55 protein-coding genes and 1 pseudogene (2 of these 56 cut by a window edge) are annotated in these 57,671 nt (G+C 36.1%); 18 read left to right on the forward strand and 38 right to left on the reverse strand.

The features are described from left to right. Together FG27_RS14835 and FG27_RS14840 are read left to right on the forward strand one after the other, a co-directional pair. Positions 1-1,405 carry the 3' portion of a S41 family peptidase gene (locus FG27_RS14835; RefSeq protein ID WP_051935877.1) on the forward strand. It extends 890 nt beyond the left edge of the window, so the window shows 1,405 of its 2,295 coding nt (coding positions 891-2,295); its start codon lies off the left edge, out of view; its stop codon occupies positions 1,403-1,405. A 516-nt stretch (positions 1,406-1,921) separates the two neighbouring features. After that, positions 1,922-3,457, forward strand: coding sequence for a glutamate racemase (locus tag FG27_RS14840; protein WP_051935878.1), 1,536 nt, complete (start codon positions 1,922-1,924; stop codon positions 3,455-3,457). Positions 3,458-4,006: 549 nt separating this feature from the next. Here the strand turns inward: FG27_RS14840 and FG27_RS14845 are convergent. Then, a complete protein-coding gene (locus FG27_RS14845; RefSeq protein ID WP_369794141.1) occupies positions 4,007-5,209 on the reverse strand; it encodes an ATP-binding protein in 1,203 nt (400 codons plus the stop codon). Between the two features lie 229 nt (positions 5,210-5,438). Between FG27_RS14845 and FG27_RS14850 the strand changes: the two genes are divergently transcribed. The 3 genes from FG27_RS14850 (at position 5,439) to FG27_RS14860 (ending at position 8,123) form a co-directional block, all read left to right on the forward strand. Beyond that, the gene (locus FG27_RS14850) at positions 5,439-5,993 is read left to right on the forward strand and encodes a hypothetical protein (protein ID WP_037320445.1); all 555 of its coding nucleotides are present in this window, start codon (positions 5,439-5,441) and stop codon (positions 5,991-5,993) included. Positions 5,994-6,238: 245 nt separating this feature from the next. Beyond that, on the forward strand, positions 6,239-7,003 hold the full coding sequence (locus tag FG27_RS14855; protein WP_037320446.1) for a LytTR family DNA-binding domain-containing protein: 765 nt from the start codon (positions 6,239-6,241) through the stop codon (positions 7,001-7,003). A 121-nt stretch (positions 7,004-7,124) separates the two neighbouring features. Then, positions 7,125-8,123 carry a sensor histidine kinase gene (locus FG27_RS14860; RefSeq protein WP_231563335.1) on the forward strand — a complete coding sequence of 333 codons (999 nt, stop codon included), beginning with the start codon at positions 7,125-7,127 and terminating at the stop codon, positions 8,121-8,123. Here FG27_RS14860 and FG27_RS14865 read toward each other — a convergent pair whose 3' ends face one another. After that, positions 8,124-9,206: a Gfo/Idh/MocA family protein gene (locus FG27_RS14865; RefSeq protein WP_037320450.1), complete on the reverse strand. Its 1,083-nt coding sequence runs from the start codon at positions 9,204-9,206 to the stop codon at positions 8,124-8,126. 147 nt (positions 9,207-9,353) lie between these two features. On the opposite strand from FG27_RS14865, the gene FG27_RS14870 reads away from it, so the two are divergent. Beyond that, positions 9,354-9,929 carry a DJ-1/PfpI family protein gene (locus FG27_RS14870; RefSeq protein ID WP_037320451.1) on the forward strand — a complete coding sequence of 192 codons (576 nt, stop codon included), beginning with the start codon at positions 9,354-9,356 and terminating at the stop codon, positions 9,927-9,929. 168 nt (positions 9,930-10,097) lie between these two features. Here FG27_RS14870 and miaA read toward each other — a convergent pair whose 3' ends face one another. The 7 genes from miaA to FG27_RS14905 all read right to left on the reverse strand — a co-directional run bounded on the left by miaA (position 10,098) and on the right by FG27_RS14905 (position 17,154). Next, the gene (miaA, locus tag FG27_RS14875) at positions 10,098-11,036 is read right to left on the reverse strand and encodes a tRNA (adenosine(37)-N6)-dimethylallyltransferase MiaA (RefSeq protein WP_037320453.1); all 939 of its coding nucleotides are present in this window, start codon (positions 11,034-11,036) and stop codon (positions 10,098-10,100) included. Then, positions 11,029-11,859 carry an ion transporter gene (locus FG27_RS14880; protein WP_037320455.1) on the reverse strand — a complete coding sequence of 277 codons (831 nt, stop codon included), beginning with the start codon at positions 11,857-11,859 and terminating at the stop codon, positions 11,029-11,031. Before FG27_RS14880 ends, miaA begins: the two co-directional genes overlap by 8 nt. A gap of 64 nt (positions 11,860-11,923) precedes the next feature. Beyond that, positions 11,924-13,297: an exonuclease domain-containing protein gene (locus FG27_RS14885; RefSeq protein WP_037320457.1), complete on the reverse strand. Its 1,374-nt coding sequence runs from the start codon at positions 13,295-13,297 to the stop codon at positions 11,924-11,926. A 23-nt stretch (positions 13,298-13,320) separates the two neighbouring features. Continuing rightward, entirely contained in the window at positions 13,321-13,974 is a 654-nt protein-coding gene (locus tag FG27_RS14890) for a YggS family pyridoxal phosphate-dependent enzyme (RefSeq protein WP_037320459.1), read from the reverse strand. A 5-nt stretch (positions 13,975-13,979) separates the two neighbouring features. Beyond that, positions 13,980-15,230, reverse strand: coding sequence for a DUF1015 domain-containing protein (locus FG27_RS14895; protein WP_037320461.1), 1,251 nt, complete (start codon positions 15,228-15,230; stop codon positions 13,980-13,982). A 14-nt stretch (positions 15,231-15,244) separates the two neighbouring features. Then, the gene (locus FG27_RS14900; protein ID WP_037320463.1) at positions 15,245-16,132 is read right to left on the reverse strand and encodes a 3-hydroxyacyl-CoA dehydrogenase family protein; all 888 of its coding nucleotides are present in this window, start codon (positions 16,130-16,132) and stop codon (positions 15,245-15,247) included. A 56-nt stretch (positions 16,133-16,188) separates the two neighbouring features. Further along, on the reverse strand, positions 16,189-17,154 hold the full coding sequence (locus tag FG27_RS14905) for a Gfo/Idh/MocA family protein (RefSeq protein WP_037322345.1): 966 nt from the start codon (positions 17,152-17,154) through the stop codon (positions 16,189-16,191). A 136-nt stretch (positions 17,155-17,290) separates the two neighbouring features. Here FG27_RS14905 and FG27_RS14910 point away from each other — a divergent pair, with 136 nt between their 5' ends. After that, positions 17,291-17,932, forward strand: a complete 642-nt coding sequence (locus FG27_RS14910; protein ID WP_037322346.1) for a protein-L-isoaspartate(D-aspartate) O-methyltransferase — start codon at positions 17,291-17,293, stop codon at positions 17,930-17,932. A gap of 50 nt (positions 17,933-17,982) precedes the next feature. On the opposite strand, the pseudogene FG27_RS19015 reads toward FG27_RS14910, so the two are convergent. The 9 genes and pseudogenes from FG27_RS19015 to FG27_RS14945 all read right to left on the reverse strand — a co-directional run. Further along, positions 17,983-18,186, reverse strand: a pseudogene (locus tag FG27_RS19015) (type II toxin-antitoxin system RelE/ParE family toxin); the annotation flags it as partial. 91 nt (positions 18,187-18,277) lie between these two features. Then, positions 18,278-18,523 (reverse strand): type II toxin-antitoxin system ParD family antitoxin, encoded by a 246-nt coding sequence (locus FG27_RS14915; protein ID WP_037320465.1) that lies wholly within the window; start codon positions 18,521-18,523, stop codon positions 18,278-18,280. A gap of 126 nt (positions 18,524-18,649) precedes the next feature. After that, a complete protein-coding gene (gene yidC, locus FG27_RS14920; RefSeq protein WP_037320467.1) occupies positions 18,650-20,518 on the reverse strand; it encodes a membrane protein insertase YidC in 1,869 nt (622 codons plus the stop codon). A 50-nt stretch (positions 20,519-20,568) separates the two neighbouring features. Further along, positions 20,569-22,203: a CTP synthase gene (locus FG27_RS14925; RefSeq protein ID WP_037320469.1), complete on the reverse strand. Its 1,635-nt coding sequence runs from the start codon at positions 22,201-22,203 to the stop codon at positions 20,569-20,571. 121 nt (positions 22,204-22,324) lie between these two features. Continuing rightward, the gene (locus FG27_RS14930) at positions 22,325-22,555 is read right to left on the reverse strand and encodes a DUF3820 family protein (RefSeq protein WP_037322348.1); all 231 of its coding nucleotides are present in this window, start codon (positions 22,553-22,555) and stop codon (positions 22,325-22,327) included. A gap of 28 nt (positions 22,556-22,583) precedes the next feature. Continuing rightward, the gene (locus tag FG27_RS14935; RefSeq protein ID WP_037320471.1) at positions 22,584-22,952 is read right to left on the reverse strand and encodes a two-component system response regulator; all 369 of its coding nucleotides are present in this window, start codon (positions 22,950-22,952) and stop codon (positions 22,584-22,586) included. After that, on the reverse strand, positions 22,949-23,188 hold the full coding sequence (locus FG27_RS19425; protein WP_231563336.1) for a hypothetical protein: 240 nt from the start codon (positions 23,186-23,188) through the stop codon (positions 22,949-22,951). The genes FG27_RS14935 and FG27_RS19425 overlap by 4 nt, the downstream gene beginning before the upstream one ends. Then, the gene (locus FG27_RS14940; protein ID WP_231563337.1) at positions 23,189-23,815 is read right to left on the reverse strand and encodes a histidine kinase; all 627 of its coding nucleotides are present in this window, start codon (positions 23,813-23,815) and stop codon (positions 23,189-23,191) included. A gap of 11 nt (positions 23,816-23,826) precedes the next feature. Continuing rightward, positions 23,827-24,399 carry a carboxymuconolactone decarboxylase family protein gene (locus FG27_RS14945; RefSeq protein ID WP_037320472.1) on the reverse strand — a complete coding sequence of 191 codons (573 nt, stop codon included), beginning with the start codon at positions 24,397-24,399 and terminating at the stop codon, positions 23,827-23,829. A gap of 273 nt (positions 24,400-24,672) precedes the next feature. Between FG27_RS14945 and FG27_RS14950 the strand changes: the two genes are divergently transcribed. Further along, a complete protein-coding gene (locus tag FG27_RS14950) occupies positions 24,673-26,232 on the forward strand; it encodes an NAD(P)/FAD-dependent oxidoreductase (RefSeq protein ID WP_037320473.1) in 1,560 nt (519 codons plus the stop codon). A gap of 195 nt (positions 26,233-26,427) precedes the next feature. Then, positions 26,428-27,954, forward strand: a complete 1,527-nt coding sequence (locus FG27_RS14955; RefSeq protein ID WP_037320475.1) for a GH3 auxin-responsive promoter family protein — start codon at positions 26,428-26,430, stop codon at positions 27,952-27,954. Here FG27_RS14955 and FG27_RS14960 read toward each other — a convergent pair. The 5 genes from FG27_RS14960 to FG27_RS14980 all read right to left on the reverse strand — a co-directional run bounded on the left by FG27_RS14960 (position 27,951) and on the right by FG27_RS14980 (position 34,277). Next, positions 27,951-28,529, reverse strand: a complete 579-nt coding sequence (locus FG27_RS14960; RefSeq protein WP_037322350.1) for a hypothetical protein — start codon at positions 28,527-28,529, stop codon at positions 27,951-27,953. The genes FG27_RS14955 and FG27_RS14960 overlap by 4 nt on opposite strands. Before the next feature lie 229 nt (positions 28,530-28,758). Then, entirely contained in the window at positions 28,759-29,238 is a 480-nt protein-coding gene (locus FG27_RS14965; RefSeq protein ID WP_037320477.1) for a DUF4168 domain-containing protein, read from the reverse strand. Positions 29,239-29,360: 122 nt separating this feature from the next. Further along, positions 29,361-30,182 (reverse strand): DUF2490 domain-containing protein, encoded by an 822-nt coding sequence (locus tag FG27_RS14970; protein ID WP_051935879.1) that lies wholly within the window; start codon positions 30,180-30,182, stop codon positions 29,361-29,363. After that, positions 30,182-32,116 carry a hypothetical protein gene (locus FG27_RS14975; protein ID WP_037320478.1) on the reverse strand — a complete coding sequence of 645 codons (1,935 nt, stop codon included), beginning with the start codon at positions 32,114-32,116 and terminating at the stop codon, positions 30,182-30,184. Before FG27_RS14975 ends, FG27_RS14970 begins: the two co-directional genes overlap by 1 nt. Positions 32,117-32,411: 295 nt before the next feature. Continuing rightward, positions 32,412-34,277 carry a TIGR00341 family protein gene (locus tag FG27_RS14980; protein ID WP_037320480.1) on the reverse strand — a complete coding sequence of 622 codons (1,866 nt, stop codon included), beginning with the start codon at positions 34,275-34,277 and terminating at the stop codon, positions 32,412-32,414. A 121-nt stretch (positions 34,278-34,398) separates the two neighbouring features. Here FG27_RS14980 and FG27_RS14985 point away from each other — a divergent pair, with 121 nt between their 5' ends. Continuing rightward, on the forward strand, positions 34,399-34,848 hold the full coding sequence (locus FG27_RS14985; RefSeq protein ID WP_037320482.1) for a VOC family protein: 450 nt from the start codon (positions 34,399-34,401) through the stop codon (positions 34,846-34,848). Between the two features lie 77 nt (positions 34,849-34,925). On the opposite strand, the gene FG27_RS14990 is transcribed toward FG27_RS14985, so the two are convergent. Next, the gene (locus FG27_RS14990; RefSeq protein WP_037320483.1) at positions 34,926-35,738 is read right to left on the reverse strand and encodes an HAD family hydrolase; all 813 of its coding nucleotides are present in this window, start codon (positions 35,736-35,738) and stop codon (positions 34,926-34,928) included. Between the two features lie 232 nt (positions 35,739-35,970). Here FG27_RS14990 and FG27_RS14995 point away from each other — a divergent pair, with 232 nt between their 5' ends. Together FG27_RS14995 and FG27_RS15000 are read left to right on the forward strand one after the other, a co-directional pair. After that, positions 35,971-38,451, forward strand: a complete 2,481-nt coding sequence (locus tag FG27_RS14995) for a TonB-dependent receptor (RefSeq protein WP_037320485.1) — start codon at positions 35,971-35,973, stop codon at positions 38,449-38,451. A gap of 62 nt (positions 38,452-38,513) precedes the next feature. After that, positions 38,514-39,644, forward strand: coding sequence for a PepSY domain-containing protein (locus FG27_RS15000; protein WP_051935880.1), 1,131 nt, complete (start codon positions 38,514-38,516; stop codon positions 39,642-39,644). Positions 39,645-39,740: 96 nt separating this feature from the next. Here FG27_RS15000 and FG27_RS15005 read toward each other — a convergent pair whose 3' ends face one another. Both FG27_RS15005 and FG27_RS15010 read right to left on the reverse strand, forming a co-directional pair. After that, a complete protein-coding gene (locus FG27_RS15005) occupies positions 39,741-40,097 on the reverse strand; it encodes a phage holin family protein (RefSeq protein ID WP_037320486.1) in 357 nt (118 codons plus the stop codon). 65 nt (positions 40,098-40,162) lie between these two features. After that, the gene (locus FG27_RS15010) at positions 40,163-40,795 is read right to left on the reverse strand and encodes a vancomycin high temperature exclusion protein (protein WP_037320488.1); all 633 of its coding nucleotides are present in this window, start codon (positions 40,793-40,795) and stop codon (positions 40,163-40,165) included. Positions 40,796-40,922: 127 nt separating this feature from the next. On the opposite strand from FG27_RS15010, the gene FG27_RS15015 reads away from it, so the two are divergent. Then, positions 40,923-41,555: an NAD(P)H-dependent oxidoreductase gene (locus tag FG27_RS15015; RefSeq protein ID WP_037320490.1), complete on the forward strand. Its 633-nt coding sequence runs from the start codon at positions 40,923-40,925 to the stop codon at positions 41,553-41,555. Here the strand turns inward: FG27_RS15015 and ribB are convergent. The 12 genes from ribB to FG27_RS15075 form a co-directional block, all read right to left on the reverse strand. Beyond that, entirely contained in the window at positions 41,552-42,700 is a 1,149-nt protein-coding gene (gene ribB, locus FG27_RS15020; RefSeq protein ID WP_037320492.1) for a 3,4-dihydroxy-2-butanone-4-phosphate synthase, read from the reverse strand. The two genes, FG27_RS15015 and ribB, sit on opposite strands and share 4 nt — an antisense overlap. A gap of 30 nt (positions 42,701-42,730) precedes the next feature. Beyond that, the gene (locus FG27_RS15025) at positions 42,731-44,179 is read right to left on the reverse strand and encodes an LptF/LptG family permease (protein WP_051935881.1); all 1,449 of its coding nucleotides are present in this window, start codon (positions 44,177-44,179) and stop codon (positions 42,731-42,733) included. A 1-nt stretch (position 44,180) separates the two neighbouring features. After that, complete coding sequence (locus FG27_RS15030) at positions 44,181-44,822, reverse strand: outer membrane lipoprotein carrier protein LolA (protein WP_037320497.1); 642 nt, start codon at positions 44,820-44,822, stop codon at positions 44,181-44,183. Between the two features lie 112 nt (positions 44,823-44,934). Continuing rightward, positions 44,935-47,307 (reverse strand): DNA translocase FtsK, encoded by a 2,373-nt coding sequence (locus FG27_RS15035; protein ID WP_037320499.1) that lies wholly within the window; start codon positions 47,305-47,307, stop codon positions 44,935-44,937. Between the two features lie 192 nt (positions 47,308-47,499). Beyond that, entirely contained in the window at positions 47,500-47,862 is a 363-nt protein-coding gene (locus FG27_RS15040) for a diacylglycerol kinase (protein ID WP_037320502.1), read from the reverse strand. After that, entirely contained in the window at positions 47,862-48,362 is a 501-nt protein-coding gene (tpx, locus tag FG27_RS15045; protein WP_037320504.1) for a thiol peroxidase, read from the reverse strand. Before tpx ends, FG27_RS15040 begins: the two co-directional genes overlap by 1 nt. Before the next feature lie 130 nt (positions 48,363-48,492). Then, positions 48,493-48,741 (reverse strand): hypothetical protein, encoded by a 249-nt coding sequence (locus FG27_RS15050; protein WP_037320510.1) that lies wholly within the window; start codon positions 48,739-48,741, stop codon positions 48,493-48,495. Then, the gene (locus FG27_RS15055) at positions 48,722-49,036 is read right to left on the reverse strand and encodes a thioredoxin family protein (protein WP_037320513.1); all 315 of its coding nucleotides are present in this window, start codon (positions 49,034-49,036) and stop codon (positions 48,722-48,724) included. The genes FG27_RS15050 and FG27_RS15055 overlap by 20 nt, the downstream gene beginning before the upstream one ends. Positions 49,037-49,057: 21 nt before the next feature. Next, positions 49,058-49,696, reverse strand: coding sequence for a peroxiredoxin (locus tag FG27_RS15060; protein WP_037320515.1), 639 nt, complete (start codon positions 49,694-49,696; stop codon positions 49,058-49,060). A gap of 185 nt (positions 49,697-49,881) precedes the next feature. Further along, positions 49,882-51,369, reverse strand: a complete 1,488-nt coding sequence (gene nhaC, locus FG27_RS15065) for a Na+/H+ antiporter NhaC (protein WP_037320526.1) — start codon at positions 51,367-51,369, stop codon at positions 49,882-49,884. A 137-nt stretch (positions 51,370-51,506) separates the two neighbouring features. Further along, complete coding sequence (locus tag FG27_RS15070; RefSeq protein WP_197051692.1) at positions 51,507-52,085, reverse strand: outer membrane beta-barrel protein; 579 nt, start codon at positions 52,083-52,085, stop codon at positions 51,507-51,509. Positions 52,086-52,177: 92 nt separating this feature from the next. After that, positions 52,178-53,392 (reverse strand): aminotransferase class I/II-fold pyridoxal phosphate-dependent enzyme, encoded by a 1,215-nt coding sequence (locus tag FG27_RS15075; protein ID WP_037320529.1) that lies wholly within the window; start codon positions 53,390-53,392, stop codon positions 52,178-52,180. Positions 53,393-53,583: 191 nt separating this feature from the next. On the opposite strand from FG27_RS15075, the gene FG27_RS15080 reads away from it, so the two are divergent. The 5 genes from FG27_RS15080 to FG27_RS15100 all read left to right on the forward strand — a co-directional run. Continuing rightward, positions 53,584-54,042 carry an Lrp/AsnC family transcriptional regulator gene (locus FG27_RS15080; RefSeq protein WP_037322354.1) on the forward strand — a complete coding sequence of 153 codons (459 nt, stop codon included), beginning with the start codon at positions 53,584-53,586 and terminating at the stop codon, positions 54,040-54,042. A 425-nt stretch (positions 54,043-54,467) separates the two neighbouring features. Continuing rightward, entirely contained in the window at positions 54,468-55,775 is a 1,308-nt protein-coding gene (gene gabT, locus FG27_RS15085) for a 4-aminobutyrate--2-oxoglutarate transaminase (RefSeq protein WP_037320530.1), read from the forward strand. A gap of 158 nt (positions 55,776-55,933) precedes the next feature. After that, complete coding sequence (locus FG27_RS15090; RefSeq protein ID WP_037320531.1) at positions 55,934-56,866, forward strand: carbon-nitrogen hydrolase family protein; 933 nt, start codon at positions 55,934-55,936, stop codon at positions 56,864-56,866. A 15-nt stretch (positions 56,867-56,881) separates the two neighbouring features. After that, positions 56,882-57,289 carry a VOC family protein gene (locus FG27_RS15095; RefSeq protein ID WP_051935882.1) on the forward strand — a complete coding sequence of 136 codons (408 nt, stop codon included), beginning with the start codon at positions 56,882-56,884 and terminating at the stop codon, positions 57,287-57,289. Positions 57,290-57,291: 2 nt separating this feature from the next. Beyond that, positions 57,292-57,671, forward strand: partial view of an aminotransferase class I/II-fold pyridoxal phosphate-dependent enzyme gene (locus FG27_RS15100; protein ID WP_037320532.1) — the 5' end (the start) only. Its footprint extends 2,377 nt past the window's final position; 380 of the gene's 2,757 nt are visible here — the first part of the coding sequence; its start codon is at positions 57,292-57,294; its stop codon lies beyond the right edge, outside the window.

Consider the following 57,671-nt stretch of genomic DNA (forward strand, 5'->3'; position numbering starts at 1 on the left):
CACATATACGATTTCAACTACCGAGCGCAAAGAGGGTAAACAGGCAGCGGTTATTGCCTATGAAGGTAAGGTTAAGCGAGTAAAAGGAAAGGCTCTTTTTGATGCCTTTCCAACATTTGGGGAGCTTATTGAAAAAGAAATTGGTAAAGGTATTTTTTGTCAAATACCGTTAAATCTATACACTAATACTGAAAATACCTATCCTAAAAGTACATCCTTAGATGCATTACAAAAACGCCTAAGCACTATAAATGATAGCCTCAACGATAGATCTGTTTTCTTAGGAAATATTATAAATACCTACAATGTATTTCAGCACTTTTACCCTTACTTTAATGAGGTGGATGTAGACTGGGGCAAAGAATTAGCAACCGCTTTGCAAAGGAGTTTCAATGACCAAACAGAACTTGATCATCTGGAGACTTTACAAAAATTTACGGCGCCTTTAAAAGATGGACATATCTATGTGCGCGGCACTAAAACTGGTGAATATGTTCCCGCTATTAACTGGGAATGGATTGAAGAGAAGTTGGTTATCACTAAAATAAAGGATGAAACTTTAGGAATTGAAATAGGAGATATAGTTACTAAGATAAATGGACAATCCTCAGAAAATTATTTTGAAGAAATCAATTCTAAAATCTCGGCAGGTACTAAGGGCTGGTTAAACCATAGAGCAAAAAACATAAGCCTTCTTGGTGAAAAAGACGAAGAACTGATTTTAGAGATAAATTCTAAAAATATAGTTCTGAATCGCGACAGAAAGTATGATTATAGCGAATTGGATATAGCCATACAAAAGAATGACTATAAGCTTTTGGATGATAACATCTATTATCTTAATCTCGATAAAATTGAAATGGACACTATTACTAAGCTTTTACCAAAACTTCAACAGGCAGAAGGTATTATTAGTGATTTAAGGGGCTACCCTAACGGCAACCATGCTTTTATATCTCATCTCTTAAAAGAAAAAGACACTTCCACAGCCTGGATGAGAGTTCCAAAAACAATCTATCCAGATCAGGAAAAAAATAACGGATTTGAGAATTTAGGTTGGGGAATGAAACCAGAAAAACCCTATTTGGGGGATAAAAAAATTGTTTTTATTATTGATGGAAGAGCTATCAGTTATGCTGAAAGTTATATGAGCTTTATTGAAGGATATGAATTAGCAACCATAGTGGGACAACCCACTGCAGGAACAAATGGCAATATCAATCCCTTTACCCTTTTAGGGAATTATACAATTAGTTGGACGGGAATGAAGGTGGTTAAGCACGATGGTTCTCAACTTCATGCTAAAGGTATAATACCATATATCTATGTAAATAAAACAATAGATGGTGTTAAGTCAGGAAAAGATGAGTTTTTAGAAAAAGCATTGGAGGTTATTCTAAATTAACTGGCAAAGTATAATTCGAGATTGTCACCCGGAATTACGATGGAGGAGAAGCTACGAAAGTAGGCTTTTAAGAGCCATATTTTTTCTCAATTAATTTTATAAACTGAGTGTTAAGATTACCAATAGTTGATCTCGGCTGATATTATTTCGCTTTACTTTCTTATTACTCATAGTGTTATTTAGATGCTATGGGTGTGATTTCGGAGATATTTCCTAAGTCTTTTGAGAAAATATATTCATGCGTGTACATATCCAGAAAGTAATAGAAAAGTATCGTATTTTATATGAGTTATATTAATTAGTTTTTTGCTTAAATTTATAGTGAATACATAATTTTTTATTGAATTTATTTTAAATAATTTAAGTGAATTTTTCAGCAATAGTATATCTTGAATTATAGGAATGTAGGCAATAGAGTCGGTTTGCTAAATGATGATATTTTTTAAGCCAAGCTTTAAGCAAACTTTTTCTCTTACCGGGTTTATTATTTTTTGTATACACAAAAAACACTTTTAAATGAATTATTTTAAAAGTCAATATCTATTGGTTTTTCTGGTGATCTTTGGGATTTCCTGTAAAGATTCCGGTAAAAAAGACCTGGCCAAAAAAGAAAATTCGAAACAAAGCGAAAGAGCAATCGTCTCTACAATTTTAGAAGACGAAGACTCCTTTTATCACGTAGACTTTGAAAATTATCCAGAGATGGATAGCAGTTTACCAATCGGGGTTTTTGATTCCGGCACCGGGGGATTAACCGTTCTGGATGCACTGGTTAATTTTGATAGTTACAACAACGAAAACCAGGAAAAAGGCAGTGATGGAGCCCCCGATTTCAGTACAGAGAAATTTATCTACCTGGCAGACCAGGCCAATATGCCTTATGGTAACTATTCCAGCGAGGAAAAAACCGAATTATTGATAGAACATATTCTGAAGGATACGCAATTCCTGCTTTCAGATAAATATTATCGCGAAGCCGGGGATACGACATTTCAGAAAGATAAGCAAGCGGTAAAATCAATTGTGATCGCCTGTAATACCGCAACCGCTTATGGAAGTGAATTTATAACTGAGTTTATAGAAAAAACCGGGATTGAATTAAAAGTAATTGGCGTAATAGACGCCGGGGCCCGTGGTACACTTGCCAGGTTGAAAAAAGATGAAAATGGCTCAATCGGGGTAATGGCTACCGTTGGGACTATTGCATCTAAAGGTTATGAAAATACATTACTAAGAGTAAAAGATGAGTTGGGGTATACAGGGGAGATCCAGGTTTTTAACCAGGGTGGTCATGGGATTGCCGAAGCCGTAGATGAAGAACCCGACTTTATAAATAAAGACCTGCAAAAACCCCGAGAAGATTATCGCGGACCTTCTTTGAATGATCAAAATTTTGAGATTGACCGTACCTTAATGGACATCTATAATTTTGATTTTGACCACGGAAAGATGCTTTGTGACAGTAAAGAAACCGACGATTGCCAGATTCTACAGATAAACGATTCGGAAAATTATGTACGTTACCACGTGGTTAGTTTGTTAGAGAAAATCAGAAATGCAGATAATCCACAGCCTTTAAAAGCCATTGTTTTGGGTTGCACGCATTATCCTTATTTAACCGAAGAGATCAAAGAAGTTTTAGATGAACTTTATAATTACCAGAAAGACGATCAATATGTTTACCGTGACTTTATGGTTGAAGATATTGCCATTGTAGATCCCGCGGTAAATGTAGCCGATGAATTGTATGTGTATATGAAGAAAAAAAATCTCTTTAATCCTTCTGGGGATATGAGGAATAGTGAGTTCTTTATTAGCGTTCCAAATACAGAAAATGAAAATGTGAAAATAGATGAAAATAGTAGATTTCCGTACGATTATAAATACGGAAGAACAGCAGGTGAGATCCAGGAATATGTAAAAGTGGTGCCTTTCAGTAGAAATAATATTTCAGAAGAAACGCTGGATCGTTTCAAGAATTCCATTCCAGAAACTTATAAACTGGTTGAAAACTTTATGCGTTCTAATTCAAAAACTAAATCTCATAAATGAACCTGAAAAAAATCCTGAAGAAACTACTAAGTTAGGTTAAGCAAAAAGAATAAGTTTAAATTAAGAGATTCCTACCTAAATGTTCTAAGTGAATTTGACTATTTCATTTGAACCTAAACTTTAATCTAAAAATACAGGATTTCCCCAGTACCAAAAACAGTTTTCTAGTATTAACTTAAAGATTAAACCTTTAAGGAAGGGAATAATTGTAAAGTATGGTGAAAAATTACTTCTAGAATTTTAAAAAATTCATCTTTCAGTAATAATTTTTATCTAGAATTTCTTCTTGATTACCGTTTTTATAGTTGTTTCTTAAAAAAAGGTTCTTTGTTTAACCTTTAAATTCAGTGCTATGAATCCTTTTTTTATTTTTCTCGAAAATTACAAAACAGCTACTTCAGGTTTTCATTTTTTGGCTAAGCTGTTCATTTTACTTATTCTGGTGTGGATTGTTATCGCCTCAGTATTTGCATTGCTTGGAACGCTAAACCTCGTGTTTTAATAAGATTATAGTTGCTTTTCCTTAATTCAATTCCTGTATTAAGGGGATTAATTATTTGCGGGCATTACGAAACTAAACACCGTTTCATTATCTGAAGATGTTACATTAATATCACCCTCGTGGGCTAAAGCGATCTCTGATGCGATGTATAATCCAAGACCAAGTCCTTTTTTAGCTTCTTCCCCTTCAATGCGGTAAAAGGGTTCAAAAAGTTTTTCTCTTAAAGCATCAGGTATTTTAACTCCTTTATTAGTGATCTCAAGCTTAAACTCTCCATTATTGCATAAAGCATGAATTTCAATCGGCTTATCATATGCACCATGGGTCACTGCATTTCCTAAGAGGTTAGCACACAATTGTGCAATCCTATCTGGATCGCAATCTACAGGATTATTAATTTCAATTTTAGATTGAATATCCTGGTTTGGCGAGGTAACTTTTACTTCGTTAATTACCTGGTTTAAAACTTTCTCTAATTTTTCTGAATCTTTGATTTTATAAAGCTTTATTCCTTCTCCTAGTTTGCCACGCGCAAAATCTAATAAGTTGTCTATTAAAACTTCCATCCTTATTGAAGTAGATTTAATAAGCGCAGCATTGCGTTTTACAATATCTTCCTTACTAAATTTCATTAGAATCTCAGCGCTCATTCTGGTAGTAGCAATCGGGTTTTTAAGATCGTGTCCTAGAATGGCTATAAATTGCTCCCTTAATTCAGCTATATTTTGCTCTTCAGCAAGATCTGCTACCGCTTTATCTTTTTCTTCAACCGCTTCAAGATGAAAACTTATTAAATCGGCATAAAGCCTAAACATTCCTCTCACTTCTTCAGTATCAACTTTGGCTTTCTTTTTATCTATAGCACATAGCGTTCCGAAGAAATCCCCGTTTTTTTTATAAATGGGGACAGATATATAACTGGAAAATCCATACATAGCTGGAGTAGGGTGTTTCGCATAGGTTTCACTAGCAGCTACATCATCAATAAAAACTGCTTCGTTTTGTTTGCGTACCTGGCTGCAGATTGTGGTTTCTACTTTTAGTTCATCGCCTGCTTTTAATCCAAAGGCAACTTTATCTTTACTGGCACAGGTTATCCATTTATCTTCAGTTACGCGCGCAACCGCGATAAAGCCCATTCCAGTGCTTAGACTAACAATATCTAATATTTGGGAAACGACGGGAATTTTATTGATGTTAGCAACATCTACTTTATAATTTTTGTGCGAAGAGGAAGTCTTAATAGTAATAAATTTTTGAGTGTAAAAAGTTTATAAAATTAATAAAAATTTTCGAGTTCTGGAATTATCCAAAATTAAAAAAGGATTAGGCTTTATATCAAATTTACGTATTCTTATTATCAAAAAGCTGCGGTCTGGATCATAGGGAGTTATTATCCCTCTTTTGTATCATAAATTTAGGATATAATTAAATATACGCTTGAATATAAACCATTTATAAATCCTAAAATTATTTGTTATGAAAACATTAGCCGTTATTTTGCTCTTAGTGAGCTTTAGCTTTAGTAGCTATGCCCAAAGAATTACTGAACTGGAAGAAACTAAAATTAGTTTTTCACCTCTTATTTTCATTGAAACAGATGAACCTGATGACTATCGTTTTAAAATAAAAGATGGTTATGATAAAGAGTTTACTTTAGATCCAATTGGTTTTATGGAATCCTATTTTAATATAGACAATTTTATTCAAGAGGTAGGAGATAAAGATTATGACTTTTATCTTGTTAATTTCTCTAATGAGAATGGATTTCTTGAAGCCAAGTACTCCAAAGAGGGAGAATTAGATCGTACCAGGCAAATATTCAAAAATGCTGCGTTACCGGTTGCTGTAAGGAATGAATTATGGAGACAAACCGAAGGCTGGAGTATGGTAAAAAACACCTATGTAGCCAGGGGTAAAGGCAATCGTCTTGATAAGGAACTTTATCGAATTAAAGTGGTAAAGAATAATAAAGCTAAAATTATTAAAATTGATCCAAAAAGTTTAGATGAAGAACGTATTGCAGGTATTTAATTCCCTGAAAAACTTAAAAACTAATGCCTATAAAGCAAGCTTCGGCAACAAAAGCTTTACAGGCATTTTTTATGGGTTTAATGCAAATTATATAAGCTTTACTGCATATATAATGAGATTGGCTTCAAGATTAAAGCGGTTCGTCTTATTTAGTTTGTTTTAATTCAGTTACTTATGTTCGAAAAAATGAAATCGGCATAAAAAATAGTTATAAATTACATAAGTGAAATTCAAATTGAACAGCTATGAAGGCACTTGTGGTTGATGATGAAGAACTGGCCCGAAAAAGGGTACTCAATTTACTTACCGAAATAGACGACATTGAGATTTTGGGAGAATGTTCTAATGGGAAATCTGCAATCTCGCAAATTAACAAGCTTAAGCCAGAACTTGTTTTTCTTGATATTAGTATGAAAGACATGAACGGTTTTGAAGTTTTACAACAACTTAATGTAAATCCTAAACCAGTAGTTGTTTTTGTCACAGCCTATGATAATTATGCCACGAAAGCATTTGATGTAGATGCCTTTGATTTTTTGCTAAAACCGTTTAGAGATGAGCGATTTTTTAAAACCATAAAAAAGGTGCTTAGTATATCCAACTTCGAGGTACAGGAAAACTTTGAAAAACGGCTTCAAACTCTTTTTGAAGTGTATAGCAAAGACAGGAAAACAACAAAGATTCCTTTAAAACTCCCGGTGAGACAGGGAAATAAAACCGTTTTATTAAAGCCTGAAGAAGTTATATACATCTGTGCGTCTGGTTATTATGCTGAAATTTATACCCAAAATAATAAATATGTACTTCGAGAATCTTTAAATAACCTTGAAGATTTTTTTAAAAATCACGGTTTTTTTAGAATTCATAGATCGGCTATCATTAATCTTAATCATATTAAAGAAATCGTTCATTCAGATTTTTCAGAAGTCGATGTACGTATGCAGGATAATAAATTATTACGCATTAGTAAATCTAATAAAAAGGAATTATTTGATAAACTCGGGATTTAAAAAAAACCTTAGCATGAACCTTTCCGCCTTAAAAAATAAATACATAGATACAAAGCTTATTTTGCTTTTGGCGGCTTTCTATACCTTATTTAACCTTGTTTACATCGGTAAACTAGCTTATATGAAAACCTTTGTGTACAGGGAAATAGGCGAGTCCTGGCATAACATTATTATACATAACCTGCTTATAGATTGGATTATTGTAGTAGTTTATATGAGCCTTATTGCAATAAGTACCAAACGCCTGCTAAACAGAAATTATTCCTGGATAAGAATCTTTTTACTACATACTTTATTTTCAATTTTAATAGGTTTCGTAATTCGATTTGTATTTGATCTTCACGGAATTCTGCTTGGCTTAATGACTTTTGACGATTATAGTTTAAAGGCGAGCTTAGACCGAATGATTTTTGTGATAGATCTTAATTTTCTCATCTACTTTGCGATGATTTTTATCATCTATACCTATTACTATTTAAAGCAAGTAAAAGAGGCTGAAAAGCAAAAAACGCTATTAGAATCCCAACTTACTAATACACGTATGAGGATGTTATCTTCTCAACTACAACCTCATTTTTTATTTAATACCCTAAATTCAATTTCGGTTTTAGTAGAAATGGATGCTAAAAAAGCCCAAAATACCATCGCAGATTTGAGTGATCTGCTTCGGGAAATTTTATACAGTAGTGAGAATTATAAAGTTAGCTTAAGGAAAGAGTTGCGTATGTTAGACTATTATCTAAATATTCTCACCTTAAGATTTTCAGACCATTTAATAATTGAAAAGGAAATAGATGAAAGTCTCTTAGATCATTTAGTACCATCTTTAATATTGCAACCTATTATAGAAAATTCGGTGAAACACGGCTATTCCTATCACAACATTCATCTTAAAATTTTGATCAAAATTTTTAGGGAGAATAATTATCTTGTGCTTAGTGTTTATAATAATGGAAAATCGCTCAACGAAGCACAAGAGGCGCTTTTAAATAAAGGGGTAGGCATTTCTAATATTCGGGATCGCTTATTTACACTTTATGGAAAAAGGGCCAGGTTTAAGATCTACAATAAAGAGTTGGGAGTAGAGACGCTTATAAAAATCCCGTATTCAAAAACTTAATTATAACTTTAAGCGTTCACCATTTTTACTGGCCGATTCATAGATCTTTTCTAGAATCACAATATCTTTTAAGCCATCTTCACCGGGAACCATAACCTGTTTATCCTTAATAATTGCGAGAGCATCATCGTCCATTTGCACCGCTTGCTGATTTTTGCCAAAAGGAGGTAAAATAGTGCCATCACTTGCTTTTCCTTTCACCCCAGAGTATGACTGAAATGGTTTTAGATAATACCATCCATTTTCACAATTGGCTTCAAGATTATTCATGCTTTCACCAAAGCTTGTTTTACAATCGGCAGTAATCCCATTGGGGAACTCCAAGTTGAAATTGGTGGTTTCATCAACTTCGGTAAAGATTTCAGGGCGGTTAGTACTTTGCGTCGCACTAACAGAAATAGGCTCTAAACCGGTGGTATATCTCACGGCGTTTAAAGGATAAACTCCCATATCATACATAGCACCACCTCCCATTTCTTTTTTCAGTTTCCAGGGATTCATGGGATCACCATAATAACCGGCTTCGGCTTTTAGGCTTTTCATGTTGCCAAAAGGTTTGGTATTTGCCCATTTCATAAGGGTTTGGGTATTCTTTTCGTGCTGCATTCGGTAGCCAATAGAAAGTTTAACCCCATTTTTATTACAAGCTTCAATGATCTGTCGGCATTCTTCAGCGGTTTTTGCCATTGGTTTTTCACACCAAACGTGTTTTCCGGTATTAGCAGCTTTAATTGCGTATTCGGCGTGCAAGCCTGTAGGTAGCACAATATAGATCACATCAATTTCATCATTATCGGCAATGCTATCCATATTGTCGTAATTATACACATTCTGGTCTTTAATTCCGTATTTGCGTTGCCATACCGGGATTTTCTCAGGACTTCCGGTAACAATACCCTTAAGCTCACAGTAATCGGTTTCCTGAAGCGCAGGAGCCAGTTGGCCGGTGCTATAATTTCCCAGTCCTACCAGGGCAACACCAAGCTTGTCTTTTTGCTTCGGAATTATAAAATTTGGAATGGGTAGCGTGGAAGCTGCAATAAACAATCCCGATTTTTTTATAAAAGTTCTACGATTTTGCATAATGATGGTTTTGGCTGAATCGAAAAGTTACTCAAGCTTTTTCAATTTTAGCCTTGAAAATATGCATTTAACTATTTTTTAAATACTGATTGATAGGGCTTAGGCTGAAATTCATTAACTTAAGAAGAGAATCTAAAACTTATTATTATGAAAAAAATACTGTTCTTAACTGGAGATTTTGCTGAAGATTACGAAACTATGGTTCCATTCCAAATGCTGGTAATGTTGGGATACACCGTGCACACAGTTTGTCCTGGAAAGAAAAAAGGTGACAAGATAAAAACTGCCATTCACGATTTTGAAGGAGACCAGACTTACACAGAAAAACCCGGACATTTATTTGAACTCAACTACTCTTTTGATGATGTAAAAGTTGAAGATTATGCCGGTTTTGTAATGGCTGGAGGTCGTGCTCCGGAATATCTTAGGTTGAATAAAAGAGTAATAGAGATCACTAAACATTTCTTTGAAAAAGATAAACCTGTAGCTTCCATTTGCCACGCGATCCAAATTCTTACGGTAGCAAAGGTATTGGAGGGTAGAACGCTTACAGCATACCCAACTATAGGCCCCGAAATTGAACTGGTAGGAGGAACCTATAAAGAAGTTGATCCTACTGAAGCGGTTGTAGAAGGTAACTTAGTTACTTCCCCAGCCTGGCCTGGTCATTCTGCTTTTATCAGGGAATTTGTAAAGCTTCTGGGAGCAAAAATTGAGATTTAAAAAATCTTAAGGTTTTATAGAAGGTAAATTGCAGATTTCTCTTTTTTTTTCAAGGGAAGCTAGCCGCAGTTTCAAAAAAAAATTTAAAGCTCCTTTCCTGATTTTTAAGGGGAAGTTGCCGCAGACCTTAGGGGTTTCAACCACTCTTTTCTTCAGGAAAAGCTAAATTCATTCTCCTTCTTTAAGAGGAGGGGAGCTTTTCGCAACTTTTGCATCAATAAATTGCTGAATTTCTTCCGTAGGCGTCTTATAATCAAACCATTGGATGTCGGGATCTTTTCTAAACCAGGTAAGTTGCCTTTTGGCGAATCTTCGGGTATTTTTTTTGATTTCGGAAACTGTGGTTTCTAAAGGATATTTTCCTTCTAAAAATGCGAAAAGTTCTTTGTAACCAACCGTATTTAAGGCATTAAGTCGGCGTTTTGCAAATAGGCTTTCTGCTTCCTGTAGTAAACCTTCATCCATCATAATTTCTACCCGGCGGTTAATGCGTTCGTAGATAATTTCACGCTCGGCAGTTAAGCCTATATTGATAGGAGTAAAATTCCGCTGTTTTTTTGGCTGATTTAAATAAGAAGAATAAGGTTTTCCTGTAGCTATTGCAATTTCAAGAGCTCTAATTAAGCGCTGCGGATTTTCTACATCGGCTATTTTATAATATTCGGAATCCAGTTTTTTTAGTTCTTCCTGTAATGGGAGGAGCCCTTTTTCTTTAAATTTTAAGTTTAAATTTTCTCGAATTTCTTGAGGAACTTCAGGGAAATAATCAAGGCCGTTTAATACACTTTTTGTGTACAATCCGCTGCCGCCAACCATTATCGCGAAACTTTTATTTTTAAAAATTTCATCTAATTTCTGGATTGCTTCGCTTTCAAAATCTCCAACATTGTAATGCTCTTCAATAGAAATATGCTGAATGAAATGATGTTTTGCCGCTTGTAATTCTTCTGCAGAAGGAACAGCGGTACCAATTCGCATCTCTTTATAGAACTGCCTGGAATCTGCCGAGATAATTTCGGTATTAAACTTTTTGGCAAGTAGAATAGCCAGGGAAGTTTTACCAATAGCAGTGGGTCCAACCACATTTAAAAGATAATTATTATTCATTAAGTACTTTTCCGCAGTTGTGGCAAAATTCTGCTTTATCTAAATGATTTGTTTCATTACAATGTGGACAAGCTTGAGTATTGGTAGGAATTTTATCTTTTTGAGAGCGTGTTATCTCTGATGTTACAATGCCTGTGGGAACGGCAATGATTCCATAACCAACTATCATAATAAAAGATGCGATAAAACGTCCCGCCGGTGTAACCGGGTGAATATCACCAAAACCAACGGTAGTAAGGGTAACAATACACCAATAAATACTCAGTGGGATATTATCAAAACCTCCTTCTTCTCCTTCAACCAAATGCATTACTGTTCCCATAATTATACAAATGATAAGTACGGCAAAAAGGAAAACAATAATTTTGGGACGACTGTTTCTTAAAGCAAGTAATAATCTATTAGATTCCCCTACGTAGCGAGCAATTTTTAAGATTCTAAATACACGCAATAATCTTAACGCCCTAACGGCAAATAGTAGATTATGTCCTCCAAAAATGAAAGCAATATAGGTTGGGATTGTAGAAAGTAAATCTACTATTCCATAAAAACTAAAAATATAATTTTTAGGTTTTTTAATCGCAATAATTCGTAAAATGTATTCTATGGTAAAAATTATGGTAATGATCCATTCAGCAATATAGAAATGCCAGTAATATTTTACATTAATAGAGCTCACACTCTCAAGCATAACCAGGATAATACTAGCAAAAATTACTACAAGCAGGGCTATATCGAAAAATTTACCAGATGGTGTATCAGCTTCGTAGATTATTTCGTGGACTTTAGATTTCCAGCCTGATTTTGGTTGTGTTTTAGCCAAGAATAAGTGATTATGAATTATTCAAATTTAAAGAAAATCCCTAAGCTTCTAAGTAAAATGAGATTTATTTAGCCAGCGGGTCTAACTGAACAATTTTTAACCTGGAATTTCGGCGTAGATAACTTTGAATAATATGCTGTGCATCCCTATCGTTTTTCATTGGGGTTATTATAGATCTAATGATGTCTATGTTATTGATTTGGTGATTTAAATTAAAATATCCAATTCCTTTAAATTCACCATCCTCCACAAGCAAAGCGCTTTTTTCATCAATATCCCTACCTCGATCTATTACTAACATATGTTGATTTTTATAAGAATGTTGATCAATAAGTGCTCTTACCCGCTCATTATAAGATTCAGCCGATTCTTCCTCAATACAGGCACCATGGCATTTTTTGATCGTGTAGTTAAAACAATTTCCAGAACCTTTTTCAAGGCTGCAAAGTCTTTGGCAGAGTTCATATTTATCAATCCACATTTCCAAAACATTTCTGGCTCTTTTAAGAGAAGAAAATGTAGTAATGCTATTCTTTTTCCCAGCCCGGGCGATATAGAGATTTATATAGCCATTTTCATCTGTAGAATGATAGAGCGCGTGACTAAATATATTCTTCTTTAGAGCCTTATTGTATTTAGGTTTATTCTGCTTTATTTCCTGATTCTCCTTTAAAAGTGCTACGAGTTCGTTACCGGTAGCTTCAAAACTAACCGAGGAAACTTCTTTTTGCATTTGCCTGGCTTTATGTTGCTCACTAGTGAAATGCTGAGTTACACGCTTTTTAATATTCCTGCTTTTTCCAATATATATAATCTCCCCTTCGTTATCATGAAAGTAATATACTCCAGTAATACCTGGGAGATCCTCCAAAATATAAACCAGCCGGGTATCTACCTGTCGTTTAGGTTCTAATTTTACGGCATCTTTTAGAATATTTTTCTCAACATCTTTAGCGAGAAGCATTTTAAAAAGTTTCACAGTGGCCTGGGCATCTCCGCTAGCGCGGTGTCTATCGCTCAAGGGAATTCCCAGGGCTCTAACCAATTTACCCAGGCTATAAGACGCCTGGTCTGGGATGAGTTTTTTAGAAAGTTCTACGGTACAGAGGGATCTTCTTTCAAAATCAAAGCCCAGCCTTTTAAACTCGGTGCGAAGAATACGATAATCGAATTTTGCATTGTGGGCTACCAAAACACAGTCTTCGGTAATTTCTACGATGCGTTTGGCAATTTCGTAAAATTTAGGTGCATTACGCAGCATATCGTTATTAATTCCAGTGAGGTTCACAACAAAAGGCTGAATTGCTTTTTCAGGATTTACAAGGCTTATAAACTGATCTACTACTTTTAGTCCATCAAACTTATAAATAGCAATTTCGGTTATTCCTTCTTCGTTGTATTTACCACCGGTGGTTTCTATGTCTACTACTGCGTACAAAAAATATGCTCCCGTTATTTTTATTAATCTCTTTCTCCAAAAATATCACTCCCAATACGCAGCATATTGCTTCCGCAGTCTAAAGCGATTTTATAATCGCCGCTCATTCCCATGGATAGGATATTCATATTAGAATATTGTTCTTTAAAATCATCAAAAACCGATTTCAAATGTTCAAATTCTTTTTTTACCTGTGCCTCGTCATCAGTGAAAGTAGCCATTCCCATAAGACCCTTTACCTTAACGTGATCTAACTTTTTAAATTCTTCTGAATCTAATATTTCTTTTGCTTTTTCAGCCGAAATACCATATTTACTATCTTCTTCAGCAATTTTAATTTGAAGCAAGCAATCTATACAATGGCCATTTTTGTCGGCTTCTTTATGGATTTCTTTCAATAACTTTAGACTATCTACCGTGTGAATTAGCGATACGTAGGGCGCCATATATTTCACTTTGTTCCGCTGCACATGGCCTACCATATGCCATTCAATGTCCTTTGGGAGTTTTTCCCATTTATCGGTCATTTCCTGGATCTTATTCTCTCCAAACTGTCTATGTCCCGCTTCATAAGCCTCTAAAAGGTCATCTACTGTTTTGGTCTTGGAAACAGCAATTAGGGTAACATCGTCTGGTAAATCGTCTTTAAATTTTTTAATATTTTCTGATATATTCATGCAATTTATTTTTTAGTGGTTTCGAATTCATAAATGGTTAACCCGTTCAATAGTTTGGGCTCAATGTAGGTGCTTTTTGGAGGCATGGTTAAACCTTCATCGGCAGTTTCTTTAATTTCCCTGATGCTTAGGGGAAGCATTCCAAAACCAACTGCAAATTCGCCTTTATCTATTCGGGTTTTAATTTCAATAAGATCATTCTTACCGTGAATATAAGAAATACGCCTGTCATTTCTAAGATCTTCAATCCCCAAAATTGGTTGCAATATTTTTTTATAAAGGATATAGGGATCTAATTTACTCAAAGAATCGCTGAATTCATAGTTTGTCTTTCGCAAGTAAAGGGAATAAAACTCCCCATCCAAATACATATTAAAATGATGTTTTTGTAGTGGTTTATAAACTTGCATCCCGTGATTTTCAATTCTGAAATATTCATCGAGATGAATAAGAAACTCTTCTTTGGTGTGCCCATTTAAATCGGTAATGAGCCTGCTAAATTCGTGGATCTTTAAATTGCTTTCTGAAATAAGATAGCTCATAAAATAATTATAAGCTTCCTTCCCGGTGTGATTGGGATTAGCTTCCCTGGACTCCTGTGCTAGCAAATAAGAAGAAGCACTTCTATGGTGGCCATCGGCAATATACAAATGCGGCATTTGGTCAAATTCTTGCTGAATTTTTTTCAGTAAATCCTTTTCATCAATTTTCCATAAATAATGAATTTCCCGGTTTGCAGTAGCAAATTCATATTCTGGACGGGTGTCCATGACCTGGTCAATTACTTCATTTATTTTGGAATTATCGGGATAGGTAAGTAATACCGGTTCAGTATTAAAGCCTACTACTTTTAAGTAGTCTTTAAACATCGTTTCTCGGTGAGCGATGGTATCTTCGTGCCTTTTTATAAGGTTGTTTTCATAATCTTCGGCACTGGCGGCGGCTATAATTCCGCAGCAGGTACTTTCCCGACTCACAATTTTATAAAGATAGTATGCCGGTTTTTTATCTTTTATAAAAGAATCCTCTTCCTTAAACTCCAGATAGCGATTTTTGACCATTTGAAAGCGCTGCCCGCCGGTGATTTCGTGCTGAAATTTATAACCCGGATTCAGAATATGTAAAAATGAATACGGGTTATATTGTAAGATCGCTCTTATTTCAGCTTCAGTATAATCTTCAAAAGATTTTGTAGCTACCAGGCCGGCTTTAGCCCGTTGCGGTCTAACCGCTCTAAATGGAAGTATTTTGGTCAAATTCTACAAATAATTTAGCTGAATTGTGAAGAAACCTTTTCGGCTTTTTTACTTTCAGAATAATCATAAAAACCTTCACCAGATTTTATTCCCAGTTTTCCAGCCATAACCATGTTAGTCAATAGAGGACAGGGTGCGTATTTCGGATTTTTGAAACCGTCGTACATCACTTCCAGGATAGAATGACAAACATCTAAACCTATAAAATCGGCTAATTGAAGCGGGCCCATTGGGTGTGCCATTCCTAATTTCATTACGGTGTCAATTTCCTTAACGCCAGCAACGTTGTTGTAAAAAGTTTCAATTGCCTCGTTTATCATAGGCATCAAAATACGGTTGGCAACAAAGCCCGGGTAATCGTTAGCTTCAACCGGAACTTTTTTCAGGTTTTCTGAAAGTTCCATAACGCTTTTAGTAACCTTATCGCTTGTGTTATAACCGCGAATAATCTCTACCAGTTTCATAATTGGTACAGGGTTCATAAAATGCATTCCAATAACACGCTCGGGATTGGAAACTACTGAAGCGATTTTTGTAATAGAAATTGAAGAAGTGTTACTCGCTAAAATGGTTTCTGCTGAACAATTTTCGTCCAGTTGCTTAAAGATTTTAAGTTTTAGGTCTTCATTTTCTGTAGCTGCTTCAACTACAAGATCTATTTCCTTAACACCTTCAGGAATATCGGTAAATGTGGTAATGTTGTTTAGTGTAGCTTCTTTATCTGCTTCACTTATTTTTTCTTTAGAAACCATTCGGTCTAAATTCCCCGAAATAGTTTTCATTCCCTTATCCAGACTTTCTTCTGAAATGTCTATAAGGTTTACTTTGTATCCAAATTGGGCAAAAGTGTGGGCGATTCCGTTGCCCATTGTTCCTGCTCCTATAACTGCTATATTTTTCATTTTGTGTGGTTTTTACATGAATTTCAGCCTTAAAATAGACTGAAATAGATTTTATATTATTTACTAAAACTTTCAATAACTCCGTTGGCAACACGCAAGGCTTCAGCGCCCTGTTCCAGCGTCACTATTGGAGTGGTATTATTATTAATGGCGTCGGCAAAAGTTTCCAACTCGTCTAAAATGGCGTTGTTTGGAGAAACATCAGGATTATCAAAATAGATTTGTTTTTTTATTCCTTCTGCGTTTTGCAAGATCATCGCGTAATCATCTTCTTTTTCGGGGGCATCTTTCATTTTCACCACCTCGCATTTTTTCTCTAGAAAATCTACAGAGATATAAGCGTCTCGCTGAAAAAATCTGGATTTCCGCATATTTTTCATAGAAATTCGGCTGGCGGTTAAGTTGGCCACGCATCCGTTTTCAAATTCAATTCTAGCGTTGGCAATATCTGGAGTATCGCTAATCACTGAAACTCCGCTGGCATTAATATTTTTTACTTTCGACTTTACTACGCTTAAAACAGCATCAATATCGTGGATCATTAAATCCAGAACCACAGGAACATCTGTGCCACGCGGATTAAACTCTGCAAGACGATGCGCCTCAATAAACATAGGGTTTTCAATTCGGGAAGCTACAGCTCTAAAAGCCGGATTAAAACGTTCTACGTGTCCCACCTGGCCTTTTACGCCATGCTTCTTGGCTAAAGCGATAAGTTCTTCGGCTTCCGCAAATGTGTTGGTAATGGGTTTTTCTATAAAAAGATGTTTACCTGCGGTAATTGTTTTTTTAGCTACTTCAAAATGGGAAAGGGTAGGAGTTACTACATCGACCACATCTACCGCGGCGATGAGGTCTTCTATGGTATCAAATTTTTTATAGCCGAATTCCGTAGCAATCTTTTCAGCATTTCCTGAATTGGCATCGTAGAAACCTACCAGCTCATATTTTTCAGATTGATTAAGTAATTTTAAATGTATCTTTCCTAAGTGTCCTGCACCAAGCACGCCTACTTTCAGCATATTATTTAGCATTTTTCACAAAAATAGCATTTTGATTGTAAATAGTTTAGCAATAGACTGGGGAATCTCCCCTAATTTCCCTTGGCAACTTTGACTTGTAATGAGTATTTTTGCAATCTAAACGGGAAATTAAGTGATTGAGGATAATTTTAGACATAAAGGTAAAAGACAGCAATTAGTAAAAACCGTGAAGAAAAAGGGCATTACTGATAAAGCAGTTTTAGATGCGGTTGGGAAAATTCCCCGGCATCTCTTTATGGATAGCAGTTTTGAGGATCACGCATACCAGGATAAAGCTTTTCCCATTGCTGCAGATCAAACGATCTCCCAGCCTTATACCGTAGCTTTTCAAACCGAAAAACTGGAGATTGAAAAAGGTGATAAAGTGCTGGAAATTGGCACAGGTAGCGGCTACCAAACCGCAGTTTTGTGTGAGCTTGGTGCAAAAGTTTATAGTATAGAACGCCAGCGTGAACTCTATAAAAAGACAAAAACCTTTCTGAATAAAATTGGATACCGCCCCAAATATTTAAGTTTTGGTGATGGCTACAAAGGATTGCCAGATTATGCTCCTTTTGATAAAATTATTGTAACCGCCGGCGCACCCTATGTGCCTACAGATCTTTTAGGTCAGTTAAAAGTTGGTGGTAGAATGGTGATTCCCGTGGGAGACGATGTGCAAACGATGACTCTTTTTATAAGAAAATCTCTTAAAGAATTCGATAAAACCGAATTTGGGCAGTTTAGGTTTGTGCCTTTGCTTGGGGATAAGAATTAGAAAGAGTTATAAGATATAAATTAATTAAACTATTTATATTAGGTAAAACCCTATTTCAGTCTTCCTGGAATATCCATACGTTCGTGTAAGATCCTTATGATCTCTATAATGTTGTTCTCAATTTTTCTGTAGAATATTAAATGAGATTTCACTTTTGTAACTCGATAATTTTTTCGTGTTTGCTCTACAGATTTTCCGATCAGGAAATTATCAGCTATAAATTCTATTTCTGCAATAATCAGATTATAATATCTATCAGCTTGTGGTTTAGATCATTTTTTGAGCGTATAAATCCAAATACTTTCTAAATCTTCAATCGCTTGTTGACTTATCCTATATTCGTTTTTACTCATCGATACTGGAATGTAATTTTTTTAAGTGCTCCTTTGGATCAAAACTTTCTACAAATCCACTTTCTTCTCCAACTTCCAGAGCTTTAACCAGTTCCATCTCTTTTCTTTCTTCTCTCTCCAATAATCTCAAAGCAGAATGAATAACCTCATCAACCGTATTATATCGTCCAGACTTCACTTCCTCATTGATGAAATCTTCAAAATAATCTCCAAGTGATATTAAAGTGTTTTTTCCCATTTTGAAAGTTTATTATTTAAATATAACTCATTTTGACAAGGGCGTCAAAATTTGAAAAATTTGAAAATAAAAAAAGCCGGTTTAAAATGATTTAAACCGGCTTTCTCTTTTTAAGCTACAATTAGCTTACTTCTTCTTTTGTTGATTTTTTTGCTGTTCTGCCTGTTCCATCATTTCCTGCATTTTCCTGGTAAACTTATTCTGTTTCTTAGGCTTTTTCTTGTTCTCCTGGATTTTTGCGTGAATTTTATCTTCATCAATAATCACGTATTTAATCACTAACATAATTCCGATAGTAATCAGGTTAGAGGTGAAGTAGTATAATGAAAGTCCACTGGCAAAGTTGTTAAAGAACACAAGCATAAATAGTGGAGACAAATACATAATAAATTTCATATTAGGCATTCCCGGTTGCTGAGTCTGCTGCATACTTTGTCCCGTGGTCATCATCATATAAATAAAGATCGCGATAGATGCCAAAATTGGAAATAAACTCACGTGGTCTCCATAAAATGGAATATGAAAAGGTAACTCTGCAATAGTATCATAACTCGATAGATCGTCAGCCCATAAAAATCCTTTTTGCCTTAGTTGGAAAGCACTTGGGAAGAACTGAAATAATGCATAGAAAACCGGAATCTGCATTAAAGCCGGTAAACAACCACTCATTGGGCTGGCGCCTGCTTTGCTATACAGTTTCATGGTTTCCTGCTGCTTCTTCATCGCGTTGTCCTTATACTTCTCGTTAAGCTCATTAATTTCAGGTCTTAAAACCTTCATTTTAGCCTGAGAGAGATAAGATTTGTATGTAACGGGGGAAAGAACGATCCTCACAACAATGGTCATTACAATAATTGCAATTCCGTAGCTTGGTAGAACCCCACTTAAGAAACTAAAGAAGGGAATAAATACATATTTGTTGATCCATCCAAAAATACCCCAACCTAGTGGAACAATTTCATCTAAGTTACGGTCGTAATCATTTAATATCTTATAATCTGTTGGTCCATAATACCAATTCATATTATAATTAAGCTCGCCACCTTTTAATTCTAAAGGCATTCTTGCGGTAAAATTTTTCGTGTAAACCGTATCTATTTCTTCATCCTGAACTAGATTTTCTGAAGTGAATTTACCAAGGCTAAATGGCGTATCAGTTAATAAAATGGAGGTAAAGAAATGCTGTTTAAAGGCTACATAGGTAATATCCTCATCTTCCTGTTCTTCAAAATCACCCGCACCAAGGTAATCATCGTCACCATCCTCATATTCATAAATAAGTTCAGTATACTTATTTTCATAAGAAATACTTTTTGCGTGGCGATAACCTTTTAACTGCCAGTCCATATTGATGTCACGAGAGCTGTTTAAAACCCCGTTTAAGCCCTGAGATCTAATACTGAAATCCAGCATATATTCGCCAGGTTTCAGCACATAGCGATATTCCAGGAATTCATTTTCTGAAACTTTCAGCTTCATAGAGATAATCTGGTTATCCCCGCTTTGAGTTACTTCGGGTTCAAAATAAAGGTTTTCGGTATCAAGAGTTCTACCGTCTGTAGTGGTGAAATTAATGTTGAAAGAAGCATTACCATCTTTTATTAAATAAACAGGAATAGAATCGAAGGTTTTAAAATTAGTTAACCTCGCTTCTGAAATATAACCACCTTTATTATCAATTTTAAGTTCTAAAACATCGTTAGAAATGGTGGTTGTATTTTCTGTAGCCGATGGAAGACTGGCCGAATAACCAAAAGCACCTAAACGCTCGTGAGCCTGTGCAAGATTAGTAGAATCTGCACCAGAACTTTGAGCTTCCTGTTGCTGTGGAGGTTGATTGGAATCGGTATTTCCAGGAACTTCAACCTGCTCGGTCTCTTGTTGTGGTTCTAATCCTTCTTCAGAGGCACTGTTGGTATACAACATCCAAATTAAGATTCCACCAATAAGTATAAATCCAATTAAGGACTGAACATCAAATTTCTTTTCTTCCATGCTTTTAAACTATAACTTGCTTCTGGTCAATAATTCCGCCAGTATTGCTTTTATGCCAGACTGGCATTTTTTTTATTTTTTGAGAAATCGTAGGCCGCTTTTATAAAGGCTATAAAAACCGGGTGCGGAGTAGCAACTGTACTTTTGTATTCCGGGTGATATTGAACACCTACAAACCAGGGGTGATCTTTTAATTCTATAACTTCTACCAGGCCTGTTTCAGGATTTATGCCGGTACTTAACATTCCTGCTTTTTCCAGTTCCTCTTTGTATTTGTTGTTGTATTCGTAACGGTGTCGATGCCTTTCTTTGATCTCGGTTTTGCCGTAAGCCTTTTGAATTTTTGAACCTTCGGTAAGTTTACAATCCCAGGCACCAAGTCGCATTGTTCCGCCCTTATGAGTAACCTCTTTTTGCTCCTCCATTAGATCTATAACCGGGTGTTTGGTTTTAAGATCCATTTCGGTAGAATTGGCAGTTTTTAACTTTAATACGTTTCTTGCAAATTCAATTACTGCCATTTGCATTCCTAAGCAAATACCTAAAAATGGCAAATTATGCTGCCTTGCGTATTTTACAGCGTCAATTTTTCCTTCTACACCACGTTCTCCAAACCCAGGTGCAACCAAAATACCATCTAAATTTGCGAATTTATGATCTATGGTATTTTCATTGATAAATTCTGAGTGAATGCTTTCTACATTTACCTTAACTTCATTTTCTGCGCCGGCATGTATAAAGGCTTCCAAAATTGATTTATAAGAATCCTGAAGTTCCACATATTTTCCAATTAAACCAATAGTAATCTCAGCTTTAGGATTTTTATGCCTATCTAAAAACTGATTCCATCTATCTAAATTTGGCGTGGTTTCGTCGGGGAGGTGCAATTTTTTTAAGGTTACTTTATCTAAACCTTCCTGCAGCATTAAATTTGGAACATCATAAATAGTAGCTGCATCAATACTTTGAATTACCGCTTCCTGTCTCACGTTACAGAAAATAGCCAGTTTACGGCGAATATCATCTGAAAGTTCGTGCTCAGTTCTACAAACCAAAATATCAGCTTTAAGTCCGCTTTCCATCAAAGTTTTTACACTGTGCTGGGTTGGTTTTGTTTTAAGTTCACCGGCAGCGGCAAGATAGGGGACAAGTGTTAAGTGAATAATTAAAGCGTTTTCATCGCCTAACTCCCATTTTAACTGTCTTACTGCTTCAATATATGGTAAGGATTCGATATCACCTACCGTTCCGCCAATTTCGGTAATTACGATATCATAATCGCCATTTTGTCCAAGGATCTGGATTCGATCTTTAATTTCGTTAGTGATATGCGGAACCACTTGCACGGTTTTTCCTAAAAACTCTCCACGGCGTTCTTTTTCAATAACACTCTGGTATATACGGCCGGTAGTGACATTGTTTGCCTGAGAAGTATTTACATTTAAAAAACGTTCGTAATGGCCAAGGTCAAGATCGGTTTCGGCGCCATCTTCGGTAACATAGCATTCGCCATGTTCGTACGGATTTAAAGTGCCGGGATCTACATTAATATAGGGGTCGAGTTTCTGAATAGTGGTTCTAAATCCACGCGCTTGTAATAATTTTGCCAGTGAAGCTGCTATAATCCCTTTTCCCAGGGAAGAAGAAACGCCGCCGGTGACAAAAATATACTTGGTTTCGGCCATCTTTGAAGTGTTTGTTGCGTTGTTTTATTCAGGGCGCTAAATTACAAAGAAGAATAGAAAAGCCGTTAATTTTAAACCTAATATTTTAAAAGTTAAAACCGACTTTTAAACTGCGAAAAACTCAGGGTTTTGGAAACTTTCTTCTTATATCTCTAAGCAATTGTTCCATCCCGTTGAGCTTAAGTTCAAAGACTTCGCTCATTTGTTGTCCAAGCTTTCCTTCAGGGAAACCTTTTTGGCGATACCAGACTAAATAATATTCAGGAATATCGCTTAAAAAATAGCCTTTATATTTGCCAAAATGCATTTTAGCGTGGGCCAGTTCTAGAAGGGCCTTGTGATTGGGTTTTATGCTCAATATGAAGGTGGTTAAAGAAGTTTTACAGCTTATTCAAAAGCGGCTGAAGCTCGTTAAATTTAGCTTTATTCAAGGGTTTCTCTACATACCTTATAACAGATTCATATGTTTTTGCCCGGGTTTGGTCTATGCTACTTGTGCTTGAACTAAGAATAATTATTTTATGTTCATGTTTTTTAGATTCCAGGGAGTCCAGGAATTCCCATCCATTCATTTCCGGCATATTTAGATCTAAAAAAATGAGTGTTTTTTGCTTATCCTCTAAATAAGCCAATGCTTCTTCAGGGTTTGTGAAATCTAAAACATTCTTATTGTAACCTTCAATTTCCAGAAGTTTACGAGTGATAAAATTGGCTATGGGCTGGTCATCTACCAGGATAATTATGCTCATAACTCTGTTGCTTTTAATTGATTCAATTCGGTGGTGGCCATTTTAATTACCTCTTGCAAAACCTGGTCCATTTCTTCTGAAGATTGTTTGAGTTTTGGTAAAAGTTCCTCTCTACAGGCTTTATCATCAAAAACTTCGTAAAGCTGAACGATACCCTGAATTCTAGACAAAGGTTCTCTTACATTATGGGCGTTTAAAGCTGAAATACGCAATAGTTTCTCATTCTTTTCAACCACTTATTTAGTACGATTTGCAATGGTTTGTTTTTGATTTTCTACAATCTGATTGATCTTTTTATTCTGGTTTTTAATAATGTCCAGAGCTTGAAGAAGGGATTTATTTTTACTGTCTAATTCTTCTTTAAGGTAAATTTCCTGGAATTTTGCCTGGAAACTATCACTAATCAATTTAAGCATTTCAATATCTCCTACATCAAAAGCTTTATTCTCATCTGCTATAAGAGAAACCGTAAAATCTACATCCATTTTTGTAAATGTCCAGCACCATAGGGCAGGAGAAATCAAATTTGTCTCGGTAATATTTTTGCTTAATTGATTTGGAATTTTTTCAGAACGAACGGGAATTTTATCTTCCAAAATCTGTAACTCATGAGGGAGCAAATTTTCTTTTGGAATAACATCAAATTCCCCCCTGGCATTGCATTGGCAATACACAAGGTAAGAACCTGCCTGGTTTACACTAATCCTAAATAGATGGAAATTCAGCAAATATTTTAAAAAACGAACAGAAACCTGCGCAACTTCTGGCAAGCTTGTACAGCGATTTAATTTGTTGCTAAATTTAGAAAAAGTTTCGTAGGTAATTCTGTAAACCCGTGAGGTCCTATCCTGGAGCGATTCCATAAAAATTGAACTTATTCTGGAGTTTCCAGTAATTCGTTGTCTATTTTAATTCCTGAAACATCTGCTATGGTATTTAGCATATTAACCAGATCGGCCTGTGCCATCAATTCCTGAACTTCTTTCTGAGTAAAACCTGCTTTTTCTAATTCCTGAAAGTCCTCATCTGATACTTCACTATGGTTTAATGCAGCGTTGGTGACAATTTTTACCGCGGTTCTAAAACTGGCCGGCATAGATGGAGAATCAATATGCTCTGTGGCTTTAAAACCTTCTTCTTCAGAGATCATAGTGCTCATACTATCGGCGAAAATGCCGTGTGCATGTGAGCAGTAATTGCAACCGCGTTGCTTTGATACATTGTAAATAATAAGTTGCTTAAGCACATTTGGTACTTCGCCTTCCATCAAGGTGCTTTTCAATTTCCCCCAATTTCCTTTTAGTAAAGTAGCATTATTACCCTGGCATTTAAACCAATTGAGAACAAAAGGTAGTTGAAGCGTTTTTTTGGTATCATCATAAATAGCCTGAACTTCTGGAGAGGCTTCTTCATAAGAAACCATTGGATATCGTGAGGTTAAATTCATTCTAGTAAAATTTGTAATTAGATTTAGGGTTTAAATATTCTACAAAATAAGTTAAAATTATAAAGCGGCCTAAAAAAAATCTTTTCTGTTTGTGATTATTTAACAGAACTCTCAAGATTTAAAAAATTATGCAACAAATTTCAAAATCATATTTTTGCTCGAGAATTAAGGTTTAAAGATCCGTCTCAAAAATTCGGGATACCTAGAATATCAAAAAATACATTTGATACCTCGCGGGCCTGGCTCGAGGTAGTTTAGTTTAGATTTTAAAAAATGAAACACCAATATCAAATAAGAGTCAGTCCTGAAGAAGCTGCGAACGAGTCACAGATAAAAAGGGCCGTTGCTCGTCACGCCAGTATTCCGCTGAAAGAAATTACTACTATAAATATTCTGAAACGTTCTATAGACGCCCGGCAACGTGCGGTAAAGATCAATTTAAAGGTAGAGGTATATGTGAATGAAGAATTTAAGGAAGAGAAAATTCGCCTGCCAGAATATCAAAACGTAAAGAATAAAGAGGAAATTATAATTGTAGGAGCAGGCCCTGCCGGGTTATTTGCTGCTTTGCGTTGCATTGAATTGGGATATAAACCCATTATTATTGAACGGGGAAAAGATGTAAGAACGCGCCGCCGGGATCTAAAAGCGCTAAATATTGAACACGTTGTAAACGAAGATTCCAATTATTGTTTTGGTGAAGGTGGCGCCGGTACTTATAGTGATGGTAAACTCTACACGCGTTCCAAAAAACGAGGGGATGTAGATCGAATTTTAAAATTACTCGTAGGTTTTGGTGCGACGCCAGAAATTATGGTAGAGGCGCACCCGCATATTGGCACAAACAAACTTCCGGCTATTATTGCCGATATTCGGGAACGTATTATTGCTTGTGGGGGAGAGGTTCTCTTTGAAACCCGGCTAACCGATATTCTTATAAAAAATAATGAAGTAGCAGGAATAAAAACTTTAAGCGGCGAAAGTATTAAGGCGAAAAAGATCATTCTGGCTACAGGACATTCGGCGAGGGATATTTTTGAACTTTTACACAGAAAAAATATTAAGATTGAGGCCAAGGCTTTTGCGCTTGGGGTAAGGGTAGAACATCCGCAGGAGCTTATAGATCAAATTCAGTACAAGTGTGATTCCCGGGGAGAATTTCTCCCGCCCTCGCCTTATAGTATTGTAAAGCAAATAGGGGGCAGGGGAATGTATTCGTTTTGTATGTGCCCGGGCGGGATTATCGCTCCCTGCGCCACGGCCCCCGGGGAGGTGGTGACCAATGGCTGGTCTCCCAGTAAACGCGATCAACCTACGGCGAATTCCGGGATTGTGGTAGAGTTGAGACTTTCAGATTTTTTGAATTCTGAAAAAAATCCGCTGGCGGCGATGGAATTTCAAAAGCAAATAGAGCAAAAAGCCTGGCTGGAAGGTGGAAGTACACAAAAAGTACCGGCACAGCGTTTAGTAGATTTTACCCAGGGAAAAATATCTGCCAATCTTCCAGTAACGTCCTATAAACCGGGAGTGACTTCTGCTGAATTAGGAAATGTATTTCCGGAGTTTATTCATAAAACTTTGCAGGCAGGATTTAAAGAATTCAATAAAAGTATGCGTGGTTTTTTAACCAACGATGCCGTAGTTCACGCCCCGGAATCCAGAACTTCTTCCCCGGTGAGAATTCCCAGGGATAATTACAGTTTTGAACACGTGCAAATAAAAGGACTTTACCCTTGTGGGGAAGGTGCCGGTTATGCCGGCGGTATAATTTCTGCCGCGATAGATGGAGAGCGATGTGCTGAAAAATGCATTGAGAGTTTGAAAAATTCTTAGCTTTTTATAAAGGTTAAATTATTGATAATTGTCAAGACATTAATAGTGTTGATTTTGGTTTTTTTTATCTTCATTTTTTGAAGTAAACTACTTCGGGGAAAACCCAGGAATTATAGGAAAAATATTTTGATTCGAGACAAGCCCTGGAGCATTCAAATCTCGATTATCGAGTAACCACCAATAAATAACACAATTATGGCCATTATCGGTTCAATTATAAAAAATTTAATAGATCTTAGAGATACAATAGTTTCTGAGCCTAATGCGGAAGAAGCACAGTTAGAAGTTCTAAAAAAACTGCTTAATAAAGCGAAAGATACCCAGTTTGGAAAACACTACGATTTTGAAGCAATTTTAGAAGCTGATGATATTCCGAAAATGTTTGCCGAAAAAGTTCCCTATTTTGATTATAACAAGATCAACGAAGAATGGTGGAGTAAAATGCACGAAGGTGAAGAAGATGTAACCTGGCCCGGGAAACCTCCTTATTTTGCGCTTAGTTCTGGCACCACTGGTAAATCCAGTAAGCGTATTCCGGTAACCGATGATATGGTAGATGCTATTAGGCAAACGGGAATAGACCAGGTAGGAGCACTTAGTAATTTTGATTTACCTACAGATTTCTTTGAAAAAGAGATAATGATGCTTGGAAGTTCTACCGATTTGCAAAAAGAAGGAGATCACGAAGAAGGAGAAATTAGTGGAATATCTGCCAGCAAAATTCCTTTTTGGTTTAAAGGTTACTATAAGCCAGGAGATGAAATCTCGAGAATTCCCGAATGGGATGATAGGGTACAGCGAATTGCTGAAAATGCCAAAAATTGGGATATTGGTGCTTTAAGTGGCATACCTTCATGGTTGGAGCTTATGATGAAGAAAGTGATTGAATATCATAAAGTTGATAACATTCACGAAATTTGGCCCAATCTTCAGGTTTATACTTCTGGTGGTGTGGCATTTGAGCCTTACGAAAAAAGTTTTAATGCACTTTTAAAACATCCAATCACGGTAATTGATACTTACCTGGCTTCAGAAGGTTTTATAGCTTATCAACAAAGACCTGAAACCCATGCGATGAAACTTGCTGTTAGCAACGGAATATACTTTGAATTCGTTCCTTTTAAAGCGGAATATGTGAATCAGGATGGTTCCATAACTGATGATGCACCGGTAATCCCGATTTCTGAAGTTAAAGAGGAGGAAGATTACATTCTTTTAATAAGTACTGTTTCAGGAGCCTGGAGATATTTAATAGGCGACACCATTAAGTTTACAGATGTAGAACGTCACGAGATTAAAATTACCGGAAGAACTAAATTCTTTTTAAATGTAGTTGGTTCTCAACTTTCAGTAAATAAGATGAATGATGCTTTACAGGAAATGGAAGACAAATTCGATATAAAAATTCCCGAATTTACGCTTGCGGCCGTAAGAATAGATGGAGAATTTCATCATCATTGGTATCTGGGTACTGAGGGAGAAACCCCAGAAGAAGAACTTGCAAAAGCTCTTGATGAATCCTTGAAAAATGCGAATAAGAATTATAAAGTAGCTCGTTCTAAAGCGTTAAAAGGGGTGAAGGTAACAAAAGTACATCCTGAAATGTTTCCAGAGTGGAGTGCTGCCAATAAGAAAAAAGGCGGACAGGTGAAAATGGAGAAAGTGATGAATGAAGAGAAATTTGCTAAATGGGAGAAGTTTGTGAAAGAGCAAAAAGCCTAATCATCGTCTTCATCAATTTCATCAATAAGGGTCATAATTTCTTCTTGAGAAAGATATAATTTCTTGATCCTCGCTTTGTATGAATCTGCAAGTTGGGCGTGATTCAGGATGAAATCTTTAGTAGCAATAATATATTTACCAAGGCCGTGGTTCACCGCATAGGTATCTGCGGCTCTTTCTGCTTCCTGAATATATCTTTTTGAAGTTAGGTATTTGATGCCAAACCAAACCATATTTATGGCGCTGCGTTCTCGGTAATCCATAATATGGCCAAGTTCGTGACCAATCCAACCAATAAGCACTTCAGAAGGGACGTTTTTGACATCAAAAACCTCGTCGTCAATTTTTATGTGCTCACTTATCATTACAAAATAAGAGCGGTTCTTTTTATTCTTTAGTAATCCTGAAGCTTTTGGTTGCGCCTGCATAAAAGACTTCTGGATTTTTTTCTTGAACTTGAATTCAATTGGGGTATCTTTTAATTCAGGATAGTGGGATAGCGCAATGTAAGTTTCCCTCCAAATTGCATCTGGTACAATTTTATTTTCAAATTTTAGACTGTCTTTTTGTTTCATTGTTTCTTGCGCATAAAGAGGACTCCAATTCCATTGATTTAATAGAATTGTTGTAATTAATATGAAGTAAATTTTAAGCCCTGTTTTCAAATTTAGATCTTCCTTGATTTACGCCTAAAATATAGCATAGTTGCGGTTTTTACCAAAAATGAAGTTATAAAATAAACATAAAAAAAGGCCTCCCAGTAAGGTGGCCTTTTTTTATAAAATCTCTAAAATGAATTAGAAATTATCCTTGCATTAACTGTTGTAGTCTTTGTTGCAATTCAGTATCGGTTTGAAGTGCCATTGCGATTTTTTCGTAACGCTCTACATCAAGATCATTTTTACTAATTGCTTCTTCCATTTCTTCCTGGAATTCACCTTGCATACCTTCAATTTCTGCAACAACTTCCTCGTGCTTGGTTTTTTCTTCTTCAGTTACTTCAACATCAGCATTTGGATCTAAAGAAGCCTGGTGAATTTCATTAAAACGTTGAATGTCAAATCCGCTCTCTTCAACTTTCTGCGCCATTTCTTGCTGTGCTTTTTGGTTTACCATTCTTATTTCCTGGTAAGCTTCAGCAAATTTAGAAAGCTCTTCATCACTAACATCTACTTCTACAGCTTGTTGCTGTTGTTGAGGTAGTTGTTGGGTCTGGGCAAATACACTTGCTGTTCCTAATGTGAAAGCAAATAATAGGCCTGCAATCTTTTTTGATTTAATCATAATTTGTTTTTAATGTTAATTTTCAATTTAGATGCAAACTAAATAGTTTGAAGCGTCCAACAAAATATTTTAGAGTATAATCTTTGAATTTGAGAAAAGCTTAACCAAATTATTTAACAATGTTAAAATTCATTTTCTAAAACCCTTATTTTTTCTTTTTGCTTTTCTATTCTCATCCTATGAAAATCCAGGTTATGGTATACACTTATTCTTGGAATATGCCGGTGTTCAAAATTATTAGGGCCTCCATCATATCTAAATGTCCACATATAACCTGCCTGAAATTGTATGTTCTCATTTAATTTATATCCAAGACCAAGGAACATTCGGTTATCTTCAAGGTAATCATAAGTAACCCTCTTTCCTGCCTGTAGAAATACTTCTTCATAGAAGGAAAGAAATAAAGTATTATTTAGAAGCTTATAATTATTAAGCGGATAATAGGCCGTAATCTTGTACCTAAACCTGTTAGACAAGACAAATTCTGAACCTTCTAAATATTCTCTTCTCCAACGCTGTTCAAACCTAAATTGATGATATAATTTTAAACGGTCAAAAGGTTGTACTAAAACCAGTTGCTGCCATAATCTATATTGAGGGACAATATTGTCCTGATTAGGTAGATCCTGCTCTGGAGCCCAGTAAAATGGGGTGACAACACCAGCGGTTATCTCTACCCGTGGGTTTAGCAGATAGGTTAGTCCAAATCTTAAATAAACCTGGGCCATATCTTCTATAAAATTGGTACGCCGTCTAAAATGATATTCCCCGTAGTAGAAAAGGTTTTCTGTTAGGCGGTATTTGGTATAGAGCCCTGTCCATAAACCCGTGGAATGTCTAAATTCCTTATCATATAGGCCAGCAGGAGATTCTTCAGTAATTTCCTGAGCTTGGGAGGAAAGACTTAGGAAAAGAAAGCATAAAAAGAATATTATTTTTTTCATTACAGACTATTAAGAAGCTCTACTTTTTCACTATACGAATCAGATCTTCGTAATTTCCTCTCCAGATTCCGTGTGTTTTTGTCTTCCATAAATATTAGCCTGTCTTGCATTCTTAAGATTGAATTTAATTTTTTAAGAACTTCTTCTGGATCACGATAAGCGTCTTTAGCTTGGTTTTTTAATGAACCGATGATATTGTCGTTAATTTCATTGTAAAGCGTTTTCTTTTTCCTAACCGGAACCTCTTCGCTATAAGTAAAAGGATCAAAGGTATAATCGGTATATAAAGTGTCTATTCTGCCTGATAGTTCATTTATTCTTTTACTGGTTTCCCAAATAGTCTCGAACAATTCTAATTGTCTTAAGATATCCCTTCCTCTTTGAATTTGAACAGCATCATCATTGGCATCTTCTAAAAATCTGTTAACCAGCTTGGGTAAACTATCCCTGTAAAAATGATTTTTTGCGGTCTTTGCAATTTCATCCAGATCATCATTCTTCAATTTCCCTCTAAAGAGTTTGGTTATTTTTTCTCGAGTGCTGGAAACTTCATCGTTAATTTGACCAATTTCCCTATCTAATTTTAGATCATCTACTGCTGCAGTAAGGTTTGAAATTAAAGTATCTGCCTGTTCGTTTCTCTTTTCGAAATTCTCAACCACATATATTAAAAAGTTATCTGTTTCATTTTTAGTCGTATAATCGTATATAAATTCCTTTTCGTTTACATAAATGGTATCGCGTGAAAGCAATTCTTTAGCATAATTTACAAGCAATCCTTTTCGGTTATAAAACGGAAGCTGATCTTTATAAAAAATATTGTTCCACGGTTTTATATATTCATTAAGGGAATCCTGTTTTTGTTTCCATTGAAGTGCCTGCTGAACATCGTCATTTTCTACAAGGTTTAGGTTTTCTATTTCAAGATTGCTAATACTATCAATATTCTTACGATAAGTATTTTCTATTTCTTTCCATGCTTCTAACCTGGAGGCTTCTTCATCACTAAGCGGATAAAAAGCTCGGTTAGCACCAAGTGGAAGATTTTCTAGAGGTTTTATTTCAGGATCGTATTTAAATATTCTTTCCAGGATATTTTGAATAACTTTTTCTCCTTTTTGCTGTGCCTTAATATATTTTGAAGTTCTTGGGTAGCCATCACTAAAGTTTAAACTTAGAGGGCGATTAGCGAGTTCTACATTCGTTTGTTCATTGCTAAGGGCAGCTTGTAAGCCTTCACTAATAGGGAATTCTATTTTCTCAATACTAGTATTGTTTTTAATACGTTCAAGTTCAAGAAGAATTCCACGATTGTAAGTTCTTATTTCCTGTAAGTCTTCAGTAAAATAATTGAATTCCCAAACGCCATCCATTAAACCATTCACAATATTTCCAGCTACAGAAATACTATCCTGGTCACGGTTAGCCAGGATATAATCAAACCTCCCGGTCATAGTTTGGTTTAGAAAACTGGTTTCTAGGTTTTCAAGGGTTTTTATACGGTTGCCATCTATATAGAGTATGGTTTCCATGGCTAAATCTCCTTCAGGATAACCGTCTTTATAAGTTAAGTAAAGCGTTTCATCTTCTGTAAGAATGTCGTAATCAAGCTCGATATCAGAGATCTCATTAATTCTTACAATATGATTTTTAACTTCATATTTCCATGTATCTACTTTAAGATTATTCTTATATTCTCCTTCCCAAAAATTGTATGTGGCACTTGTTTCAGCCAGGCTATCTTTATTTTCTCTAAGGAAAGTAAATTCTCCGTCTTTAATTTTTTCATCTTCATTCGCCAATTTATAGGTAAATTGGGCTTTGCCTGTAACTCCGGGAATGGGTTGATAGATGCTATCATAGGAATAATCCTGACCCATTAAAGTAGAGGAAATTAAGACAGTGAGAAGGAGTAGAAGAATAGTTTTCTTCATGTTTTTATCAATTTTTTTAGTAGAATTTTTAAAACCAGCCTCAACTAAACAACTTTTACGCCAACGAGTCTAAAACTTAAAAATTTCGGGATCCAAATTTACTAATGAAAATATTATCAGTTTAAAATTTAATACTTTTTTTTAAAGTATTGATTATTAGGTGTGTAAATATTTTATTGATCAATAGATTTACTTCATGAAAGGTATATTGGGATTGCAGCACTACAATTAGATTAAAATAAGATTAGAAAAACTTGTATTTAGTTCTACAAAAGTGTTGAAATAGTACACAACGCTAGAATCCCCGGGCAGATATTACCTCCAAATTTATCTCTTCTCCAATCTCTTTTTCCAGTTCTTTTTTGATTTCCCTAATTTCATCGCCTTCAAGATTTTCCTGTCCCACCAGGGTGAGTGAAACTCTTAGCGGATCTCCAAAGCGTACTTTAACATCACGAACCACAGTATTGTTTATAGTAGAACCTTCTAAATCTCTTGTAATGCTGGCTTCCTTTTTAATACGGTTAAAGGATAGCGATAGGGGTACCATGACTATTCCAATTAAAATTAAGGTATAAATCAAACCTAATTTTGCTCGTTTAAAAGGAGCAAACCCCAAAATTAGAAAGGTGATTCCGGCAAACATGATAATCCCTGCAAGGTTGGTTAAATAAAGTAGGAAGGCACCTGAAAATACATCCCAGTCCCACCAGCCAATACCAATTCCGGAAACAGCCAAAGGCGGCACCAGGGCAACTGCAATTGCAACTCCTGCAAGACTTTTTGCGATTCCTTCTTTTGCGTGGGCGTAAGCTGCTGCTACCCCGGAAGCCACGGCGATTCCCATATCTAAAAGGGTAGGGGATAAACGAGCGTCAATTTCAGAAGTAACTAGTTTTATTGGGATAATAAGGCTCACTCCCGCAGAGAATAATAACGAAACTCCTGTTCCTATTAAAATTGTGATAATTCCCCGTTTTAGCATATTAGTATCGTAACGAACCATACCCATGGCGAAGGAGACGATTGGAGATATAATAGGGGCAAGGATCATCGCTCCAATAATTACCGGAGACGAATTAGCGAAAAGTCCAAAAGTTGCGATAAGTGTTGAAAGGATCATCATCACTACATACATGGAACTGGATTTTGAATTTTCGCGTAGTAACTTAAATAATTCCTGAAATTCCTCGGTAGTTGCTCTTGGAAAAATAGGAATGGTACGTTTGGTTAATTCTTCCCTCTTTTCACCGGTAGGTAGAGTATCGGTTTTATTGCTTTTTTTAAGATTTGCTGAATCTTTCTCTGTGCAATATTTACTGGCCTGGGCCAGGATTAGTGATTCAGCTTCTACACGCAACGACACTTGCTCGGCCTGTTCTTTTTCTCCATCTACAGTAAATTCTATTGCAGATGAATTTTTGATCTTTAGGTCTGCAATTTTTATTCTTCCTATAAAAGATGGGGCTTTATTTAGTTGTTTCCCCCCGGGAAGTAAACTACGCAATAGAAACCATATTAATTGTAATAAATTAGTTGGTGAAATTATTAGTGATGTAAACATCCCATCGTTTAAAGAACTCTCAGATACCAACCTTCTTGCCACAACCGAGCTTAAAGCGTGTTCTACCACAATTATTCCTAAAGCCGAAGTATGTATAATCTTCTCATCTTCTGAACTTATCTCATAAGAATTATGAGAAAGCGAAGATAAATGCCTTATGTTTTTAAAAAAGGATAAAACCTCGTGAAAAAAATTGTTGTTTTTATGATCTTCAGTAAAAATGAAAACATTTCCAATATTTACCGATTGAAATACAGGAATATCATTACAATAGAGCATATCTAATTTATGCACTTCTTCATTTTCCAGAATTTCTTTTAAAGCTGTTTCGTGATCATTAGATATACCCAGTCCCTTTGTGGTGTAGGTGTTTTTAGGGTGTGGTAAAATACCCACCTTTATCCCCTTTTGAGCTGCTTTTGTTAGGAATTCTCTTAAAAATTCGTCGCTTAAATAAGTAACAATAATATCATCTTCTCCCGCTTCATAATCTGTTTCTGGATAATTTATGGTTTGTTTTTCGGTATTTTCTAATAAAGGGAAGATATCACTTTCCACTTTTTCCTTGTCATCTGGATGATGTAAAATATACAGCATAGTTACTTATTGCGATTGCAGTGCCAAGATACTGCTTTTTAAAACCGGCACTAAAAGTTTAACCTGAGTTTTTGAGTTAACTAGAGCATTTTTTTTAATTTCAAAAAAATATACAGCAGGAATGAAAGAAATTAGTAAAAAGCAGAATGTATTTATATTATTTGCAGCCACTTCTAAAAATGGGCACTTTAATTTTAGAAAAGATCACGATACGATTAGAGTAAAAGATTTAGAAACTTCAATGAATTTCTATAAGAATATTCTCGGTTTGGAGCAAATACCCAACGGCGGACTTGGGGACCACATTGTATGGTTTCAGTTAAAAAATAAAGTGCAGCTGCATTTAGTGGAAAGTGATACGAAAATAGAAAAGAATAAAGGCTTTCATTCTGCATTTAATACCGGGAATTTATCAGAATTCATGGATTTTCTGAGAGAAAAAAACATTCCTTTTGAAAATGGAAGGGGCGAAAAAAATATGGTAACCAATCGCCCAGATGGGATCAGGCAAATTTACTTCCAGGACCCCGATGGTTATTGGATTGAGGTGAATGATAATATTCTAGAGTAAATTAAAACCTAAGGTTCTTATCCTGGAATATTTGAAAAATCAAACCGAATATTTAAAACCTGATTTATAGATCAAGTTTAGCTTTTTATAGCATATTCATCTTTAAGTAGACCGAGTTCCTCGATGGTTTTTAAAACGCCATTATCATTATTACTGAAATTAGTTACATATTTACTGGCATTAATAATTTCAGGATGGGCATTTTTCATTGCATAGCTATATTTAGCATTTTGCATCATCTCAAGATCATTTAGATAATCGCCAAAAACAAGTGTTTCTTCCGGGGAGATATTCAGCTCTTTTTGAATACCGCTTATTGCATTTCCTTTATTCGCGGTAATAGAAGTGATATCTATAAAGACATTGGCTGCGATCGCAACTTTATAATCATTAGTATATTTTTCGAAATGCGGGTAGGTATGTTCTTCAACGCCATTAAAATTACAAAAAGTAACCTTTAAAATAGTGTCATCTACTTTGGTAAGATCTTCAACTTTTTCTATTCTTTTGTAGAATTTATTGATCTCGTTAAAAAAGCCATCATCTTTGCTTTCAATATAAGCCGAATTTTTTCCACAGAGTACTAAATGAGTATCAGAAAGTTCTCTTCCTTTTCTAACAAAATCCAGGGCGGCCTCTTTATCTAAGGGATTTACATAAAGATCTTTACCCTTGTGAACCACGTGGGTGCCGTTTTCAGCAAAAAACAACATGCGATCTTTAATTCTATCAAATTTGCTCTCCAAATTATAAAATTGACGCCCACTGGCAACTGAGAACATAATTCCTTTTTCATTAAGTAATTCTTCTATTTCCCAGAAATCGGGGTGAATCTCGTGTTGATCGTTCAACAACGTCCCATCCATATCGGTAACAATCAATTTTATCATAGCGCAAATTTAAGCGGCAAATATAAAAGATTAGAACCCGGCAGGAGTTAAGAAAAGATCAAAAATACTTTTAGTAGTATAAATTTTAATAATCTACTTCTTTGATAAACAAAACAATGGATCTATCTCGCTTATTTTTATTTAAAATAAGTATAAATAAGCTTTTAAAAATTAGAATAGGTTTTTACATTTGCGCCGTATTTAAAACCAATCTAAATAAAAACACTTAGTGATGAAATTGAAAAATAGCCTGGTAGTGTTATTTCTTTTCAGCTTGCAAATTGCCTTAGCTCAGAATTCTGGTATAATTAAAGGCAGTGTAGTTAATAGCGCAGGAAGTTCGCTTTCTAACGTAAATATTGAAGTTGAAGGCCTGGGAATGGGCGACGAAACCAATAATCGCGGTGAATTCACCTTAAAGAATATTCCAACGGGAAATTATACCCTTCAAATTTCTTACGTGGGTTACGAAACTCAAAATCTAAAAGTAAATGTACAAGCCGGTGAAACTACCGATGTGTCTTCTATAATCCTTGTAGGAAAGCAAGAAGAATTGGGGGCTGTAATTGTTAGAGGGAATGGAAATGGAAATAAATTTACCCGAAATGCCAGTGTTAGTGTAGCTAAAATGCCACTTAAAAAAATTGAAAACCCACAGGTTTACGATAATATAACCTCTGAACTTCTAAAAGAACAGGTAGTGACCAATTTTGATGATGCTGTTAAGAATGCTTCCGGACTTACCAAACTTTGGGAATCTACCGGCCGTGGAAATGATGGTGCTGGTTATTTTTCACTCCGTGGCTTTGCCGTGCAACCAACCCTGGTGAATGGCTTGCCGGCCCTTACCAACGGTAGTCCAGATCCTGCAAATATGGAAAATATTGAAGTTATAAAAGGCCCATCGGGAACCCTATATGGTAGCAGCCTGGTTTCTTATGGAGGCTTGATCAATATCACCACCAAAAAACCTTTTAGTTATTTTGGAGGAAATGTTTCTTACACAATGGGTAGTTTCGGTTTAAACCGGATAACTGCCGACGTAAATACACCACTTGATGAAACAGGGGATGTGGCGCTAAGAATAAATACGGCATACCATACTGAAAATAGTTTTCAGGATGCAGGATTTAGAAAATCGTTGTTTGTAGCACCATCTTTAAGCTATAAAGTAAACGATAAGCTTTCATTTTTTGTGAATACTGAATTTTATGATTCTGAAAGTACAAATCCATTAATGCTATTTGTGGATAGAGGAGCACCGCTTAGAGCTACCAATATAGAAGAATTAGGTTATAACAATGAGAATTCTTATACCAGTAATGATCTTACCGTAGAAAATCCAACCTTTAGTCTACAGGCGCAAATGAATTATGAACTTTCAGATAGCTGGACTTCACAAACCGCGGTTTCAACAGGATCAGCTAAAGCATTGGGGAATTATTCATATTTATATGAAACTACTCAGTTTAATCAGGGTAGAGAAGAAGTGCCGGGCGAGGTAACGAACTTAAACGAAGGAGTGGTATTTACCCGTTACATTAGCAATCAAAATTCTACAACCATAACTAATGATATTCAGCAGAATTTTATCGGAGATTTTGAAATCGCAGGAATGCGTAATCGTACCGTGGTCGGTTTAGATTATTTCAATAGAAAAGTAATTGATAACAATAGCGGATATGTTGGAAATGGCGAGGTATATATTGGTAATGCCAGCCTTCAGAATGTAAACGAAAGTGTTTATGATATCTATGAGTCTGCAAATTATATCACGAGCTACGATAGCGGAATTTTAAGTAAAGAAGGGGTTGCCGGTTTATTAGAAAATGTAAATAGAAATAATAATATCGCTGAAGAAGATATCTACAGCGCCTATGTTTCTAACGTACTTAATTTCACGCCACAGCTTGCTTTAATGACGAGCTTAAGATTAGACCAGTTTGAAACCGAAACCAATAGCCAAACAGCACTTTCTCCAAAATTTGGACTGGTTTATCAGCCGGTTTTAGATAAAGTGGCACTTTTCGCAAATTATATGGATGGTTTTAGTAATGTAGGACCAAGACAGGTAGATAATCTTGAGACAGGTGAAACAAGAACCCTGGTTTTTGATCCTGAGAGAGCAAAACAATTTGAAGTTGGGTCTAAGTTTAATTTGTTGAATAATCACTTATCAGCTACTGTAAGTTATTACGATATCCAGGTTTCTAATATGGTAATGCAGGATGCTGAAAATCCATTTAACCTGGTTCAGGATGGCGAGCAGTACAGCCGTGGATTTGAAGCCAGTATTACCGCTAGCCCTTTTCAAGGTTTAAATTTAATTGCAGGATTTAGTCACAATAATAGCGAATTAACCGAATCTGATCAAGCTGATTTCCTTGGAAGAAGACCGGAATCGGCAGGGCCTGAAACTTTAGCCAATTTCTGGGCAAGTTATCGTTTTGCGCAAGGAAATCTAGAAGGTTTTGGACTTGGTTTCGGTGGAAATTATGCCAGTGAGAATATGATCTTTAACCGTCAAACTGCTGGAGTTTTCACCCTTCCTTCCTACACGATTTTAAACGCTTCATTATTCTATAATGTAGATAAATTTGGAATTAACCTGAAGTTGAACAATCTTACTAACGAAGAGTACTATACCGGTTGGTCTACGATAAACCCACAAAGGCCAAGAAACTTTGCTGCGAGTTTAACTTATAATTTCTAATTAAATTAATTAATATGGTCACCATCAAAATTGTTTTTTGAGTTTTGGTGGTGACTTTTTATATGCAGAAAAAAGCAAAAAATAAAGGTTTAAAGAAGTGGATTGCTAAACTTCATTTATGGCTGGGACTTGGTTCCGGTCTTATTGTTTTTATAGTGGCGGTTACCGGCTGCATTTTTGTTTTTCACGACGAGATTAAAGATTTTACTCGCGATTATCGCAAGGTCACTCCTGAAGTCTCAACATTTGTAGCGCCTTCAAAACTTCAGAATAAAACAAAATCGCTTTTTCCTGAAGCCCAGCCGGGAATGGTAGTTTACCAGGGCAGGGACCGTTCAGCTTTTGTGTACGCTGTGATAGAAGAGGTACCATACCATATTTATTTCAATCCTTATTCTGCGGAATTTCTTCAGAAGGAAAATCTGGAAGACGATTTCTTTCTTATTGTAGAAGATCTACATATGCATCTTTGGCTTCCGGAGAAAATAGGAAAACAGGTAGTAGGAATTTCTACATTAATTTTCGTTTTTATGCTTATTTCTGGAATAGTGCTCTGGTGGCCAAAAAAGCGAAAAAACTTCAAGAAACGTCTTCAAATAAGATGGGATGCTAAATGGCGCCGTGTAAATTACGATTGGCATAGCATCACCGGATTATATATTTCATCTCTGGCCTTATTTATAGCCATTATGGGACTTAGTTTTTCTTATGAATGGATGAATCACGGGCTTTATGATCTAGCCAATTTATACCAGGAAAAGCCTGAAGATCAATTAAACATTCAGATTGAGGATGCTGGGTTTTCTGAAAATGCAATGGATATTGCTTTAGTAGAAACCTTAAGGAAAAGACCTGAAGACGAAATGTTTTTTGTTTGGGAGCAGGGCGGAAGTGCGCCAATCACGACAGGCTCATATCCCGCTGCTATGGATTACGACCATCAATCTAATTTCTATTTTCACCCTGAAACCGGGGAATTATTAAAAGATCACGAGTATTCCAGTAAAAGTGCCGGGATGAAATTACAGGAGATGACCTTTGGGTTGCATACCGGACAGTATTTTGGAATAACAGGCAAGATTATAGCGTTTTTTGTCAGTCTTTTTGTAGCAGCGCTTCCCGTTAGCGGATTTATAATTTGGTTTGGCAGAAGAAATAAAAATAAAAAACCAAAGCCCGCCAGAATTCCATAAATAATTATTCTCTAGAAAAACAATAGGAATTTAAAATTTCGCGTAGCTAGCCTTTATTTGAGAAAGCTTTAAAGGCTTCGAAATAATAACTATTATTTAAAAAAGAATAGCATCTACAATTCCTCCTACAATAGCTATAAAGATTGCCAGCCATAGTGAAGGTAAGAAACCTTCGGTCTTAAAATCAGAACTAAATTGATCAGCAAGTTCTATAATTATCGCATAGGCAATAACGCGGGTAATAAAACCTAAACCCAGGAAATAGAAAATTCCTAAAGTCGCAACATTTAATAATAAAGTGAGAAGCCAGCTAAGAAGGAAACTAAGTATTCCTATAGTTAGGGCCACTATAATTGCAGTTTTAAAACCTTTAAGGTGAACTTTAGGCATCATGTTGGCCGCAGCCAGCAAAACAAGAGCATCAATAACAATATGCACTACCCATTGTAGCATAATTTTATATTTTTGGTTGGTTATATCTAAAGATAAAAAAAATCTCTTAATTTTTTAAAGCTGTTCTAGTTGGCTTGAATTTCCAGCGTGCTGGGTTGTTGGTTAGTGATAATTTCCCAAACGGCTTTAAAATTGGCTAGTTGTTCACGGCGTTTAATCGTTTCAGAAGAGGTATAGGCCACGGGAGCAGCTTCTAACCCTTTATAGTAGGCATCCAGGTTTTTAGCAATATAAAGACTTCTGGGTAAGTGGAATTTTTGCGTAATTACTATAGCGTCTTCAATATTGAAAACGGCCTTAGCGCGATACATGCTATCGTAAGTATCAAACCCAGAATGATCTAAAATAATATATTCCTGGGGAACTCCTTTTTTCAATAAATAATTTTTAATGGCATTTACTTCATCATAATCATCGGTTCTATGATCGCCACTCACTAGAAAATTTTCAATTTTATTGAGTTTGTATAGCTGGTATGCAGTTTCTACACGATCTTCCAGGATAGGGGATAGTTTCCCATCTGAATGTACGCTAGCGCCAAGTATAATTCCGGTTTTTGCTGAGGGAATTTCTGTAATTTCAGAATAAATGAGGCTTGAGGTTTCTTTCTGGACGTAAGCCTCCAGCCCAAAAATAATGAGAATGCTTAAAATAACGAAAAGGGCAAAAGCAAGGATTAATTTTCTAAAAAGCTTCATAGGATGGCGCCAAATATATCACGAAGATAAAGAATATTAGTTTACCTATACGTTTAATTTATAGCTGTTACTTTTTGCAACGAATGTGATTGTTTACCTTTGAAAATGCTAAAAGAATAAAAGAAAAATGACTAATATAAAAGCTTTACAATGGCGCTACGCGACCAAAAAGTTTAATCCGGAAAGAAAACTCTCCCGGGAAAAAATTAATATTCTTAAGGAGGCTTTTAACCTTACCGCGACTTCTTATGGTTTGCAGCCTTTAAAGATGGTTGTGGTTCAAAATAAAGAGCTTCAGGAGCAATTGAAATCGGCTTCCTGGGAACAGCAGCAGCTAAACACAGCTTCACATGTTTTAGTGATTTGTATTGAAAAGAAAGTAGATAAAGATTTTATTGAACAATATTTTAAAAGGGTAAAGCATATAAGGGAGACGCCAGATGAGATCTTAGATCCGTTCAAAAAATCCCTGGTAGATAGCTTTGAATCTAAAGCCGAAGAGGAAGTGCACGCCTGGGCAGTAAATCAAGCGTATTTAAGTTTGGGAACGCTTTTAACTGTTTGTGCTACTGAAGAAATTGATGCCTGCCCTATGGAAGGTTTTCAACCCGAAAAATATGATGAACTTCTAAATTTAGAGGTATATAATTTGAAATCGGTTCTTGCTTTACCGGTAGGTTATCGAGCAGAAGACGATATGTTTTCTGAATTTAAAAAAGTGAGAAGACCTTTAGACGATGTAATTATAGAAATGAACTAATAATTTACGTAACGGGTAATTTCAAGTCCATAACCAATCATTCCAACACGTTTTGTTTGTTGGGTATTAGAAAGCAACTTGATTTTATGAATTTCCAGGTCGTGTAAAATTTGGGCGCCAATACCAAAATCTTTATTATCCATATTAATAGGCGGAGCTTTTACTTCGCCTTTTTTCTGAAGTTCTTTCAACTCGGCAAGACGAGGTAATAAATTTAAAGATTGTCTCGCAGGATTGATAAAAACAATGGCGCCACGGCCTTCTTCATTAATCGCCCGGAACATATTGTCCAATTTCTTATCAGCATCATTGGTAAGTGTTCCAAGGATATCATTATTGACCAGGGTAGAATTTACCCGAACCAAGATTTCTTCGTCGCTTTTCCAACTTCCTTTTGTGAGCGCAATATGAACCTGCCCGTTGGTAGTTTGACGGTAAGCTCTTACTCTAAATTTTCCAAAACGGGTGTCAAGATCAAAATCTTCTTTTTTCTCGATCAAAGAATCGTGTTGCATTCTATAAGCAACGAGAGCTTCAATAGAGACGATTTTGAGATCGAATTTCTGCGCTACTTCCACTAGCTGGGGAAGTCTTGCCATGGTGCCATCTTCGTTCATTATCTCTACGATAACTCCTGCGGGTTCAAAACCTGCAAGTCTCGCAAAATCTATAGCCGCTTCTGTATGTCCTGTTCTTCTTAAAACACCACCTTCTTTTGCTTTAAGCGGAAAAATATGACCGGGACGGTTTAGGTCTATAGGTTTAGTATCAGGATCTATAAGCGACTTAATTGTCTTTGCCCTATCTGAAGCTGAAATACCTGTGGTTACTCCTTTACCACGTAAATCTACAGAAATGGTAAAACCGGTTTCCATAGGATCGGTATTGTTGCTCACCATCATTTCTAATTTCAGGTTTTTGCAGCGTTCTTCGGTAATCGGTGCGCAAATAAGTCCGCGGCCGTGAGTAGCCATAAAATTAATCATTTCAGGCGTTACCTTATCTGCGGCGGCTACAAAATCTCCCTCATTCTCCCTGTCCTCATCATCTACCACAATAATAACTTTTCCTTCACGAATATCATCAATTGCTTCCTGTATGCTATGAAGTTTAAGGGTATTTTGGGTAGTGGTCTCCTGAGCCATGTTGTGTGTTATTTTGGGCTGCAAAGATATTTAATCTATTTTTCTTTTCGGCTTAATAATACCAGCTTTTTTAAGCCCTTTTCTAATAGGCTCGGTAATATTATCGAAAGCGAATAGCCCCTGATCTGTAGTTGCACGGTACGTGAGGTAAATTCCTAATGGCAGCATAATAAGAGTGGAAAGCCAGGTTGCCAGAAACGGACTAATGCTTCCATCTTCTGCACTATTTTTAGCGAAAATACCTATAAAATGGTAGGTTAGAAATAACAAAATTGCAACTACCATAGGCAGTCCCATTCCTCCTTTTCTAATAATGGCACCTAATGGAGCTCCAACAAAGAATAAAACGATACAGGCTGCAGCCAGCACATATTTTTCGTGTAAAGCGATTTCGTATTTATTAAGTTGTTTTGTAGAATTTTTCAACTCAGATCTTTTAATATTAAGATGTGAAAGTGCACCGTTTACAGAGCCTAGCGATAAACTTACGATTTGAATCGCCTGATAAGTATCATATTCTTCTAAAATGGTATTTTGAATTTCGCTGATAGAGTCAGACGGGTTTAAGTTCACATTGATATTATCGAAATTTGTACGCTTGTACATATTTTCAGAAAGATTTCTTTTTTTCTCGTTATAAGCGATAGAAAATGAATCTATACTTTGCCTGAGTTCAGAAACTTTTAGCATTCCCTGGGTATTGCTATAGCTTTCATCTTCCATATCTACATTATTGAAATCTGAAAGATCCAGGTTTATGGTGTATTCTTCAAAATAGCTTTTGGCAAAGGGTTTATTTCTTCTTTTAGAATAATCTGAAGGTTGGATTTCATCATAATAATTACCGTCCTTTAAAATTAGAGAAAGCACATCAGAATCTGTACTTCCCATTAATTCACCTTCTTTAGCTTTCATTACAGTGAAATTACCACTGCGTGCCGTTTTTTTATGAATAATAACATCGGTCAAATACTCTCCGTTATCCCCACTTTTATCTTCAACTTTTATATTTATAGTCCCCAGGTCGTTAAAAACACCTTCGGTAATCGCCATCGCCGGCTTTAGTTTGGCAATATTCTTTCTAAGGTTTATTGATTTATATTCCGCGGCCGGGATCACATTATTTGCGAAAAAGAATGCAGTTACACTCACAAATAAAATAAAGACTGTAAGACCGCGCATTGCTCTTTGTAAAGAAATTCCCGAAGACTTCATAGCCGCAAACTCATAATTTTCGGCGAAATTTCCGAAGGTCATTATGGAGGTAAGCAGGATGGTAAGTGGTAAAACCAGCGGCACTAGTTTAGGGGAAAAATAGAGAAGGAATTTAAATATTATCTCGGTATCTAAATCTTTACCCGCCAGTTCACCAATGTACAGCCAAATGGTTTGGAGTACAAAGATGAACATAAGAATTATAAAAACTGTAAAAAACGTTTTTAGATAACTAACGAGTATATACCGGTCTAATATTTTCAATTTAGTCTAATCTATTGATATAATAATCTTCGTAACGATCTTCCTTAAAAGTAAATAGGTTTTGTGCCAACTCCTGGTCGGTTTTAAAACTTTTTACGGTTATCGTGATTTTGGTATCGTTATCCTGGGTTTGAATAAGATTATAAATATGTTTTGTTTGACTGTCTATACCCAATAAGATATTTTTAACCTCTGCATTACTATCCTTAGGAGTCAATTTTACATACTGGATCTTCCTGCCGTTTACATTTTGAGCAATATCCATTTCGTAGTTATAACCATTTTCGTAAAAGGTGAACATTTTTGAAGGAGTAATGTTATTTTCTTCCTCTTCAACATAAGTAGAAATATTAATTTCTTCGTCTTCAGGAATTATGGTGTAAATTTTTTCACCATCAAACATTTGGGTAGTACCCATAAGATTCAACACATATTTTTCACCTTTAATGCTTACATCACCACGAGTTTCCTGGTTTACATTTGCAGCATTATTCTCAAGGGTGTATTTAAAATCGATCACCATATTATCGTAGCCTTTAACTTTAGAAGAAACTTCGTTTAGAAGTGTTTCGGCTTTTTTAGAATTTTGAGCTTGCAAGCTTATGGTGAAAATTGCCAGCGTAATAAAAATTAATTTTTTCATTTGTTTTTAATTTAAGCTTAAAAAGTGCAATTGTAACGGGATTATAAACCAGTTTATGCGTTGCAAATTTTTAAGTCCAGCATCTTGCTGATTTCTTTTTAGTAATTAGGTGTTATTCTTCATTTAATAATTGATCCAGGCCTGCAAGATCGGTAACTAAAACCTGTCGGGCTTTACTGCCTTCAAAAGGTCCTACAATCCCCGCCGCTTCTAATTGATCTATAATCCTACCGGCACGGTTGTAACCTAATTTTAGTTTACGCTGCAGTAAAGAAGCTGATCCTTGTTGTGCTGTCACAATAACTTCAGCAGCTTCTCTAAAGAGCTTATCTCTTTCGCTAATGTCTATATCAACACCTGTGCCACTATCGTCTGCTTCGTAGGCAGGAAGTTGGTGTGCTTCCGGATAGGCCTTTTGAGAACCTATAAACTCAGTTATTTTATCAACCTCAGGAGTATCTACAAAAGCACATTGTAAACGTCTTAATTCATTTCCCTGGGTAAAAAGCATATCTCCACGTCCAATAAGTTGATCTGCTCCCTGGCCATCTAAAATGGTTCTGGAATCTATTTTTGAAGTTACCCTAAAAGCAATTCTGGCCGGGAAGTTGGCTTTAATAATTCCTGTAATTACATTTACCGAAGGTCTTTGTGTCGCAATAATTAAATGAATCCCAATTGCCCTGGCCAATTGCGCTAGACGGGCGATAGGAGTTTCCACTTCTTTTCCAGCGGTCATGATCAAATCGGCAAATTCGTCTACCACCAATACGATATACGGCAGGAATTTATGCCCATTTTCCGGATTTAATTTTCTTGCTTTAAACTTTACGTTATATTCTTTAATATTACGAACCATCGCATCTTTAAGCAATTCGTAACGATTATCCATTTCAATGCAAAGTGAATTTAGCGTGTTGATCACTTTGGTATTGTCGGTAATAATTGCATCTCCCGAATCTGGTAATTTTGCGAGATAATGGCGTTCAATTTTATTAAAAAGGGTAAGTTCTACTTTTTTGGGATCTACTAATACAAATTTTACTTCAGCAGGGTGCTTGCTGTAGAGTAACGAAGTTAGAATAGCGTTTAATCCAACCGATTTACCCTGACCTGTTGCCCCGGCCATTAGCATATGCGGCATTTTCGCCAGGTCTACAACAAAGGTTTCGTTAGAAATAGTTTTTCCTAAAGCCATTGGTAATTCCATCTCAGCATTCTGGAATTTAGGTGAAGCGATCACCGAACGCATAGAAACAATGGTGGAGTTTTTATTGGGTACTTCTATACCAATGGTTCCTTTTCCGGGAATTGGCGCGATAATACGAATTCCTAAAGCTGAAAGGGAAAGTGCAATATCGTCTTCCAGGTTTTTAATCTTCGAAATCCTTATTCCAGCTTCAGGAACAATTTCATATAGAGTAACCGTGGGACCTACCGTAGCTTTAATTTGGGCGATCTCAATTTTGTAGTTTTTAAGCGTTTCTACAATACGGTTTTTATGTTCTTCAAGTTCTTCCTGGTCTACGGTAATACCACCGCCATAATCCTGAAGCAACTCCAGGGTTGGAAATTTATAATTACTTAGCTCCAGGGTAGGATCAAATTCTCCGAAATCCTTAACTATTTTATTGCTTATTTTATCTTCCTCCAGTTCCTCTTCCTCGGTAGTTTCAACTTCCATTTCCACTTCAGTATTTTCGTCTTTCTTTTCAGGTTTAGGAGTGGGAGTAGGGGTTTTTTCCTTTGGAGTTGTAGTTTCCAAATTTATCTCTGCGGAAGATTTTTCAGCAGGTTTTTCTTGTTTTGGAGTTACTTGTTTCTTCCAGTCGGTTTCTTCTTCAGTTTCTGAAATATCTCTTTTATCTGACTGAAATTCTTTATTCAGACTTTCTTTTTTAGATTTTAGAAAACCTCCAATTAATTCTGGCGTTAGTTTCAATCTTAAACTCAAATAGGCAATGAATAAAAATAACATCAATAAAATGGTGCCGAAGAAGCCAAGATAATCCTGGAGGAAATCGTTCATTTCAAAACCAATTCTTCCGCCTAAAATTGGATTTTTAGCAGCGAAAAACCCGAAGAAAATAGCCAGCCAAAGCATGCTTAAAATTCCCCAAAACCAGGAATCTCTGAGTTTTGAAGATTTTACACCTAGAAAAAGGTGAAATCCGCTGTAACTTACTAAAATTGAAAAGATAAAGGCTGCCACACCAAAACCCTTATACATAAAGAAATCGCTAACCGTTGCGCCAAATTTACTAAGCCAGTTTCTGGCTTCTATTTCTCGATTAGAAAATTGACCAAGCGTGCTTTGATCTGTTTCCCAGTTAAATAAAAATGAAATGAATGCGACACTTAAAGCTAGGCCGAATAACATTAAAAAACTACCTAAAACTACCTTTTGTTGCCGGTTAAGTTTAAAGGAAAATTTAGTCGACTTTTTCCCGGTGCTTGTTTTAGTACTGGTTTTCTTTTTGGCCATAGATGATTTGAAGGATTTTGAGCAAAAATACAAATTAGCACCTTTTAAAATAAAGAAAACTGTCTTGAGTTTAGAAGGTGCGCTTTCGTATGCTTAAACGTTCAAATCTAAGCAATTATTTTTTGAGAAATAAAGCTTTAAAACATAAGCGTTTTAAAAGTCTTAGATTCTGAAAATTATATGTTGAAAAATTTAGAAAATATAAGGGAAGTATATAAATGCACCAATAATAACCGCGGTTACCGCGGCTATAAATACAGCTCCTGCGGCAATATCTTTTATATGGCCAATTTTACTATGAAAGTCTGGGTGCACAAAATCTGCCATGGCTTCAAGGCCAGAGTTTAAACCTTCAGCCGTCATAATGAGGCCTATGGCTAAAAATTGAAACATCCATTCAGTTTTGGTAATTTCAAAGAAATAGCCGGCAATGCACATAATTATAGCAAGTGCAAATTGCACCTGTATGCTTTGTTCATGTTTTAATAACAACCAGGCTCCTTTAATGGCATAGCCGCCTCCTCTAATTCTTTTTGCGAGGAAACTATCGCGCATTATAAAAGGGTTTTTAGCGCGGCAAGATAATCGGGTTCTTCCCCTATTTCTGGAACTTGCTGGCTGTGAACAACGTTTCCGTTTTCATCTAAAACAATGACTACGCGAGAGAGTAACGCTGCGAAAGGGCCATCCATAATTTCAAGGCCATAATCTTTTCCGAAGTTTCTATCTCTAAAATCAGAAAGGTTGATCACATTTTCTAAACCTTCATCATTTACAAAACGCTTTTGTGCAAATGGCAAATCACGGGAAATACATAAAACAACCGTGTTATCAAGCTCGGTAGCACGTTCGTTGAATTTTCTTACCGAAGTAGCGCAAACGCCAGTATCTATACTTGGGAAAATATTTAAGATCACACGTTTTCCTTTAAAATCGTTTAAAGTTGCGATGCTTAGATCTGCTTTTATAAGTTCAAAGTGAGGAGCTTTTTCGCCTTTTTCCGGCAAATTGCCATAGGTGTTTATTTTTTCACCTTTTAATGTTATCTGAGACATGGATTTTCTTATTATATTGGATTGCTAAATTTAGAACATCTCTTTTAGGGATTTACTAAAATTATCATAAAAACAAAGGGTTGCCTTAAGATAAGACAACCCTTTAATATTTAATTTGCAAATGATTAATCTAACGGTCTATAGAACCAACTACTTTTTGCATAAAGTTGTTACAGGCATCTTTTTCAGGAGTTCCTCCATCTATAGAATGCTTTACTTCTACAGCACCGCAAAGATTGGAAATTAGTTCACCTATCACATCCATTTCCTCGTCTTTAATTGAACGATGTTCAGTATAACTTTCGAGTACTTCTATGGTATGTTCCAGTTTTTGAACTTCATTTTCGCGTGCTAAATGCTTAATTACTGGTAACTTCATTTACTAGGTCTTTTAAAGGTTCAAATTTATTAGTTTGTACCTGGTTTACGAGACTTCCATTTTTAAAAGTGGCGAAAGTTGGCAGGTTATCTACCTTAGCCAGTTTCCTTGATTCCGGATATTTTTCAGCATCTACCAACAAGAATGTAGCATTCTCATTTTCTGAAGCTAATTTCTTGAATTTAGGCTTCATAACCCGGCAGTTACCGCACCATCCGGCCATATATTGTACCACAACAGTTTCGTTATTTGAAACTATCTCGTTTAAATTATCCTGTTCTAATTCTTTTATCATAACAATCTCTTTCCCTTTTTCTTAGTTTAAGCTTAGGTAAGAAGCAACTCCATCTCTATCGGCGTTCATTGCATCTTTACCTTCTTCCCAGTTTGCAGGACAAACCTCACCTTTTTCCTGTACGTGAGTATAAGCATCTACAAGTCTTAGGAATTCAGCTACATTTCTTCCTAATGGCATATCGTTTACGCCTTCGTGGAAAATTTTACCTTCTTCATCAATAAGGTACGTAGCACGGTAAGTTACATTGTCTCCTTCCAAAGTTAAATCTCCAGTTTCATCGTCATAAGATTCACCGGTAATATCTAAAATACCAAGACGTGAACTTAGGTTTCTATTAGAATCTGCAAGAATTGGGTATTTAACGCCTTCAATTCCTCCGTTATCTTTTGGAGTGTTTAACCATGCAAAGTGTACTTCTGGAGTATCACAAGAAGCTCCAACTACCATTACATTTCTTTTTTCAAATTCTTCAGCTGCTTTTTGGAAAGCATGTAATTCTGTAGGGCAAACAAAGGTGAAATCTTTTGGGTACCAGAATAACAATACTTTTTTCTTGTTTTTCTGAGCTTCTTCTAAAATATTTAGTTGAAAGGTATCACCCATTTCATCCATTGCGTTTACGCTTAAGTTTGGAAACTTTTTTCCTACTAATGACATATAAATTCTGTTTTTATTGGTTTAACTTTTATTGTAATTCGAGTACAAATTTAGGGAAAGTTCTCGCTGAAAAAAGTTATTAAAATTTTAAAATACTATCTAAGAATAAGTTTTGTTTATAGTTTGTTTTAATGCAAATAGAGAAGCTCTATTTAACACGAGAAGCACCTATTATTACTAAGTTTCTAAGCCGTTTGAGTTTTTGTAGATTGACTTAATTCCTTAATTTTTATGCCGAAAGCAGCAAAAAGCAAGGTCATGAACGGACTCAAATAATTGAAGAAAGCATAACCCGCATAACTAAGTGTTGGAACACCCAAAACGCCACTGTGGTATGCTCCGCAAGTATTCCAGGGAATTAGTACAGAAGTTACCGTTCCTGAGTCCTCTAATGTACGGCTTAGATTTTCTGGAGCAAGACCTTTATCTCGATAAGCCTTTGCAAACATTTTACCGGGAACTACAATGGCTAAGTATTGATCTGAAGCCGTTGCGTTAAGCGCCAGACAGCTAAATACCGTACTGGCAAATAAACCAAAAGTGGTGTGAAATAAATTGAGTAATGCCTTGCTAATAGTTGCCAGTGCACCAATGGCTTCCATAATTCCTCCAAAAACCATGGCGCAAATAATTAACCAGATTGTACCAAGCATTCCTGCCATCCCGCCGGCAGAAAATAGATCGTTTAAATTTTCATTATCAGTTTCTACCGCTGTATCAACGGTAATGGCTTGCATTACTCCGCGATAACCACTTACAAAAGTAAGATCACTGCTACCAGCAATTTGTGCTACAATCCCAGGTTGAAAAATTAATGCAGCGGCGGCACCGAAAAGGGTTCCCAGGAGTAATGCAATTAATGGCGAAGTCTTTTTTACAATAAGAGCGATAACAATTAAAGGAACTAAAAACAGCCAGGGAGTTATTTTAAATGATTTTTCTATAGAAGCAAGAATAGCAGAGGTGTCTGTAGTCCCAGAAGTATCCAAATTAAGTCCAATTATTACAAAGATAATTAGGGTTATGGTAATAGTGGGAACGGTGGTGATCGTCATATACCTAATATGCGTAAACAAATCGGTTCCTGCCATTGCAGGTGCAAGATTGGTGGTATCGCTTAATGGCGATAGTTTATCACCAAAATAAGCTCCCGAAAGTATGGCGCCAGCCGTCATTCCTACAGAAATTCCCAGGGCTTCTGCAATACCAATAAGTGCGATACCTACGGTTGCAGAGGTGGTCCAGCTACTTCCGGTTGCCACTGAAATTAAAGCGCAAATAACCACACATGCAGCCAGGAAAATTGTGGGGTTTAAGATTAACAATCCGTAGTAGATCATTGTAGGTATAATTCCCGAAATAAGCCAGGTTCCCGCCAAAGCTCCTACCATTAAAAGAATAAGAATAGCGCCTGCGGTACTTTGAATGTTCGCAGCAACTTCGTCTATCATCTTATCATATTCCACGTTGTAGAGATAACCAACGATGGCAGCAACGGCACCACCAAGCAATAATACAAATTGATTTGAACCACTTAAGGCATCGTCTCCAAAAACAAAAACATTAAAAGCAAGCATCGCTATAAGCGCAAAAACAGGAATTAATGCAGGCCAAATACCAAGTTCTTTATTTTGAGCAATTTTTTGAGTTTGGGACGAATTTTGGTTTTCCATTAAGGCTAAAGGTATATGTAGAAAATCGACTTAAAAAGATTTTCGGTTGAATTTATTTTAATCAGATTTTTCTTTTCGCCTGTAATTTTACGATTTTACACGAAAATGAGCAAGTTTTCAATAAAACTATAATCTGATCAAAATTTATAACCAATTCCTAATTGAAGACCAAACGAAGTAAGCTTTTGGTGAAAATCTTTCTCCTCAAACGGTATTACGGCAAACCTTCTAAAATTTGGATTTATATAAAAATTAAAATTATTGTAAGCATATTGTGCCCCAAGACCAAAACCAACACCTATACCTGCCTGTGGGTCTATGAATAAGGTTTCTGAACCTTGAAAGTCCATCACCGGCCCACCATTTATAAAGAAATAATCTAGGAACGTATAATTTGCAAAAATAGGAATAGAAGTGGTTTGTAATACCTCAGAGTATATAGTTTGTTCTGGCATAGGCGCTGAAGTAACGGTAACATCACCCCTCCAGTAACTAAGTCCGGTTTCCAGGGATAAATTATCGGTAATACCAAGTAAATATCGAAACCCAAATTCGTATGAATTTTCAATATTTGAACTGCCGCCACCAGTGATTGCTTCCCCTCTTAGTAGTTTACTGTCGGTAAGCCCGTAATACAACCGAACTTCATTCTGGGTTTGTGCACAAACACTCAAGCTAAAAAATGCGAAAAATAGGGGGAGTAGTAGTTTTTTCAAAATTTTATTTTTTGTGAAGATACAAAAAAGAGAATGTCCGAAAATGTTATCACCCTTTAACGATTTATTCTCGGACTCTCTCTATGGTATGGTTAAACCAACTCTTCATCAAAAATCCCAACTTCTTCCATACAGGATTTCATCATCTTATACGTTCGTTCTATATTATTATCCAGGCCGATAGAAAAGCGAATTAAACCATTGCTTAACCCCATTTCTTCCTGCTCTTCAATTGGTATTTCTGAAGAAGTGGAACTCCCGGGAGCGCTAAAAAGGGTTTTGTAAAATCCTAAACTTACCGCAAGGTAACCCAGGTTTTTCTCCTGCATTAACTCCATTAATTCATTGGCCTTATCAAGACTACCAACGTCTATGGTTAGTAAACCTCCGAATCCATAATCTTCGTTCATCATTCTTTTAAAAGTCTCGTGGCCGGGATGATTTTTTAGTCCTGGGTAGACTGTTTTTAAGCCATCTTGCTGAAATTTTTCAGCCAAAAACATTGCATTTTTGCTATGTTGCTTGATTCTAATATGAAGTGTTCTTAAGTTCTTTAAAACCGAAGCTGCACGCATACTATCCATCGTTGGCCCTAATAGCATATTTGCGCCATCGTTTACACTACGCAGTGCGTTAATAAAATCTTTGCTTCCACAGGTTACACCACCAACGGTATCGCTACTGCCGTTAATAAATTTGGTTAAACTATGAATAACTACATCAGCGCCTAATTCTTTCGGACTTATAGAAAGTGGTGAAAACGTATTATCTACCACGAAAGTAAGTTGGTGTTTTTTGGCGATTTTTGCTAGAGCTTCAAGATCAGCAACTTCTAAAAGCGGATTACTAACCGATTCGCAATACAAGACTTTGGTATCTTTTGTGATCGCTGCTTCAACGCTCTCAGGGTTAGTAATATCTACAAATGAAGTTTGAATATTGAATTTTGGAATAAAATTCTTCATAAATGCATAAGTTCCGCCATAAACTGTGCGGCTGGAAACAATATGATCGCCGGCCTGGCATAGCTGAAGTAGGGTAGAAGTGATAGCGCCCATTCCGCTAGCCGCGACATTTGCAGTCTCAGTACCTTCCATCGCTGCAAGGGCTTCACCCAAATATAAATTTGAAGGGGAAGAATGCCTGGAATAAAGGTAGCAGCCTTCAGAATTTCCCTCAAAAGTATCGAACATAGTTTTTGCGGAAAGAAATGTATAGGTTGAAGAATCTGAAATTGAAGGGTTTACGCCTCCAAACTCCCCAAAGTATTGAAGATCCTGAATATTATCTGCTGGTTTATATTTCATCTTTATTGATTTTTAAGTTACTCAAATTTAAACTTAAGCAGAATAAAAATCAATAAGCAAGATAATTATCAGTAAATAAAACTAAGAATATTGATTTTGAAAGAAAATTAGTTTGAAAATAATTAAATTTGAAAATCAATCTAGAAAAATTTTCATTTTTAAAACTCTGTTTAAACCAATTTAATTCAGCTATGAAATTAGACCAAAAAGATCTTCAGATTTTAAAGCATCTTCAAAAGGACAGTAAGATGACCAATAAGGAAATTTCGAATAAACTGGAACTTTCGGTTACAGCAGTTTTTGAACGTATAAAAAGGCTTGAAAGAGAAGGAGTAATAGCAAATTATGTGGCCCTAATTTCTCCAGAAAAAGTTGAAAAAGGTTTTATGGTATTTTGTCAAATAAAACTTATTCAGCATTCCCGCTCATTTTTAACCAAATTTGAAGCAGAGGTAAAAAAACTTTCTGAAGTTTTAGAGTGCTATCACGTAAGCGGCGAGTATGATTATATCTTAAAAGTTTTGGTGAAAGATGTGGAGGCATATAGAGAATTTATGGTAACAAAACTAACTAACCTTGATCATATTGGAAGCACGCAAAGTACATTTATCATCTCTCCCGTGAAAAGTACCACTGCTGTTCCGCTTTGATTTTTAAATAAATAGTAATTGTACTAATTTACTGTCTCTTTTTATTGCTTCAGCACTTATTTGTTAGTGTTTAGTTAAATTAAATTTCATCATTTTATGAAAAATTTAATTAGTTAAAATATTTAGCAATTTCTTTCTTTTCAATAACTTCCTGGAGGTTCTATAAATTATTGAATATTAGCGAGATAAAGTATTTTGTGTTTCATTTACTAAAGCTGAAATTATACAGACTTTCTTTTCTTAACTTAAGGCTTAAGTGCCTTTCTTATTGATTTTCAGAGTGAAAGGTGACTAGGGTAAGAAAAAAAATGCTATATTAACAAGCAGTGAAATAGAGCTTGCCCCCTAATACATATCTCTACCCCTATCTCTATTTAGCAAATACAAGTTTTAGATTAACCATTCAACTGAACAACCAAATATTTATGACTGAAGAGCAAACAAAATCTCAGCAGCTCCACGATAGGAGAAAAAGCATAGTAGCCAACGGGGTTGGTGTTTTTAATACCGCCACCGTACGTGAGTCCAAAGGAGCAATAATTACCGATGTAGACGGAAAAGAACATATAGATTTTGCCGGTGGAATTGGCGTTGTTAACGCGGGACATTGTCCGCCAACTGTAGTAAAAGCCATACAAGACCAGGCCGAAAAGTATCTACATACCAGTTTTAATGTAGTGACTTATGAACCTTATATAAAATTGTGCGAAGAACTTGCAGAAATACTTCCGCATGGTGATCATACTAAAGCGATGCTTATTAGTACGGGGGCTGAGGCCGTAGAAAATGCTATTAAAATTGCGCGCCAGGCTACAAAAAGACCCGCTGTAATTTGTTTCACCGAAGCTTATCATGGACGCACCTTAATGGCAATGAGCCTTACCAGTAAAGTAAACTATAAATTTTCATCTGGTCCATTTGCCCCGGAAGTTTACCGAATTCCTTTCCCAAATTTTTACAAATATCACGGAACGCAGGATATGGATGAGTTTGTGGAAACAGAATTAAATCGACTTAGAGAAAGCGCCCATAGCATGGTAGATATTAATAGTGTAGCGGCCATTATTGTAGAACCCATACAGGGTGAGGGTGGTTTTAACCCTATTCCGCAAAAATACCTGGAAGGACTTCGATCTTTCTGTGATGAACATGGGGTATTGCTAATTTTAGATGAAATACAAAGTGGCTTTTGCCGTACAGGACACTGGGCCAGTTGGCAGCATTACGGCGTACAACCCGATATAAGCACCTATGCAAAATCTATGGGCTCAGGATTACCTATTGCCGCTGTACTTGGTAAAGCTGAAATTATGGATGCGGCTGGCCCGGGAACTATTGGAGGAACCTATATTGGCAGCCCTGTTTGTTGTGCCGCAGCCTTAGCTACCATCCAATTTATGAAGGACGAGAAGCTAAATGAGCGTGCAGTTTATATTGGGAAAATTATCACCGATCGTATGGAAAATTTCAGGAAAGAATGTCCTGAAATTGGTGATGTAAGGGGCCTTGGAGCGATGATAGGTATTGAATTAATAAAAGATAATGATCCAGGAAAACCAAATACCGAACTATGTGTTGAAATAGTAAAGGGATGCGCTGCAGAAGGTTTGATTCTAATAAGTGCCGGCACCTTTAAAAATGTTATAAGAATTCTATGTCCGCTGGTTATTACTAATGAACAATTAAATAGAGGTCTGGATATTTTAGAAGACCAAATAAGAAAACATACTTAAGCTTTACAAACTAAATTGAAACTCTGCATGGCGGAAATTTCAAATAATACTGCGTAGAAATTGTCGCGGCTTGAAATAATTAGTTGATCAGGTTTTTAAAATATAGATCAAAAAAATTGTAGAGAATATTTTTCTGCAGTTAACATGAAATAAAATATATGAATCCATTTGCAATAGCAGGAATACAAATGAAGGTTTCCGCAGTCGCTTCCAACGTGGAAATGATGAAATTGAAACTCGATATAACCATGAGTCTCTATCCCTGGGTGGATATGGTAGTTTTCAGTGAGTTATGTGGGTATGGCCCTTTAACTCATAATGCTCAGGAAATTCCCGGCGAATTTGAGCAGGAAATGCGGACAATGGCCAAAAAACATGGAGTTTGGTTATTGCCGGGTTCCATATTTGAAAAAAGCGAAGGTAAGATCTATAATACGGCTACCGTAATTAATCCGGAAGGAGAGATCGTAACGCGCTATAGAAAAATGTTTCCTTTTTATCCTTATGAAGTTGGAGTGACCCCGGGTTCAGAATTCTGTGTATTTGATGTTCCAGGCGTGGCTAGATTTGGCTTATCTATTTGTTATGATATGTGGTTTCCCGAAACGGTGCGTACCCTGGCCGTGATGGGCGCAGAAGTTATTTTGCACCCCACGATGACAGGAACTATAGATCGTGACATAGAATTGTCTATTGTAAGAGCAATGGCTGCAGTAAATCAGTGTTATTTCTTTGACGTAAACGGACTTGAATCTGGTGGAAATGGCAGATCACTGGTTTGTGGTCCCGATGGCCGTGTGATTTATCAGGCAGAAGGCAATGAAGAGATCTTTCCGCTAGAACTTAATATAAGTCGGGTGCGAAGAAGCCGTGAACTTGGGGTATTGCGTTTAGGGCAACCCCTAAAAAGTTTTAGAGACCATATAGGTGATTTTCATATTTACCAAAAGGGTGCTCAGCTACCATATCTCAATTCTTTGGGTCCTCTTATTAAACCCACAAGATTAGATAGCCTGGCAAAGTTAAAAATGAAAGAACACGAATACGAACCACCGCAAAATCCTACGGGATATAAAGGATTTGGAGGATAATTAAAAAACAGCATTATGGGAGGCACAACACAAAAGAAGAAAAAGGAAGAAAAACCTGTAAAGGATTTTATAAGCTGGTTTGAAATTCCTGCAATCAATTTTCAACAAGCTGTAGATTTTTATAATCGCATCTTTAAGATGGATATGGAAACTCAATTTGATGGAAATTATGCCATGGCATTTTTTCCTGCTGAAAAAGGGATTGGAGGAGCCATAGTTACCGGGCCGAATTCTATACCTGGCATAATTGGTCCTTTACTTTATCTAAATGCCGGGAAGGACTTAAATAAGATTCTAAATAGAGTTGAAGGAGCCGGTGGTAGAATTGTGATGACCAAAACCCTGATTAATCCTGAATCGGGTCATTTTGCCATTTTTATTGATTCTGAAGGAAACAAACTCGCCCTACATTCAAAAGATTAACTATGCCAGAGAAAAAAATAGACAGTGCACATTATTATAATATAGCTCAGCTTAGAGTGGAATCCTGGAATGACTTAAAAAATGAGTCAACCAAACTCCATTCCTCTCCTCGTGGCTCAGAAGAAGAAAAGGAGCATAAAAAAAATCTTCAGCAGCTTTTAAAAGATCTTGAAGGAGTAGAATGCTATTTTGCTTTTCCTGGTTTATCGTGTATAAATTCGCTTCGGGAAATGCTGGGAAAACAGGAGCATACCGCACTGTCCCATAAAATTGCAGAGATTACAAAAAATCTTGTTAGTGATAGGTATAGAAGTAATCCTGATTTTTTAGAAGATGATGAACCTGGAGTGGAACTTACCGATAAAGCAGAATATGCTGAGGT

This window comes from Salegentibacter sp. Hel_I_6, assembly GCF_000745315.1.
Taxonomy (GTDB): domain Bacteria; phylum Bacteroidota; class Bacteroidia; order Flavobacteriales; family Flavobacteriaceae; genus Salegentibacter.

Coding starts and splice junctions, on each gene's coding strand:
- FG27_RS14965 (WP_037320477.1), bottom strand. CDS start 29,238: ATGATTAAATCAAAAAAGATTGCAGGCCTATTATTTGCTTTCACATTA.
- FG27_RS14925 (WP_037320469.1), bottom strand. CDS start 22,203: ATGGCCGAAACCAAGTATATTTTTGTCACCGGCGGCGTTTCTTCTTCC.
- FG27_RS15095 (WP_051935882.1), top strand. CDS start 56,882: ATGGGAGGCACAACACAAAAGAAGAAAAAGGAAGAAAAACCTGTAAAG.
- FG27_RS14850 (WP_037320445.1), top strand. CDS start 5,439: ATGAAAACATTAGCCGTTATTTTGCTCTTAGTGAGCTTTAGCTTTAGT.
- FG27_RS14935 (WP_037320471.1), bottom strand. CDS start 22,952: ATGAGCATAATTATCCTGGTAGATGACCAGCCCATAGCCAATTTTATC.
- FG27_RS15000 (WP_051935880.1), top strand. CDS start 38,514: ATGCAGAAAAAAGCAAAAAATAAAGGTTTAAAGAAGTGGATTGCTAAA.
- FG27_RS14900 (WP_037320463.1), bottom strand. CDS start 16,132: ATGAAAAATATAGCAGTTATAGGAGCAGGAACAATGGGCAACGGAATC.
- FG27_RS14870 (WP_037320451.1), top strand. CDS start 9,354: ATGAAAAAAATACTGTTCTTAACTGGAGATTTTGCTGAAGATTACGAA.
- FG27_RS15090 (WP_037320531.1), top strand. CDS start 55,934: ATGAATCCATTTGCAATAGCAGGAATACAAATGAAGGTTTCCGCAGTC.
- FG27_RS15060 (WP_037320515.1), bottom strand. CDS start 49,696: ATGTCATTAGTAGGAAAAAAGTTTCCAAACTTAAGCGTAAACGCAATG.
- FG27_RS15050 (WP_037320510.1), bottom strand. CDS start 48,741: ATGAAGTTACCAGTAATTAAGCATTTAGCACGCGAAAATGAAGTTCAA.
- FG27_RS14975 (WP_037320478.1), bottom strand. CDS start 32,116: ATGAAGAAAACTATTCTTCTACTCCTTCTCACTGTCTTAATTTCCTCT.
- FG27_RS14865 (WP_037320450.1), bottom strand. CDS start 9,206: ATGCAAAATCGTAGAACTTTTATAAAAAAATCGGGATTGTTTATTGCA.
- FG27_RS14915 (WP_037320465.1), bottom strand. CDS start 18,523: ATGGGAAAAAACACTTTAATATCACTTGGAGATTATTTTGAAGATTTC.
- FG27_RS14905 (WP_037322345.1), bottom strand. CDS start 17,154: ATGCTGAAAGTAGGCGTGCTTGGTGCAGGACACTTAGGAAAGATACAT.
- nhaC (WP_037320526.1), bottom strand. CDS start 51,369: ATGGAAAACCAAAATTCGTCCCAAACTCAAAAAATTGCTCAAAATAAA.
- FG27_RS14860 (WP_231563335.1), top strand. CDS start 7,125: ATGAAAACCTTTGTGTACAGGGAAATAGGCGAGTCCTGGCATAACATT.
- FG27_RS15035 (WP_037320499.1), bottom strand. CDS start 47,307: ATGGCCAAAAAGAAAACCAGTACTAAAACAAGCACCGGGAAAAAGTCG.
- FG27_RS14840 (WP_051935878.1), top strand. CDS start 1,922: ATGAATTATTTTAAAAGTCAATATCTATTGGTTTTTCTGGTGATCTTT.
- FG27_RS14985 (WP_037320482.1), top strand. CDS start 34,399: ATGAAAGAAATTAGTAAAAAGCAGAATGTATTTATATTATTTGCAGCC.
- gabT (WP_037320530.1), top strand. CDS start 54,468: ATGACTGAAGAGCAAACAAAATCTCAGCAGCTCCACGATAGGAGAAAA.
- FG27_RS15075 (WP_037320529.1), bottom strand. CDS start 53,392: ATGAAATATAAACCAGCAGATAATATTCAGGATCTTCAATACTTTGGG.
- FG27_RS14995 (WP_037320485.1), top strand. CDS start 35,971: ATGAAATTGAAAAATAGCCTGGTAGTGTTATTTCTTTTCAGCTTGCAA.
- FG27_RS14970 (WP_051935879.1), bottom strand. CDS start 30,182: ATGAAAAAAATAATATTCTTTTTATGCTTTCTTTTCCTAAGTCTTTCC.
- FG27_RS14890 (WP_037320459.1), bottom strand. CDS start 13,974: ATGAATATATCAGAAAATATTAAAAAATTTAAAGACGATTTACCAGAC.
- FG27_RS14940 (WP_231563337.1), bottom strand. CDS start 23,815: ATGGAATCGCTCCAGGATAGGACCTCACGGGTTTACAGAATTACCTAC.
- FG27_RS15030 (WP_037320497.1), bottom strand. CDS start 44,822: ATGAAAAAATTAATTTTTATTACGCTGGCAATTTTCACCATAAGCTTG.
- FG27_RS15080 (WP_037322354.1), top strand. CDS start 53,584: ATGAAATTAGACCAAAAAGATCTTCAGATTTTAAAGCATCTTCAAAAG.
- FG27_RS14990 (WP_037320483.1), bottom strand. CDS start 35,738: ATGATAAAATTGATTGTTACCGATATGGATGGGACGTTGTTGAACGAT.
- FG27_RS14950 (WP_037320473.1), top strand. CDS start 24,673: ATGAAACACCAATATCAAATAAGAGTCAGTCCTGAAGAAGCTGCGAAC.
- FG27_RS14855 (WP_037320446.1), top strand. CDS start 6,239: ATGAAGGCACTTGTGGTTGATGATGAAGAACTGGCCCGAAAAAGGGTA.
- FG27_RS14945 (WP_037320472.1), bottom strand. CDS start 24,399: ATGAATTTAACCTCACGATATCCAATGGTTTCTTATGAAGAAGCCTCT.
- FG27_RS15015 (WP_037320490.1), top strand. CDS start 40,923: ATGACTAATATAAAAGCTTTACAATGGCGCTACGCGACCAAAAAGTTT.
- FG27_RS15040 (WP_037320502.1), bottom strand. CDS start 47,862: ATGCGCGATAGTTTCCTCGCAAAAAGAATTAGAGGAGGCGGCTATGCC.
- FG27_RS15010 (WP_037320488.1), bottom strand. CDS start 40,795: ATGAAGCTTTTTAGAAAATTAATCCTTGCTTTTGCCCTTTTCGTTATT.
- yidC (WP_037320467.1), bottom strand. CDS start 20,518: ATGGAAGAAAAGAAATTTGATGTTCAGTCCTTAATTGGATTTATACTT.
- ribB (WP_037320492.1), bottom strand. CDS start 42,700: ATGGCTCAGGAGACCACTACCCAAAATACCCTTAAACTTCATAGCATA.
- tpx (WP_037320504.1), bottom strand. CDS start 48,362: ATGTCTCAGATAACATTAAAAGGTGAAAAAATAAACACCTATGGCAAT.
- FG27_RS14980 (WP_037320480.1), bottom strand. CDS start 34,277: ATGCTGTATATTTTACATCATCCAGATGACAAGGAAAAAGTGGAAAGT.
- miaA (WP_037320453.1), bottom strand. CDS start 11,036: ATGAATAATAATTATCTTTTAAATGTGGTTGGACCCACTGCTATTGGT.
- FG27_RS14955 (WP_037320475.1), top strand. CDS start 26,428: ATGGCCATTATCGGTTCAATTATAAAAAATTTAATAGATCTTAGAGAT.
- FG27_RS15005 (WP_037320486.1), bottom strand. CDS start 40,097: ATGCTACAATGGGTAGTGCATATTGTTATTGATGCTCTTGTTTTGCTG.
- FG27_RS15055 (WP_037320513.1), bottom strand. CDS start 49,036: ATGATAAAAGAATTAGAACAGGATAATTTAAACGAGATAGTTTCAAAT.
- FG27_RS14960 (WP_037322350.1), bottom strand. CDS start 28,529: ATGAAACAAAAAGACAGTCTAAAATTTGAAAATAAAATTGTACCAGAT.